At 63.5% G+C, this 57,671-nt stretch carries 46 protein-coding genes, 1 other RNA gene and 7 pseudogenes (2 of these 54 cut by a window edge); 37 read left to right on the forward strand and 17 right to left on the reverse strand.

Annotation, left to right across the window (positions count from 1 at the left end; genetic code table 11):
• The 6 genes from NX05_RS12035 to NX05_RS12060 form a co-directional block, all read left to right on the forward strand.
• On the forward strand, positions 1-357 hold the 3' portion of the coding sequence (locus tag NX05_RS12035; protein WP_039432161.1) for a glycosyltransferase family 25 protein. 453 nt of this gene lie to the left of the window's left edge; the window shows 357 of its 810 coding nt (coding positions 454-810); its start codon lies beyond the left edge, outside the window; the stop codon is at positions 355-357.
• 269 nt (positions 358-626) lie between these two features.
• Entirely contained in the window at positions 627-1,097 is a 471-nt protein-coding gene (locus NX05_RS12040; RefSeq protein WP_017117255.1) for a YiiD C-terminal domain-containing protein, read from the forward strand.
• A 28-nt stretch (positions 1,098-1,125) separates the two neighbouring features.
• Positions 1,126-1,548 carry a hypothetical protein gene (locus NX05_RS12045; RefSeq protein WP_039432162.1) on the forward strand — a complete coding sequence of 141 codons (423 nt, stop codon included), beginning with the start codon at positions 1,126-1,128 and terminating at the stop codon, positions 1,546-1,548.
• A gap of 75 nt (positions 1,549-1,623) precedes the next feature.
• On the forward strand, positions 1,624-2,058 hold the full coding sequence (locus NX05_RS12050; RefSeq protein ID WP_039432164.1) for a rhodanese-like domain-containing protein: 435 nt from the start codon (positions 1,624-1,626) through the stop codon (positions 2,056-2,058).
• 109 nt (positions 2,059-2,167) lie between these two features.
• A complete protein-coding gene (secB, locus tag NX05_RS12055; protein ID WP_010370592.1) occupies positions 2,168-2,680 on the forward strand; it encodes a protein-export chaperone SecB in 513 nt (170 codons plus the stop codon).
• A gap of 14 nt (positions 2,681-2,694) precedes the next feature.
• Positions 2,695-3,720 carry an NAD(P)H-dependent glycerol-3-phosphate dehydrogenase gene (locus NX05_RS12060; RefSeq protein WP_039432165.1) on the forward strand — a complete coding sequence of 342 codons (1,026 nt, stop codon included), beginning with the start codon at positions 2,695-2,697 and terminating at the stop codon, positions 3,718-3,720.
• A gap of 326 nt (positions 3,721-4,046) precedes the next feature.
• Here NX05_RS12060 and NX05_RS12065 read toward each other — a convergent pair whose 3' ends face one another.
• Positions 4,047-4,643: an OmpO family porin gene (locus NX05_RS12065; RefSeq protein WP_010370585.1), complete on the reverse strand. Its 597-nt coding sequence runs from the start codon at positions 4,641-4,643 to the stop codon at positions 4,047-4,049.
• A 376-nt stretch (positions 4,644-5,019) separates the two neighbouring features.
• Between NX05_RS12065 and poxB the strand changes: the two genes are divergently transcribed.
• From poxB to NX05_RS12095, 6 genes are all read left to right on the forward strand, one after another.
• Positions 5,020-6,729, forward strand: a complete 1,710-nt coding sequence (gene poxB / locus NX05_RS12070; RefSeq protein WP_172645703.1) for a ubiquinone-dependent pyruvate dehydrogenase — start codon at positions 5,020-5,022, stop codon at positions 6,727-6,729.
• Positions 6,730-6,778: 49 nt separating this feature from the next.
• Positions 6,779-8,221, forward strand: coding sequence for a sensor histidine kinase (locus NX05_RS12075; RefSeq protein WP_010370581.1), 1,443 nt, complete (start codon positions 6,779-6,781; stop codon positions 8,219-8,221).
• A complete protein-coding gene (locus NX05_RS12080; RefSeq protein ID WP_039432168.1) occupies positions 8,206-9,552 on the forward strand; it encodes a sigma-54-dependent transcriptional regulator in 1,347 nt (448 codons plus the stop codon). The genes NX05_RS12075 and NX05_RS12080 overlap by 16 nt, the downstream gene beginning before the upstream one ends.
• 190 nt (positions 9,553-9,742) lie before the next feature.
• Positions 9,743-10,492, forward strand: coding sequence for a hypothetical protein (locus tag NX05_RS12085; protein WP_039432169.1), 750 nt, complete (start codon positions 9,743-9,745; stop codon positions 10,490-10,492).
• A 101-nt stretch (positions 10,493-10,593) separates the two neighbouring features.
• On the forward strand, positions 10,594-11,217 hold the full coding sequence (locus tag NX05_RS12090; protein ID WP_039432170.1) for a hypothetical protein: 624 nt from the start codon (positions 10,594-10,596) through the stop codon (positions 11,215-11,217).
• Between the two features lie 104 nt (positions 11,218-11,321).
• Complete coding sequence (locus NX05_RS12095; RefSeq protein ID WP_010379849.1) at positions 11,322-12,545, forward strand: MFS transporter; 1,224 nt, start codon at positions 11,322-11,324, stop codon at positions 12,543-12,545.
• 344 nt (positions 12,546-12,889) lie between these two features.
• Here NX05_RS12095 and NX05_RS12100 read toward each other — a convergent pair whose 3' ends face one another.
• The gene (locus NX05_RS12100) at positions 12,890-13,366 is read right to left on the reverse strand and encodes a tRNA (cytidine(34)-2'-O)-methyltransferase (protein ID WP_010370568.1); all 477 of its coding nucleotides are present in this window, start codon (positions 13,364-13,366) and stop codon (positions 12,890-12,892) included.
• Positions 13,367-13,392: 26 nt separating this feature from the next.
• Positions 13,393-13,854 carry an XAC0231 family protein gene (locus NX05_RS12105; protein WP_039432172.1) on the reverse strand — a complete coding sequence of 154 codons (462 nt, stop codon included), beginning with the start codon at positions 13,852-13,854 and terminating at the stop codon, positions 13,393-13,395.
• Positions 13,855-14,240: 386 nt separating this feature from the next.
• Here NX05_RS12105 and NX05_RS12110 point away from each other — a divergent pair, with 386 nt between their 5' ends.
• The 6 genes from NX05_RS12110 to NX05_RS12135 all read left to right on the forward strand — a co-directional run bounded on the left by NX05_RS12110 (position 14,241) and on the right by NX05_RS12135 (position 21,943).
• Complete coding sequence (locus tag NX05_RS12110) at positions 14,241-14,561, forward strand: DUF4156 domain-containing protein (RefSeq protein WP_010370565.1); 321 nt, start codon at positions 14,241-14,243, stop codon at positions 14,559-14,561.
• Between the two features lie 101 nt (positions 14,562-14,662).
• Positions 14,663-15,679 (forward strand): 3-oxoacyl-ACP synthase III, encoded by a 1,017-nt coding sequence (locus NX05_RS12115; RefSeq protein WP_019301075.1) that lies wholly within the window; start codon positions 14,663-14,665, stop codon positions 15,677-15,679.
• Between the two features lie 70 nt (positions 15,680-15,749).
• The gene (gene fic, locus NX05_RS12120; RefSeq protein ID WP_039432173.1) at positions 15,750-16,913 is read left to right on the forward strand and encodes a protein adenylyltransferase Fic; all 1,164 of its coding nucleotides are present in this window, start codon (positions 15,750-15,752) and stop codon (positions 16,911-16,913) included.
• Positions 16,910-18,541, forward strand: coding sequence for a site-specific DNA-methyltransferase (locus tag NX05_RS12125; RefSeq protein WP_039432174.1), 1,632 nt, complete (start codon positions 16,910-16,912; stop codon positions 18,539-18,541). Before fic ends, NX05_RS12125 begins: the two co-directional genes overlap by 4 nt.
• Before the next feature lie 7 nt (positions 18,542-18,548).
• Positions 18,549-21,044: a DEAD/DEAH box helicase gene (locus tag NX05_RS12130; RefSeq protein WP_080764511.1), complete on the forward strand. Its 2,496-nt coding sequence runs from the start codon at positions 18,549-18,551 to the stop codon at positions 21,042-21,044.
• Positions 21,041-21,943, forward strand: coding sequence for an alpha/beta fold hydrolase (locus NX05_RS12135; RefSeq protein ID WP_039432178.1), 903 nt, complete (start codon positions 21,041-21,043; stop codon positions 21,941-21,943). The genes NX05_RS12130 and NX05_RS12135 overlap by 4 nt, the downstream gene beginning before the upstream one ends.
• Before the next feature lie 222 nt (positions 21,944-22,165).
• Here NX05_RS12135 and NX05_RS12140 read toward each other — a convergent pair whose 3' ends face one another.
• Complete coding sequence (locus NX05_RS12140) at positions 22,166-22,549, reverse strand: YkgJ family cysteine cluster protein (protein ID WP_010370556.1); 384 nt, start codon at positions 22,547-22,549, stop codon at positions 22,166-22,168.
• 326 nt (positions 22,550-22,875) lie between these two features.
• Here NX05_RS12140 and oleC point away from each other — a divergent pair, with 326 nt between their 5' ends.
• From oleC to NX05_RS22470, 3 genes are all read left to right on the forward strand, one after another.
• Entirely contained in the window at positions 22,876-24,528 is a 1,653-nt protein-coding gene (gene oleC / locus NX05_RS12145; protein WP_039432179.1) for an olefin beta-lactone synthetase, read from the forward strand.
• Between the two features lie 148 nt (positions 24,529-24,676).
• The gene (gene oleD / locus NX05_RS12150) at positions 24,677-25,687 is read left to right on the forward strand and encodes a 2-alkyl-3-oxoalkanoate reductase (RefSeq protein WP_039432180.1); all 1,011 of its coding nucleotides are present in this window, start codon (positions 24,677-24,679) and stop codon (positions 25,685-25,687) included.
• Positions 25,688-25,751: 64 nt separating this feature from the next.
• Complete coding sequence (locus NX05_RS22470) at positions 25,752-25,910, forward strand: DUF1328 domain-containing protein (protein WP_003468167.1); 159 nt, start codon at positions 25,752-25,754, stop codon at positions 25,908-25,910.
• A gap of 121 nt (positions 25,911-26,031) precedes the next feature.
• Here NX05_RS22470 and NX05_RS12155 read toward each other — a convergent pair whose 3' ends face one another.
• Positions 26,032-26,268, reverse strand: coding sequence for an acetyltransferase (locus NX05_RS12155; RefSeq protein ID WP_039432181.1), 237 nt, complete (start codon positions 26,266-26,268; stop codon positions 26,032-26,034).
• A gap of 237 nt (positions 26,269-26,505) precedes the next feature.
• Positions 26,506-27,609 carry a D-alanine--D-alanine ligase gene (ddlA, locus tag NX05_RS12160; protein WP_039432182.1) on the reverse strand — a complete coding sequence of 368 codons (1,104 nt, stop codon included), beginning with the start codon at positions 27,607-27,609 and terminating at the stop codon, positions 26,506-26,508.
• A 226-nt stretch (positions 27,610-27,835) separates the two neighbouring features.
• Between ddlA and NX05_RS12165 the strand changes: the two genes are divergently transcribed.
• The 4 genes from NX05_RS12165 (at position 27,836) to NX05_RS12180 (ending at position 31,698) form a co-directional block, all read left to right on the forward strand.
• Entirely contained in the window at positions 27,836-28,480 is a 645-nt protein-coding gene (locus tag NX05_RS12165; protein ID WP_010370537.1) for a ubiquinone biosynthesis accessory factor UbiJ, read from the forward strand.
• The gene (gene ubiB / locus NX05_RS12170) at positions 28,477-30,150 is read left to right on the forward strand and encodes a ubiquinone biosynthesis regulatory protein kinase UbiB (RefSeq protein ID WP_010370534.1); all 1,674 of its coding nucleotides are present in this window, start codon (positions 28,477-28,479) and stop codon (positions 30,148-30,150) included. Before NX05_RS12165 ends, ubiB begins: the two co-directional genes overlap by 4 nt.
• Positions 30,151-30,240: 90 nt before the next feature.
• Complete coding sequence (locus NX05_RS12175; protein WP_010370531.1) at positions 30,241-30,828, forward strand: O-methyltransferase; 588 nt, start codon at positions 30,241-30,243, stop codon at positions 30,826-30,828.
• Between the two features lie 42 nt (positions 30,829-30,870).
• Positions 30,871-31,698 (forward strand): pseudouridine synthase, encoded by an 828-nt coding sequence (locus NX05_RS12180; protein WP_039432183.1) that lies wholly within the window; start codon positions 30,871-30,873, stop codon positions 31,696-31,698.
• Positions 31,699-31,791: 93 nt separating this feature from the next.
• On the opposite strand, the gene NX05_RS12185 is transcribed toward NX05_RS12180, so the two are convergent.
• Positions 31,792-32,370, reverse strand: coding sequence for a DUF2059 domain-containing protein (locus NX05_RS12185; protein ID WP_017113924.1), 579 nt, complete (start codon positions 32,368-32,370; stop codon positions 31,792-31,794).
• A 56-nt stretch (positions 32,371-32,426) separates the two neighbouring features.
• Between NX05_RS12185 and arfB the strand changes: the two genes are divergently transcribed.
• The 4 genes and pseudogenes from arfB (at position 32,427) to dcp (ending at position 36,879) form a co-directional block, all read left to right on the forward strand.
• Positions 32,427-32,858 (forward strand): alternative ribosome rescue aminoacyl-tRNA hydrolase ArfB, encoded by a 432-nt coding sequence (gene arfB / locus NX05_RS12190; protein WP_010370520.1) that lies wholly within the window; start codon positions 32,427-32,429, stop codon positions 32,856-32,858.
• A 2-nt stretch (positions 32,859-32,860) separates the two neighbouring features.
• Positions 32,861-33,490: a lysophosphatidylcholine acyltransferase gene (locus NX05_RS12195; protein WP_010370518.1), complete on the forward strand. Its 630-nt coding sequence runs from the start codon at positions 32,861-32,863 to the stop codon at positions 33,488-33,490.
• 89 nt (positions 33,491-33,579) lie between these two features.
• Positions 33,580-34,601 (forward strand): annotated as a pseudogene (locus NX05_RS12200) (isoaspartyl peptidase/L-asparaginase family protein).
• A 109-nt stretch (positions 34,602-34,710) separates the two neighbouring features.
• Positions 34,711-36,879 carry a peptidyl-dipeptidase Dcp gene (dcp, locus tag NX05_RS12205; RefSeq protein ID WP_039432184.1) on the forward strand — a complete coding sequence of 723 codons (2,169 nt, stop codon included), beginning with the start codon at positions 34,711-34,713 and terminating at the stop codon, positions 36,877-36,879.
• 152 nt (positions 36,880-37,031) lie between these two features.
• Here the strand turns inward: dcp and xopN are convergent, their stop codons facing one another.
• Both xopN and NX05_RS12215 read right to left on the reverse strand, forming a co-directional pair.
• Positions 37,032-39,191, reverse strand: a complete 2,160-nt coding sequence (xopN, locus tag NX05_RS12210) for a type III secretion system effector XopN (RefSeq protein WP_039432185.1) — start codon at positions 39,189-39,191, stop codon at positions 37,032-37,034.
• Between the two features lie 398 nt (positions 39,192-39,589).
• Positions 39,590-40,642 (reverse strand): MBL fold metallo-hydrolase, encoded by a 1,053-nt coding sequence (locus NX05_RS12215; protein ID WP_039432186.1) that lies wholly within the window; start codon positions 40,640-40,642, stop codon positions 39,590-39,592.
• On the opposite strand from NX05_RS12215, the pseudogene NX05_RS25365 reads away from it, so the two are divergent.
• From NX05_RS25365 to NX05_RS12335, 3 genes and pseudogenes are all read left to right on the forward strand, one after another.
• A pseudogene (locus NX05_RS25365) lies at positions 40,616-40,867 on the forward strand (hypothetical protein). The gene NX05_RS12215 and the pseudogene NX05_RS25365 sit on opposite strands and share 27 nt — an antisense overlap.
• Positions 40,868-40,876: 9 nt before the next feature.
• Positions 40,877-41,509 (forward strand): TetR/AcrR family transcriptional regulator, encoded by a 633-nt coding sequence (locus NX05_RS12220; RefSeq protein WP_010370504.1) that lies wholly within the window; start codon positions 40,877-40,879, stop codon positions 41,507-41,509.
• A gap of 168 nt (positions 41,510-41,677) precedes the next feature.
• A non-coding RNA gene (locus NX05_RS12335) (sX9 sRNA) lies at positions 41,678-41,753 on the forward strand.
• Between the two features lie 4 nt (positions 41,754-41,757).
• Here NX05_RS12335 and NX05_RS12225 read toward each other — a convergent pair.
• The 4 genes and pseudogenes from NX05_RS12225 to NX05_RS12240 all read right to left on the reverse strand — a co-directional run bounded on the left by NX05_RS12225 (position 41,758) and on the right by NX05_RS12240 (position 45,605).
• Positions 41,758-42,105 carry a VOC family protein gene (locus NX05_RS12225; RefSeq protein ID WP_039432188.1) on the reverse strand — a complete coding sequence of 116 codons (348 nt, stop codon included), beginning with the start codon at positions 42,103-42,105 and terminating at the stop codon, positions 41,758-41,760.
• 68 nt (positions 42,106-42,173) lie between these two features.
• Positions 42,174-42,901, reverse strand: a pseudogene (locus tag NX05_RS24430) (helix-turn-helix transcriptional regulator).
• A gap of 145 nt (positions 42,902-43,046) precedes the next feature.
• Positions 43,047-44,305, reverse strand: a pseudogene (locus tag NX05_RS12235) (cation:proton antiporter).
• Positions 44,306-44,648: 343 nt separating this feature from the next.
• A complete protein-coding gene (locus NX05_RS12240; RefSeq protein WP_039432190.1) occupies positions 44,649-45,605 on the reverse strand; it encodes a LysR family transcriptional regulator in 957 nt (318 codons plus the stop codon).
• A gap of 118 nt (positions 45,606-45,723) precedes the next feature.
• On the opposite strand from NX05_RS12240, the pseudogene aceB reads away from it, so the two are divergent.
• The 4 genes and pseudogenes from aceB to NX05_RS12260 all read left to right on the forward strand — a co-directional run bounded on the left by aceB (position 45,724) and on the right by NX05_RS12260 (position 52,831).
• Positions 45,724-47,339 (forward strand): annotated as a pseudogene (gene aceB / locus NX05_RS12245) (malate synthase A).
• A gap of 171 nt (positions 47,340-47,510) precedes the next feature.
• Positions 47,511-48,806 (forward strand): isocitrate lyase, encoded by a 1,296-nt coding sequence (gene aceA, locus NX05_RS12250; protein ID WP_039432192.1) that lies wholly within the window; start codon positions 47,511-47,513, stop codon positions 48,804-48,806.
• A gap of 297 nt (positions 48,807-49,103) precedes the next feature.
• Positions 49,104-50,174 (forward strand): GGDEF domain-containing protein, encoded by a 1,071-nt coding sequence (locus NX05_RS12255; RefSeq protein WP_039432194.1) that lies wholly within the window; start codon positions 49,104-49,106, stop codon positions 50,172-50,174.
• Positions 50,171-52,831: a putative peptide modification system cyclase gene (locus tag NX05_RS12260; protein ID WP_039432195.1), complete on the forward strand. Its 2,661-nt coding sequence runs from the start codon at positions 50,171-50,173 to the stop codon at positions 52,829-52,831. The genes NX05_RS12255 and NX05_RS12260 overlap by 4 nt, the downstream gene beginning before the upstream one ends.
• Here the strand turns inward: NX05_RS12260 and NX05_RS12265 are convergent.
• Positions 52,771-53,109 (reverse strand): NHLP-related RiPP peptide, encoded by a 339-nt coding sequence (locus NX05_RS12265; RefSeq protein WP_039432197.1) that lies wholly within the window; start codon positions 53,107-53,109, stop codon positions 52,771-52,773. The genes NX05_RS12260 and NX05_RS12265 overlap by 61 nt on opposite strands.
• Positions 53,110-53,197: 88 nt before the next feature.
• Here NX05_RS12265 and NX05_RS24925 point away from each other — a divergent pair.
• Positions 53,198-53,365, forward strand: a pseudogene (locus NX05_RS24925) (putative peptide maturation dehydrogenase); the annotation flags it as partial.
• Here NX05_RS24925 and NX05_RS12270 read toward each other — a convergent pair.
• The 3 genes and pseudogenes from NX05_RS12270 to NX05_RS12285 all read right to left on the reverse strand — a co-directional run.
• A pseudogene (locus NX05_RS12270) lies at positions 53,366-54,410 on the reverse strand (alpha/beta hydrolase family protein); the annotation flags it as partial.
• Between the two features lie 98 nt (positions 54,411-54,508).
• Complete coding sequence (locus NX05_RS12280) at positions 54,509-56,536, reverse strand: acetyl/propionyl/methylcrotonyl-CoA carboxylase subunit alpha (RefSeq protein ID WP_039432199.1); 2,028 nt, start codon at positions 56,534-56,536, stop codon at positions 54,509-54,511.
• A 243-nt stretch (positions 56,537-56,779) separates the two neighbouring features.
• Positions 56,780-57,671 carry the 3' portion of a carboxyl transferase domain-containing protein gene (locus NX05_RS12285; RefSeq protein WP_039432201.1) on the reverse strand. The gene runs 719 nt beyond the window's last position, so 892 of the gene's 1,611 nt are visible here — the last part of the coding sequence; its start codon lies off the right edge, out of view; it ends in the stop codon at positions 56,780-56,782.

The following is a 57,671-nucleotide window of genomic DNA, read 5'->3' on the forward strand; positions in this document are numbered from 1 at the left end:
CGCCCATCGACGTATCAACATTGCTGGCCGGTATGCGCAGGTGCGTTGATCATCAGCAGGGATGCCGCACGATTGTTGCTGGCTGCGCAGGCCCGCTGGCACACCATGGCCGATATATTTTTGTTCGGATGGAACGAGTCGCCAGTCGCGCACCAGCTGTCCACGTATCAACTCTCGCCGGCGGCTTGTATCCAGGACAAGTTCTTCCATACGGCGGCCGAAGACATCGTGTTCACCAGCACGATCGATGCGCCGCTGACACACGCGCAGAAGCAGCGCAGCACGCATTGGAAAGCAAAGGCCACCGCGTTGCTGCGGGTGGTGCAGGGCTATCGCAAGGTTGTGTTTGCGCCTTAGCGCGGGGGCCGATGGTTGCGATGTCGACCGGCGGGCATGTGGTCGGCATGGCTTGTTGATTGAGCTTGCAGTACAACGTTGCGCGCCATTCGGCCGGGCATGAAGTTTCGGTCGATCTGTTGCATGCAACTTCCAAGCGAAGCTAGCCCGTGCGTCGCGTGCGGCGATGACTTGATTCACCATGCGGTACCGCATGTCACGCAGTGCACAACACGCCCGCAGAACATTGCGGCATGATGCCGCCCTTCGCCGTCTTTCAGTCTTTGCCGATGACTCCTTCGTGCACGCTCGCATCCGCCCTGCAGTCACTGCAGTCGCAGTTCATCGCCATGCCACCGGTGCTGTCGATGGGCATCGCCGTCGATGGGTTGCACGAGGGTGCGCTGCGCTTGCGCGCGCCGCTGCAGGCCAACGTCAACGACAAGGCCAATGCGTTCGGCGGCAGCCTGGCCTCGCTGATGACGCTGGCCAGCTGGGGCTGGCTGACCCTGCAACTGCAATTGGCCGGGCACAGTGCCGATGTCTACGTCGCCGACAGCCAACTGCGCTATGTCGCGCCGGTCTACGAAGACCTGGTGGCCAATGCCGAGCCATCCGAGTTGGGCAGTTGGGAGACGTTTCTGGCGACCTTCCGGCAGCGCGGCAAGGCGCGCATCGGCATGCGCGCGCAGATCGCGCTGGGCTCGGGCGCCGCTGCGGCCACGTTGAGCGGGCGTTTCGTGGCGTTTCCAAAGCGGTAGGATGCGCGCTGGATCAGGGGGAATACGCATGCGTGCAGTCTTCACAATGGTCGTCCTGCTCGGGCTGGCAATGCTGAGCGGGGTGGTCAATGCCGGCAGCCGCGCGCAGGCGCGCGCGCTGGAAACCACCCAGGCCGCCTACACGGCCGCCGTGCGCTGGAACGACTTCGACGCCGCGCAGGGCTTCGTTGAGCCGGCGTATGCCCAGGCGCATCCGCTCAGCGACCTGGAACGGTCGCGCTACGAGCAGATCCAGATCTCCGGCTACCGCGAGGTGCGCGTGGGCCAAGACTCCAACGGCGACCTGCGCCGCGAGGTCGAAGTGCGGGTGATCAACCGCAATACCCAGGCCGAACGGCTGGTGCGCAGCATCGAGATCTGGCGCTGGAATCCCGAGCAGAAGCGCTGGTGGCTAGCCAGCGGCCTGCCCGATTTGTGGAAAGGCCAGTAGTCCGGCCCCTGCGCGCTGGGCCTCGCGTGCGCCAGCTGTGCGACAATTCCCGCCCGCTCGACTGACCCTGACCCCGTGAATTTCGAAGAGCTGCAGGCCTTTGTCGGCCGCAACCCCATGTTGTCGCTGGCCCTGGTGGGCCTGACCATCGCGCTGATCGTCACCGAGGTCGCGCGTCTGTTCCGCGGCTATCGCGCGCTCACGCCGGCCCAGCTGACCCGTCTGATCAACAGCGACAACGCGCTGGTGATCGATCTGTCGCCGACCGCCGATTTCGAAAAAGGCCACATCGCCGGCAGCCGGAATGTGGCATTGGCCAAGTTCGACCCGGCCAGCAAGCTGCTGGCCAACGCCAAGGCCTTGCCTGTGGTGGTGGTCTGCCGTAGTGGCACCACCTCCGCTGGTGCAGCCAAGACGCTGAAGAAAGCCGGCTTCGAGCAGGTGTACTGGCTCGAAGGCGGCGTCGCCGCCTGGCAGATGGCCGAGCTGCCACTGATCAAGGGCCGCTGATCCGCCTTGTGCGGCGCCCGCCAAGCCCCCATTGCTGGCGTGAGAGACTCGCACTTTCACGTCTGCATCACTCAACGCTGCATCCACCGAACCGTTTCTGGAGTTAGGAATGTCCGACGAAATCCTCAACGGCGCCGCTGCGCCGGCCGACGCCGCTGCTGGCCCCGCCTTCACCATCGAAAAGATTTACGTCAAGGACGTGTCCTTCGAATCGCCGAACGCACCGGCCGTCTTCAATGACGCCAACCAGCCCGAGCTGCAGCTGAACCTCAATCAGAAGGTCCAGCGCCTCAACGACAACGCCTTTGAAGTGGTGCTGGCCGTGACCCTGACCTGCACCGCCGGTGGCAAGACCGCCTACGTGGCCGAAGTGCAGCAGGCCGGCGTGTTTGGCCTGGTTGGCCTGGAGCCGCAGGCGATCGACGTGCTGCTCGGCACCCAGTGCCCGAACATCCTGTTCCCGTACGTGCGTACGCTGGTCAGCGACCTGATTCAGGCCGGCGGCTTCCCGCCGTTCTACCTGCAGCCGATCAACTTTGAAGCCCTGTATGCAGAAACCCTGCGCCAGCGCCAGAACGAAGGCACCTCGCTGGCCGATTCCGAGCCGGCTGGCAACGCCTAAGCCTTATTGCGCCGATGAGCGATTCGACCCACAAGATCGCCGTTCTCGGCGCCGGTTCCTGGGGCACGGCCCTGGCCGCGCTGCTCGCCAGACACGGTCACCCGACCGTGCTCTGGGGCCGCGATGCGGCGATGGTGGACACCATCGACCGCACCCATGAGAACGCGCGTTATCTGCCGGGCATTCCACTGCCCGACAGCCTGCGTGCCACCACCGACCTGCAGGCAGCCGTCGCTGACGCCACCTGGATTCTGGTAGTGGTGCCCTCGCATGCGTTTACCGAGACCATTCGGCTGATCGCAACGCTGCGCCCAGCGGGTGCCGGCGTTGCCTGGGCAACCAAAGGTTTCGAACCCGGTTCCGGGCGGTTTCTGCATGAAGTGGCGCGCGCCATCCTCGGCCCCAGCGTTCCGCTGGCCGTGGTGACCGGGCCCTCTTTCGCCAAGGAAGTCACGCTCGGCCTGCCGACCGCCATCACCGTGCACGGCGACGATGCGAGATTTGCACAAGTGGTCGCCGACGCGATGCATGGCCCCACCTTCCGCGCCTACACCGGCGACGACATGGTGGGCGCCGAGCTGGGCGGTGCGATGAAAAACGTACTGGCTGTGGCCACCGGCGTGGCCGATGGCATGCAGCTTGGTCTCAATGCACGCGCCGGTTTGATCACGCGTGGCTTGAACGAGATGCTGCGTCTGGCAGCAGCGATCGGCGCACGTCCGGAAACCCTGATGGGTCTGGCCGGTTTGGGCGATCTGGTGCTTACCTGCACCGGCGATTTGTCGCGCAACCGTCGCCTGGGCCTGGCGTTGGGGCGTGGGCAGAGCTTGAACGATGCGATCCGCGAGATTGGCCAGGTGGTCGAATCAGTGCAGACGGCCGATGAGGTCATGCGCCAGGCCGAACACCACGGCATCGAGCTACCGATCTCCAACGCCGTGCGTGCGGTATTGCATGGCGAAATCACCCCGGAAGCAGGCTTGAAGGAATTGCTGGCACGCGAGCGCAAGCCCGAGTATCCGCAGACCTTGTTTACCTGACGACGGGGCGGCACTTGGGTGCCCATCGCGAAGATGCATAACAAAACGCCCGGCAATGCCGGGCGTTTTGTTGATGGGCTGCTGTGCGGCGCATGGGGGAGCCTGGGCGGATCAAGTGTCAGGCACTGGTACGCACCCAACGCGAACGCGGCCACGTCCTCGTGGTGGTGCATCGTTGGCGAGGATTCCCCGTGCAAAAACGCCGCGGTGCGTGGCGTGTGCTTACAAACCGCCAACCGATCGCCCAAAAGAAAAAAGCCCGGTCGGGGGACCGGGCTTCCAATGCAACGCGGGAGAGAGAGTCGCGCTGCAGTTAGACGTGCGGCTTACCAGCTGAAGCGCGGGCCGACCGACCATTCCTTGTTGCCGTCGCCATCCATACGGATGTCGCCGTTGATGCCCCAGTTCTGGTTCAACTTCACCTGGGCGCCAAGGCGGCCGTAGAAGTTGTCACCGATGTCGATGCCACGCTTCTTGGAGAAGTCTTCGTAACCAGCCAGTGCATAGACTTCGAAGTGCTCGCCGAAGGCATTGCGCAGACCGGCTTCAACGCTGTAGCCGTCGAAGCTGACGTTCGGGGTGTCCAGGTCCAGCTTGCGGTATGCAACGCGGGCAACGAAGTCCGTGCTGGTGGCGATTTCGTGGTTATAGCCCACGCCAACGCCCCACTGCTGGAAGTCGGAGTTGGTGTTTTCGAACAGGTTGTCGTTGTCGTCAGCGTTCTGCTTGCTGTAATCGCCGAACACGTGGAAGTTCGGAGCAACGGCATAGGATGCCTTCACGCCCCAGCCGTCCGCATCGCGGCCGTCGGTCGGAGTGCGCACGTAGTCGCCTTCGACGAAGTTGTAGGAGAGGTTTTCAGCAGCCGAAGCCGCAAACGGCAGAGCTGCGAGAAGGCCGAGGGCCAGCAAAGAAGTCTTCATGATCGGGATACCTCTACTTTTTTGATTGGACCGGCGCTGAGGCGAATGCCGTTCGCTGCCGAGATGTAAATTCTCCGTTATTCGTTGGAACGCGACATGAATTTTAAACTGACCAGGTGATGAATCATCGCACCAGATTCAGCTGCGCTTTCTTGTGTTGCCTGATCGTGTGCATACAGCACGTGCAAAAGGTGACGCTCTAGCGCTTACACAGCGCCGATGTGAGACGTGTGTGCACAACTGCATGGACCGCCTGATTTTCCAGCGTTTTTACGCGAACTCGTTACACGAGCACATTGCACTGACATCACCGTTGGGAGCATTGCACGCTTGTTGAACACACGCGTGGAGCTGCATCGTGGCGAAGAACAGAACGTTGGCGCGCTTTTTGGCCGAGACGCTGCAGAGCGCTGGGGTTGAGCGGATCTGGGGCGTGACCGGCGACAGCCTCAATGGCTTGACCGACGCCTTGCGCGAGATGCAGACCATCGAGTGGATGCATGTGCGGCACGAAGAAGTCGCCGCGTTTGCGGCGGGTGCCGAGGCGGCGGTGACCGGTCAGCTGGCGGTGTGCGCCGGCAGCTGCGGGCCGGGCAATCTGCATCTGATCAACGGGCTGTTCGATTGCCATCGCAGCCGCCAACCGGTGTTGGCGATTGCCGCGCATATTCCTTCGTCCGAAATCGGGTTGAGCTATTTTCAGGAGACCCACCCGCAAGAGCTGTTCCGCGAATGCAGTCATTTCGTGGAGCTGGTGACCAACCCGGCGCAGCTGCCGGAAGTGCTGCATCGCGCGATGCGCTCGGCGATCCTGCAGCAAGGCGTGGCTGTGGTGGTGATTCCTGGCGATATCGCGCTGCTGGAGGTCGACAAGCATGTCTCCAGCGCGTGGCCGGCACTGCGTCAGCCGCGTGTGTTGCCTGCCGCCGAGGATGTTCAGCAACTGGCCGCGCTGTTGCAGCAAAGCAAAGCGGTGACCTTGTTGTGCGGCAGTGGCTGCGCTGGCGCGCATGATGCGGTGGTGGCCTTGGCCGATACCTTGGGTGCACCGGTGGTGCATGCGCTGCGCGGCAAGGAATACGTGGAGTGGGAAAATCCGTTCGATGTCGGCATGACCGGCCTGATCGGTTTCAGTTCCGGCTACCACGCGATGCTCAACTGCGACACCTTGATCATGCTGGGCACCGATTTTCCGTATCGGCAGTTCTATCCGAAGGACGCGACCATCGTGCAGGTGGATCGCGACCCGAGCGCGCTCGGTCGGCGCACCCCATTGCAGCTGGGCATCGCCGCCGATGTCGGCGAAACCATCGCGGCATTGCTGCCGCAGCTGCAGCGCCGTGAAGAGCGCGGCTTCCTGGAAAAATCGCTTGCGCACTATCGCGAGGCGCGCGAAGGGCTGGACGATCTTGCGGTGCCGGCAGATCCGGGCGAGCCATTGCATCCGCAATTCGTGACCCGGCTGATCAGCCAGATTGCCGATCAGGATGCGGTGTTTACCTGCGATGTCGGCACGCCCACGGTGTGGGCAGCACGCTACTTGCGCATGAACGGCAAGCGCCGCTTGCTGGGGTCGTTCAATCACGGCTCGATGGCCAATGCGATGCCGCAGGCGCTGGGCGCGCAAGCAGCATTTCCTGGCCGGCAAGTCATTTCGCTGTCGGGCGATGGCGGCTTTGCGATGCTGATGGGCGACTTCATTTCGCTGGCACAGTTGAATCTGCCGGTGAAGGTGGTGGTGTTCAACAACGCATCGCTGGGTTTCGTGGCGATGGAAATGAAGGCCGCCGGTTACCTGGATACCGGCACCGAGTTGCGCAATCCGGACTTTGCCGCGATGAGCAATGCGATGGGCATTCTCGGCATTCGCGTGGATGAGTCGTCGCAGTTGGAACGTGCATTGCGGCAGGCCTTCACGCATTCGGGTCCGGCGTTGGTGGATGTGCGCATTGCCACGCAAGAGCTGGCGGTGCCGCCGGCGATCAAACTCGAACAGGCCAAGGGCATGGGCCTGTATCTGCTCAAGGCGGTGATGAGCGGGCGGGGCGATGAGGTGATCGAGCTGGTCAAGACCAATCTGCGTTAATTCAGTTGCATTCACGCACACTGGCTGACCTCTTCAGGCCGCTTCGCCCATGCCCCGTTCGCTGCTCCGGCAACTGTTGCTGATCTGGATGGTGATCGTGGCCGCCTGCTTGGGCGTGGCCACGATGTTGTACGGCTTGTACCGGCAGACCGAGGGCGTGCGGCTGGAGGAGGCACGCCAGCAATTGAGCGGCCAATGCACGCGCATCGTGCAGCGCTATGCCGGGGCCAGCGAGGCGGCGCGGAGTGGTGACGATGGCGTGGGCCTGGCAGCGGTGGTGGTGCACCTGGTGCTGGCCGATGCCCCAGGTGTCGAAGGTGGTGTCTGGGACCTGCATAAAGGCTTTGTTGCCTACGCGTACCCAACCTACGACGGCAGCGATCACAAGACCGATATTCCCGCCGCGGAATGGGCCAATATCGTCAGTACGGCGCAGCAGAGCGTGCGCCAGAATAAAGCGACGCAGTACCGCCGCGACGGCCGCCGCGAGGTGCTGCTGATCAGCGCCTGCCCGCTGGCATCGAACAGCGCGGCATGGACGATGACGCGGGTGCCGGCCAGCAAGGCCGATGCCTGGCGGCCGTTGGTCGTCGGCATGCTGTTGATCTTCGCGATGGTGGCAATGTCGGCGATTGCGCTGGGCGTGTTGGTGCGGCGTTGGAGCCAGCGTCTGCAGCGCATCCAGCAGGCGCTGGCCGCCGACACCGAGACGCCACACATTCCGCCGACCGGCACGCCGGAGCTGGACCGGCTGGGTGCAGCGGTCAATGACTATGCGCAACGCAACGCGCAGGCATTAGCGCAGACACGCCGCCTGGCCGACGAGCTGTCGCGACACGAGCGACTTGCCGCACTCGGGCGCATGACGGCCACGGTGGCGCATGAGATCCGCAACCCGATCGCCACGATGCGGTTGGCGCTTGAAAACGAGATCGCGCGCCGCGATGCGACGCCGGACGATGCCGCGCATGGCGAGTTGATGCTGGGGCAGATCCGTCGCCTGGATGGCGTGGTCGAGAGCCTGCTCGGCATGGTGCAGCCGATTCGCCTACACCTGGAGACGGTGGTGGTGCAGGACTGGCTGGCGACGCTGCTGGAGCAGAGTCCGTTGCCGCCGGGCACGCCAGCGCCCCGCTTGCTGCTGCCGGCTGCGCCGCTACGCTGGACCCTGGATCCGCAGCAACTCGGCCGCGCGGTGCATAACCTGTTGCGCAATGCCGTGCAGCACGCCGACCCAGGCAGCGAGGTCATGCTGCAAGCGGCAGACGTGGAAGGCATGCTGCAACTGCAGGTGTCCAACCGTGGCGCGGCCATCGCCGAACCGATCGCTGCGCACTTGTTCGAACCTTTTGTCAGTGGCCGTACTGACGGCAATGGCTTGGGCTTGGCGCTGGTGCGCGAGATCGCGCGCGCGCATGGCGGGCAGGCGCGCTACGCACATGCCGACGGGCTGACGCATTTCATCCTGGAGTTGCCATGGCGCGCATCTTGATCATCGACGACGATGCGGCGTTTCGCACGACCTTGCAGGCCACCTTGCGCTCGCTCGGGCACACGGTGGTCGCGGCCGACAACGGGCCGGACGGGCTGGCGCGGCTGAGCGAAGGCGGGATCGATATGGCGTTCGTGGATTTCCGCATGCCGGGCATGGATGGCATCGCGGTGCTGCGTGCACGTCTGGACGATGCGCAGGCGCGGCAGGTGCCGCTGGTGATGCTCACCGCCTATGTGTCCAGCGGCAACACCATCGAAGCAATGACGCTGGGCGCCTTCGATCATCTGGTCAAGCCGGTGGGCCGGGCCGACGTCGTCGAGGTGGTGGAGCGCGCGCTGCTCAGCCGTGCCGATGCACAGGCAGCAGCGACGGAAACGCCACAAGCACCGCACGAAGACGACGATGCCTTGGTCGGCCACAGCCCGGCGATGCGCACGGTGCACAAGCGCATCGGGCTGGCGGCGGCGTCTGATCTGCCGGTGCTGATCACCGGTGAAACCGGCACCGGCAAGGAGCTGGCCGCACGCGCCTTGCATCGGGCCAGTCCGCGTGCCAGCGCCCCGTTCATTGCGGTCAACTGCGCGGCTATTCCGCTGGAGTTGATGGAGAGCGAGCTGTTCGGCCATCGCAAAGGCGCGTTTTCCGGCGCCAGCAGCGACCGTCCTGGTCTGATTCGCGAAGCCGATGGCGGCACCTTGTTTCTCGACGAGATCGGCGACATGCCGCTGCCGATGCAGGCCAAGCTGCTGCGCTTCCTGCAGGAAGGCGAGGTGACGCCGTTGGGCGGCAGCGGCCCGCAGAAGGTCGATGTGCGCGTGCTGGCCGCTACCCATCGCGACCTGGCAGCCTGCGTGGCCGACGGGCGCTTTCGCAGCGATTTGCGTTACCGCCTCAATGTGGTGCCGATCGAATTGCCGCCATTACGTGAGCGCGGCCAGGACATTCTGCTATTGGCTCAGCACTTTCTGAGTGCCAATGCAGCGCGCGCGCAGAGCCTGTCGCCGGCTGCGCAGGAGCGCCTGCTTGCGCACCGCTGGCCGGGCAATGTGCGCGAGCTGCGCAACGTCATGCAGCGCAGCCAGGTCATGGTGCGTGGCGCCAGCATCGATGCGGCGGATCTGGACGAAGCGCTGGCCGAGGCCGGCGAGGCGCCGTCAACTGTCGCGTCGGCGCTGACCGGAACGCTGCCCGAAGCGGTGGCGCGGCTGGAAAAACAGATGATCCAGTCGGCCCTGGAACAGAGTCAGGGCAACCGCGCCGAGGCCGCGCGCCGGCTGGGCATCCACCGGCAACTGCTCTATCGCAAGCTGGAAGAATACGGCTTGTGACCGTCGCACGCGCATCGACCTTAGTCCAGGCTACGGGTGTCTCCGAAGCGGACAGTGTGGATGAAATGCAGACGCCTTCATCCCGATACTGGACGATGAAATCCTTATTAAAACAATCACTTAGTGGTTGGCACGATTACTGCTTTGTCTCTGGTACGCGGCCCCTTCCCGCCGCGCTGGAGACATCCCCATGATGCGTCAGACCGTTCTTGCAATTGCCTTGGCCTGCACCATCGGCGCCGCCGCCGCACAAGTTGCCGCCCCGTCGCCGCCGCCGGCTCCCAATGGCCCGATCGGCGGCCCGCCGGCCCCGCCGACCCCCGTCGCCGCCACACCGGTGAGCGTGAGCGGTACTGTCGAGCGCTTCATGCTCACCCCCAATGGCGACGTCGACGGCCTGTGGCTGCGCGACGGCACCCAGGTCGGGTTCCCGCCGCATCTGTCCACCGAAGTGAAGGCGGCCGTGCGTGCCGGCGACAACGTGGTCGTGCAGGGCTTCCGCCTGGGCAATCTGCCGGTGCTGCAGGTCAGTTCGATCCGCTCCGGCCGTAGTGGCCGCGAGGTAGTCGATCGCCCGCCCACCTTCGGTGCGCCGCCACCGCCGCCGCCGACCCCGGGTCAGCTGACCCCGCTGCAGGCCGATGGCAAGATCCAGCGCCTGGTGTATGGGCCCGCCGGCGAGGTCAATGGTGCGCTGGTCAGCGATGGCACGGTGGTGCGTATGCCGCCGCATCTGGCGCTGCAGTTCGCCGATCTGTTGCGCGTCGGCGCACCACTGAGCGCTAGCGGCTTTGGCGTGGCCACCCCGGACGGCCGTGCGATCGAAGCCACCCAGCTGGGCCGTGACCGCTCCTCGCTGCGTACGTTGTTTACCGCGCCGCGTCCTGACGGCCCGCTGCCGCCCCCGCCGGGTGCTCCCGTCCCGCCGGCTGGTCGTTAAGTCGCGCCAGACGTTTCGTGTCCGTTGGTTTCCTCCGCTGGCCACGCCCCACGTGGCCAGGGGCTTGATCGGCACTGCCGGTCTTTTTTCGGAGTAACACCATGCATTGGGTCGACCCTGATTTCCTCCCCGCCACCCGCGGCACCCTGGCGCGTTTCCTGCTCAATCCCAAGGCCGATATCGATGGCCTGCTGCTCACCGACGGCACCGAAGTGCACACGCCGCCGCATCTGTCGGCTGCACTGCTGAAGGCGCTCAAGCCTGGCAGCGCGCTCACGGTGCGTGGGCTCAAGCCGCGTGACGTGGACATGCTGGTGGCGTTGGCGATCGATCCGGAAGGCGGCAAGCGCATCCTGGATGAAGGCCCGCATGGGCCGCACGCCAAGCCCAAACCCAAGCCACCCGGCAAACCGCCCAAGCCGGAAGTCGCCCAGCACAGCGGCACCATCACCAGGCTGCTGCACGGTCCGCACGGGCAGGTGCATGGCGTTCTGCTCGACGACGCGGTTACGGTGCGGTTTCCGCCGCATGCCAGTGGCGACTTCGCCAAACAACTGGTGGTCGGCAAGCCGCTGGTGGCAGAAGGCGATACCAAGGCCACGCCGCACGGTGTGCTGATCCATGCCCACGCCTTGGGCGCCAAGGCGGCGACGCTGAAGCAGATCGAGCACCCGCCGCACGGCCCCGGGCACAAGCCCAAACCCAAACCCAAACCCAAACACTAGGAGCCGGATATGCGGCCAACGCGCGCGGTTGAGATGCTTCCCCTCTGGTCTGCCACGCGCGCCGGCGTGTGCGCTGGCGTTGCAACCGGCACTGGAGCATTGCCATGCCGATGACCAAGGCCAGACCACGCGGGACGCGCGCGCTGGAAGCATTGCACTTCAGCGTGGCCGATGTGCAGGACGGGCTGGGTCCATTCCTTAGCGTGTTCCTGCAATCCAAGGGCTGGTCGGTGGCAGCGATCGGCACGGTGATGAGCGTGGGCGGCATTGCCGGCATGCTTGCCACCACGCCGGCCGGCGCGCTGGTCGATGCCACCCGGCGCAAACGCGCCGTGGTGGTGGTCGGCTGCCTGGCGATCTTGCTTGCCACTGCGTTGATCTGGCTGCAACCCACCTCGTCCGGCGTGGTTGCCGCGCAGATCGCCTCGGCATTGGCGGCGGCCGGCATCGGCCCCGCATTGACCGGAATCACCTTGGGTTTGGTGCACGCGCACGGCTTCGACCATCAACTGGCGCGCAACCAGGTGGCCAACCATGCCGGCAACGTGCTGGCCGCGGTGCTGGCCGGCTGGTTGGGATGGCGCTATGGGTTCGCTGCGGTGTTTCTGCTCACCGCGTTCTTCGGTGCCTTGGCGCTGGTGGCCGTGCTGGCGATTCCGGCCGCGGCCATAGACCACCGCGCAGCGCGCGGTCTGGCAAGCAACAGCGACGGCGATGCGCTCAGTGGCTGGCGCGTGTTGCTGACATGCCGCCCGTTGGCTCTGTTGGCGGTCACGTTGGGGCTGTTCCATCTGGGTAATGCGGCGATGCTGCCGCTGTACGGCATGGCGATCGTGGCTGCGCATGCCGGCGACCCCAGTGCGTTGACCGCCACCACCATCGTGGTGGCACAGGCCACGATGGTGGTCGTCGCATTGCTGGCGATGCGCTGGATTCGTGTGCACGGGCATTGGTGGGTGTTGCTGGTGGCGTTCATGGCCTTGCCATTGCGCGCGCTGGTGGCGGCATCGGTGATCCATGGTTGGGGCGTGTTTCCGGTGCAGATCCTTGATGGGCTCGGCGCCGGCTTGCAGAGCGTGGTGGTGCCGGCGCTGGTCGCGCGGTTGTTGCAAGGCACCGGGCGTGTAAATGTCGGCCAGGGTGCAGTGATGACGGTGCAGGGCATCGGCGCGGCGCTGAGCCCGGCGTTCGGTGGCTGGCTGGCGCATGCCTTCGGTTACCGCACTGCATTTCTGGCGTTGGGCACGATTGCGTTGCTGGCGGTGGCCTTGTGGGCCAGCTGTCGCGGCATGTTGCAGACGGCGACCGCTGCGCAGACGGCGGCGTAAGCACAGCGCGGTGGGCGCAAGTGCGTGCGACTCGATTGAGGTCTGTTGCGGCTTGCGCGCGATCTACTCAATGCACTGGCAGGATGCCCAAGTGCGATGTGGGCAAGGTCGAGCGATGGCAGGCAAGGCGCGTAGCGATCGTGCAAAGAAGGCGGCACGCGGGATCGCTTCAACGTCGGCTGGCCGTACGGTGTCTCTCGCCGATCAGGAGTGGACACAAAAGATCGCGTGTGATCGACGAAGGTCTACGTGCCTCACTCACGATCTCAACGGAAGCGTGGCAGTGCGGGCTCGAGTAGCGAGTGGGCGAGTGCGCCGCCATGTCTCGTTGCGTGCAGGCGTGGCTATTGGCCGCCAGCAAAATTCCATTGCCGCCAGGCTTCGAACACCATCACTGCAACGGTGTTGGACAGATTGAGGCTGCGGTTGTCCGGGCGCATCGGCAGACGGAGCCGGTGCTGCGGTGGAATCGACTCCAGCACCTCAGTCGGCAGGCCGCGGGTTTCCGGGCCGAACAAAAACGCATCGCCATCGGAGAACTGCGGTGTGTCGTAGCGCACCGTGCTGCGGGTGCTCAATGCAAACACGCGCTTGGGCGCGATGGCGGCCAGGGCACTGGGTAAATCGGCATGCACCTTGAGCGGTGCGTATTCGTGATAGTCCAGACCGGCGCGCTTGAGCTGCTTGTCGCTGAGGTCGAAGCCGAGCGGCTCGATCAGGTGCAGGCGCGCGCCGGTATTGGCGCACAAACGAATCACATTGCCCGTGTTGGGCGGAATTTCGGGCTGAAACAGAATGACATCGAGGACAGGTGCTGACATGCGCGCAAGTGTAGCTGCGCGCGTGCTTAAAGGCTGATGGCGGCGTTGACCAGCGCTTGCAGCTCGGCCGGCGAGGGCTGCAGCTTGGGCGCCGGCAGGTTGACGATGACCTGGCCCATCAGCGCACCGATGGCGCCAGCTGCCTGGCCGGTGGCGGTCTGCGCGCTGGCGGCGGCGCTATGCACCACCAGCGCGGCGCGCTGTTCGGCCGAAGGACGCACCTGCACCGCAGCCAGGGTGACGATGCGCGGGCCGGCCTGTTCGGTAGCCAGCGCCGCCAGCTGTTCAGCCGACGGACGCACCTGCACGGCGGCCAGGGTGCGGATGTCGCTGTTGCGTTCCAGCGTCTGCTGGGCGATCTGGTCGGCGGCCGGGCGAACCTGCACGGTCTCCAGCGTGGTCAGGCTGGCGGCCTGGGCAAAACCGGCAAGGGTGGCGCCGGCGAACAGGGCGGCGGAGAGGGCGATGCGCAGGGTCTGGGTCTTCATGGCGAGGTCTCTTGGTGTTGTTAGTCAGTGGTGTGGTAGTAATGTAGTACACCGTTTAGGTATGCACAAGAACTTTTGCCTTGCTCTTTATTCTGTTCAGCTGAAAGTCAGTTTAAGGTGGAGCCGGTGCTTGCCAGATACATCAGAGCAAACGGGGTGCCAACTGGAGGCCATTGTTTTTAAAAGTTTTTTTGATGCGTAGAACTGTCCGCGTCCGGACGCCCGGACGCGCTGCAGGACGGCGGACAGCACGGCCAAACGGGTTTTCTCGTGCAAGACAAGGCAGTTTGGTGCGCTGAATGGGTGGATTGCGGGTACCACCGCGCGGCAGATCGTCGGCAGGCAACTGCGGCACAATCCGGTTTTCCCCACAGGTGTGATGACTTATGCGCGTGCTGATGCTGTCTGTTCTGGTTGCCACCACCACCGCGGCCTGCACCTGGGTGCCGATCGAACAGAGCGGTAAAAGCGTGCAGGTACTGCCCGCAGGCCCTGTGCCAGCGGGATGTCAGCAGCAGGGCGAAGTGGTGGTGACGGTCAAGAGCAAGGTCGGTTTCTACAACCGCAATCCGCTGCGCGTGCAGGAAGAGCTGGAAACCCTGGCGCGCAATGAGGCGCCCGGCGCCAATGCCAATGCGGTGCAGGCGCAAGGCCAGCCGGCCGATGGCAGCCAGCGTTTCAACGCCTTCCGCTGCCCGCCGCGCTGAACCGTTGGGCTGGGGCGCAGGCTATTCAAATGTAAAGATGCGGTAAAACCAGCCAGCGGCTAGACTAGCGCCCCCTCGCCTGACGCCATGGCGCTACTTCGATGCTCTTCCAGAATGTCTCCATCGCGGGACTGGCGCATGTTGATGCGCCGCACACGCTGACTTCCAAGGAAATCAACGAACGCCTGCAACCGACCTACGACCGTCTCGGGATCAAGACCGATGTGTTGGGCGACGTTGCGGGTATCCATGCACGGCGTTTGTGGGACCAGGATGTCCAGGCATCGGACGCCGCCACCCAGGCCGCGCGCAAGGCGCTGATCGATGCCGGGATCGGCATCGAGAAGATCGGCCTGCTGGTCAACACCTCGGTGAGCCGTGATTACCTGGAGCCGTCTACGGCGTCCATCGTGTCCGGCAACCTGGGCGTGGGCGACCACTGCGTCACCTTCGACGTGGCCAACGCCTGCCTTGCCTTCATCAACGGCATGGACATCGCCGCGCGCATGCTCGAGCGCGGCGAGATCGACTATGCGTTGGTCGTGGACGGCGAGACCGCCAACCTGGTCTATGAAAAGACCCTTGAGCGCATGACCTCGCCAGACGTCACTGAGGAGGAGTTCCGCAACGAACTTGCCGCGCTGACGCTGGGTTGCGGTGCAGCAGCCATGGTGATGGCGCGTACCGAACTGGTGCCCGACGCGCCGCGCTACAAGGGCGGCGTGACCCGCTCGGCCACCGAGTGGAACAAGCTGTGCCGGGGCAACCTGGACCGCATGGTCACTGACACCCGGCTGCTGCTGATCGAAGGCATCAAGCTGGCGCAGAAGACCTTCCTGGCTGCGCGCCAGGTGCTGGGCTGGGCGGTGGACGAACTGGACCAGTTCGTCATCCACCAGGTCAGCCGCCCGCACACCGCCGCCTTCGTGAAGTCGTTCGGCATCGACCCGGCCAAGGTCATGACCATCTTCGGCGAGCACGGCAACATCGGCCCGGCCTCGGTGCCGATCGTGCTGAGCAAGCTCAAAGAACTGGGCCGCCTGAAGAAGGGCGACCGGATCGCGCTGCTGGGCATCGGCTCGGGTCTGAATTGCTCGATGGCGGAAGTGGTCTGGTGATGAAGTGCGGGACGTGTTAAAAAAAATGGATTTTTAGTACACGTTCCAGCATCATGTTCGCTTGAAGAACATGAGTGAGGCAGGCATGGAAAGCGTGTCGACGTTTAACCCTGAGCTCCCTTACAACGATCTCCCGCTGCTTCCACCAGCGGGAGATATCGAAACACGGAGCCTTCTCAAGGCTTGCATCGGTGCACGAACTGCATTGGCCGAGCTGAAGCAGGCAACGGCGTTGCTGCCGAATCCTACGGTGCTGATCAATACCATTCCGATCCTAGAGGCGCAGGCCAGTTCTGAGATCGAGAACATCGTGACGACGACGGACGAACTGTTCCGATACGCCGAAGATCAGGACAAGGCACAAAAGCCTGCTACCAAGGAAGCGTTGCGTTACCGCAGTGCGCTCTATGAGGGATTTCAGTCGCTAAAGCAGCGGCCCTTGTGTACCGACACCTCCGTCGTCGTCTGCAGCCGTATCAAGGCGGTGCAAATGCAGATCCGTCGTGTGCCCGGGACTGCACTAGCGAACGACCAAACCCAGCAGATCATCTACACGCCGCCAGTTGGCGAAACGCTATTGCGCGACAAACTAGCCAATTGGGAACGCTTCATCCATGAAAACACCGACGTCGATCCATTAATTCGGATGGCTGTCGCGCACTATCAATTTGAAGCGATCCACCCGTTCACCGATGGCAATGGCCGCACCGGGCGTGTACTGAACTTGCTGATGCTCATTGAGCAAGGCCTGCTTGATATGCCAGTGCTCTATCTCTCTCGCTACATCATCCGCCACCGCAGCGACTACTATCGCCTGCTGCTGGATGTGACGCGGTATGGACACTGGGCGGAGTGGATTCATTACATGCTGGCCGCGGTTGCCGAAACCGCTGCATGGACGACGGCAAAGATCCAGGCGATTCGTGGGCTAGAGGCGCAAGCCCGCGACTACATTCGTGACCAAGCTCCCAAGGCATATAGCCGAGAGTTGGTAGATGTGATTTTCAACCAGCCATACTGCCGTATCCAAAATGTCGTTGACATGGTGGGGGTCACGCGTCAGACGGCCGCACGTCATCTTAAGGAGCTTACAGACATAGGCGTGCTGCACGACCAGCGCCAGGGCAAAGAGAAATTATTCCTACACCCGGCGTTCCTTCGTTTGCTATCCAATGATGACAACCAGTTGCCCGCCTACCGCATGCCCACACAGATTGTGGAACCGAACACATGATCAACAAATATGACCATCTCGACCGCCAGACTTTGATCGGTCTACTGCAGCGGCGCGATGCCGAGCGTCAGCTGGGGTTGGTATGGGAGCGCGACGAGATCGAGGCCGACAAAGCGCTCAATGACGATTTTGTCGCGTTGTCATTGGACGCCGGTTTGAGCCATGGCGAGGCGCCGTGGGACAACCTGATCATCGAAGGCGACAACTACGATGCATTGCGTGCGCTGCGCATGACGCATAAAGGCGCGATCCGCTGCATTTATATCGACCCGCCCTACAACACAGGTAATAAGGACTTCGTCTACAACGACCGTTTCGTCGACAAGACTCACCGCTTCCGCCACTCGCTGTGGCTGGAGTTCATGTATCGGCGCCTTCAGCTGGCGAAGGAGTTGCTGGCCGATGATGGGGTTATTTTTGTCAGTATTGATGATAACGAGGTTTTTCGCCTTGGGATGTTGATGGATCGTGTTTTTGGCGAGAATAACTTTATTGCAAACGTCATTTGGCAAAAAGTTTTTTCTCCCAAAGGGACGGCACAACACTTTTCTGACGATCACGAATACGTGATTATTTACGGGCGCGAAAAAAATAAATGGAGGCCTAACTTACTTGCAAGAACGGCTGCTCAGGATCGCGCATATAAAAACCTTGACGATGATCCGCGAGGCCTTTGGACTTCAGGAGATCTTTCGGCTAGGAACTACTATTCTAAGGGGGTTTATTCAATTGTCGGCCCAACCGGCCGGGTAATCGCAGGCCCGCCTGCAGGGATGTATTGGCGCTTCTCGGAAGAAAGATTCAAGGAATTGGATGCGGATAATCGTATCTGGTGGGGCAAGAGTGGCGATAATATGCCTCGACTCAAGCGATTTCTATCAGATGTCCAGAAAGGTACGGTTCCACAAACACTTTGGACTTACGGCGAAGTCGGCCATACGCAAGATGCGAAGAAGCAGCTACTTGACGTCCTAAATTTTGACTCTTCGAACGATGTTTTCTCGACCCCCAAGCCCATTCAATTGATAGAGCGGATACTACGCATCGCCAGCAAGCCGGGTGACACCGTCCTCGATTTTTTTGCAGGCTCGGGCACATTTGCTCAGGCAGTTGCCAAGCTAAATTTTGAAGACGGCGGAAAACGCAAGTTCATCTTGGTCAGTAGCACCGAAGCCACCGAGGATGCGCCTGACAAAAACCTCTGCCGCGATGTTTGCGCCGAGCGCGTGCGCCGTGTGCTGGGTGGCTACACCAATACCAAAGGTCAACCAGTTGAGGGTCTGGGGGGCGGCTTCGCCTACTTGCGTACCCGCCGTATCCCGAAGCATCGATTGGCACTGAAGCTGGACCACGCGGAGGTATGGCACGCGCTCCAACTATTGCATAGCCGACCGTTGTCCCACTGGCCTGGCGGCGGGTTTGCCAGCGATGGCGAACTGGCCTATTTGGCGGATTTCCAGGACGCACATGTAGAGCAGTTATATAAGTGGTTGCGGACCCGCACAGCTGCACTCGCTGTTGTCTACACCTGGTCGACGGAACGGTTGAGCGGATTGCTGGGAGAGCAGGCGGCCGACCTGTCTTTGCTGCCTTTGCCACACCACTTGCGCGCACGTTTCGGACGTTGATATGCCCATGCCATTGAAAGAGTTCCAAAACATCATTTGTGACGGCATCGTTGCCCAGTTTGGTGAGGTGCGTGAGCTGTATCGAAAGATTGCCGCTGCCGCACCGGAACGCATTGACGAGGCGCGTCGCAAGGACGCTGCAATCGTATTGCAGGCACCGACTGGTGCGGGCAAGACGCGGATGGCGATCGAGGTGATGCGCCGTGTGTCAGTCGAGGAGCGCGTGTTGTGGTTCTGGTTCGCGCCTTTCACTGGGTTAGTCGAGCAATCGCGCCGAGTCTTGAGCAATGAGGCGCCAGAGCTGGCGCTACTGGACCTGGATGCGGATCGGCAATTGGATGCCGTGGATGGCGGCGGCGCGTTCGTGGTGACTTGGGCGTCGCTGGCGGCACGCAAGGCCGAGAGTCGGCGCGCGCGCCAGCGCGGCGATGCCGGCATGTCGATCGATGACGTGATCGCAATGGCGCGGGAGCAAGGCTTGCGCATTGGGTGCGTGGTGGACGAGGCGCATCACGGATTTCAGCGTGAGACGCTGGCACGGGCATTCTTCTGCGACGTGCTAAAGCCGGATTACGCATTGTTGATGACTGCCACACCACGCGATGCTGATATGAAGGCCTTTGAACGCGCGACCGGCTATTTCGTCGGAGAGCCGGCGGACTGGGCCTCCGTCAGCCGTGCCGACGCAGTCGATGCTGGCCTGCTCAAGCGTGGCGTACGGATGGTACGTTTTATCGCCCGCGATGGAGATACCGCACAACTGGTGGACTTTGAACATCTTGCGTTGCGTGAGTGCACGCAGATGCATCGGACCATTCGCAAGAACTTGGCAGATGCCGATATTGCACTGACGCCATTGATGCTGGTGCAGGTGCCTGATGGCAAGGTTGCGCAGGAGGCTGCACGGACGTATCTGGTGGAGCAGCTGGGATTCGATGCGACCTCAGTACGTGTACATACCGCCGCCGAACCTGACCCGGATCTACTGTCATTGGCGCAAGATCCCACAGTGGAAGTGCTGATCTTCAAGATGGCCGTGGCGCTGGGGTTCGATGCGCCACGTGCGTTCACTTTGGCAGCCTTGCGCGGTGCGCGCGACGCGGGCTTCGGGGTACAAGTGATCGGCCGCATCATGCGCCGCCACAACCTGCTACAGGCGCAAACGGATGTGCTGTCCGTTCTGGATCACGGATACGTATTTCTTGCCAATTCCGAATCGCAAGAAGGTTTGCTGTTGGCCGGCACTCAGATCAACACGCTCACCACGCAGGCGCCTGAACTCGGGACGCAGACGGTTGTCACCATGATTGGTGATGGTGCCTCGCTGCAGGTGGTGCGGAGTGGAGAGCCTCTGAGCTTACTAGTATCGCGCGCAGGGGCGCACGTGTTGGACGCCGAAGCCGGTGAAGATGCTTTGTCCCCGGCGGGCACTACGAATCAGCTAGCTGATGCGCTGGCTGGGACTCCGTTCGCTGGAATGGCGAATGCAACCCAAGCCGCGCTAGAAATGTTTGGAGGCGAGGGTGCTTGGCCTGCTCGATCTACAAGTGTCGCCGGTGCCTTTGTGTTGTCTCAGGAGAGCATGTATCGGTATCCGCGTCGGCCCGATGCCCCAGAGCTTTTACGTGGAGAAAAACTGCCCCCTGTGTCAGCTGATTTCGAGGCAGGTCTGGCGGCGCACGTCGATTTCTCACCGGAAGTGCTTGCCGATCGCCTGCGTGGCAAAGTGCAGGTCCAGCGCTTGGACACAGACCTGTTTGCTGGTCATCGGGTTGCAGAAGATGGAAGCGATCTTTGGGCCAATCTCTCGCCGCAAGCTGTCGCCGAAAAAGCCGAACAGATCCGCTTGCGGCTTGTAGAAGCCAACGACCGCGAGCTATACCACAGACTATTGGAGCGTTTCGTTCGTGCGATCGAAGCGTCAGGCGCGGAAGTGCCCGGCGACGAAGAGGTGCAAATGCGCCAATTGGACCTCTTGCTGGTTAGACGCCCTCGCCTGCTGCGAGATGCATTCAAAAGTCTGCGACAGGGCCAAGTACTCGATGTCGATGTAATACTGCCTGCCGAGTTACTCAGCGATCAATCACTGCGCTCCGCCAATCGCGGGCTTTATGGCGTTTTTCCGCCTGGTTTGAACCAGGATGAGCTAGCCATTGCAGAACGCCTGGATGCCAGTACCCAAGTGCTATGGTGGCATCGCAATCAACCCAAATCAGGCCTCGGTCTCTATCGCTGGGATGAGGGCGACGGCTTCTATCCCGATTTCGTTGTGTCTGTCGCAGAGCGTTCCGCCCCAGGTATTGCGCTGCTGGAGGTGAAAGGCGAGCACTTGTGGGGAAAATCGAGTGAGGTGGACAAGAGTGCAGCGGTCCATCGCGAGTATGGTTCCGTCTTCATGGTCGGTCGTAAGCGCGGCGAGCATGATTTCTTTTATGTGCGCGAGTTGGGGGGACGACTGCAACGCGCGGGTTCCTTTGATCTGGATCGGATGCGATTTGCATGAACTACCCCGGCTATCCCTTTACCCCCAAGCGCCTTGAGGTGCGACCCGGTGTTGCGATGTCGTATCTGGACGAAGGTCCGCGCGATGGCGAGGTGGTTGTGATGCTGCACGGCAATCCGTCGTGGAGTTATTTGTGGCGGCATCTGGTGAGCGGCCTGGCCGATCGCTACCGCTGCATCGTGCCCGACCATATCGGCATGGGCCTGTCCGACAAGCCGGACGATGCGCCCGACGCACAGCCGCGTTACGACTACACGCTGCAATCGCGGGTGGACGATCTGGATACCTTGCTGCGGCATCTGGGCATCACTGGCCCGGTCACGCTGGCAGTGCACGATTGGGGCGGCATGATCGGGTTCGGTTGGGCGCTGTCGCATCACGCGCAGGTCAAGCGGCTGGTGATCACCAACACCGCTGCGTTCCCGCTGCCGGCGGAGAAGCCGATGCCGTGGCAGATTGCGATGGGCCGGCACTGGCGGCCGGGCGAGTGGTTTATCCGCATGTTCAATGCGTTTTCGTCCGGTGCTTCGTGGTTTGGCGTGTCGCGGCGCATGCCGGCTGAGGTGCGTCGCGCGTATGTGGCGCCCTACAACAACTGGCGCAACCGCATTTCCACCATCCGCTTCATGCAGGACATTCCGTTGTCGCCCGCCGACAAAGGGTGGCCGTTACTGGAGCGCTCGGCGCAGGCGTTGCCGACGTTCGCCGATCGCCCGGCCTTCATCGCCTGGGGTCTGCGCGATATCTGTTTCGATAAACACTTTCTGGCCGGCTTTCGCAAAGCACTGCCGCAGGCCGAAGTGACTGCATTCAACGATGCCAATCACTACGTGCTGGAAGACAAGCACGAGGTGCTGGTGCCGGCGATTCGCGCATTTTTGGAGCGTAATCCACTCTAGCGCGGCGTTTCTGCTTACGGCTACGTTGGTCTAACAGGCGAGGCTCCATCCGGATTGCATTGCGCAAATGCTCGCGGCGCCGACATGGCGCGTATGTTTGTTAGCGAAAGCATATGCGCAGGCAATGCAATGCCTGCATTGTGAGGTGGCCGCAGCGCGGTCATGCCGATATCGCTTTGTTGGACCTTGTTGCAAGGCGCGCGTACGAACTACGCCAAACCGTCACACCGCCGGCAGCGGATTGCGTTGTGCATCGTCCACGCCCACCCAATCGGCATCGGTCAGTGCATGAAGGCCATGCGCCAAACGCGATTTATCGCATTGCGCACTGCGCTGCCCGAATTCCAGCGAGGCCGGCACGGCTGCGCAGGACGAGGGGCGGCGGTCGTGGATGCTGCAGCGGCTGTAGCGGCCAATGTCGGCGTCCAGCGCGATGCAGCGTGGCTGCGACTGCGAGGTGCCACGCATCACGCGCTCGTGCGTGCGCAGTGCGTCGGTCAGCTCGATCGGCACCCTGCCACCCAATGCGGGGTCGGCTTCGCTCCAGTGAAAACTGACGCGGAAATAGGCGCAGCAGGCGCCGCAGGTAAGGCAGGGGTGTGCCATGGAGTGCCGGGCCTGGCGCGGCGAAATCGCGGGGAGAGCGCGGCATTCTGACCGAACCACGCCGCGATACAAGTGGCGCGCGGCGGCGAGCAGTTAGCGATTCAGATGCGCTCTGCAACGCATGGATGCGCCACGGTCAGCGAGTGAGGTTTCGGCCGTGGAATGCAGGACGGCCGCGCTGCAGTAGGGGGTGCGGCGACTGCCGCGCATTGCTGCGCCATGGCGCTGGGCGCCGATGGTCAGCGCTCTCGCTGTAGCGTTCTCGGGTTTCCTCTAAACCGCCTGCAGGCGGCCGGTGCCATTGGCGCTTAGGTGATAATGCGCAGATGACGACCCTCTGCAATATCGCCGCCATCCTCCCGCAACTGGCGCGCGAACGCCCCGACCAGATCGCCATCCGTTGCCCGGGTGGTCGCGGCGCCAACGGGTTCACTGCCTACGATGTGACCCTGAGCTATGCCGAGCTGGACGCGCGCAGCGATGCGATCGCCGCAGGTCTGGCGCTGCACGGCATCGGACGCGGCGCGCGCGCGGTGGTGATGGTGCGGCCATCGCCGGAATTCTTCCTGCTGATGTTCGCCTTGTTCAAGGCTGGCGCAGTGCCGGTGCTGGTAGATCCTGGCATCGACAAGCGTGCGCTCAAGCAATGCCTGGATGAAGCGCAGCCGCAGGCATTTATCGGCATTCCGCTGGCGCAGCTTGCCCGGCGCCTGTTGCGCTGGGCGCGCTCTGCCAGACAGATTGTCACCGTCGGCGGAAGTTACGGTTGGGGTGGGGTGACGCTGGCACGCGTGGAGCGCGATGGTGCCGGCGCCAGCAGCCAGCTGGCCAACACCGCGCCGGACGATGTGGCGGCGATCCTGTTCACCAGCGGCTCGACCGGCGTGCCCAAGGGCGTGGTGTACCGCCACCGACATTTCGTCGGCCAGATCGAGTTGCTGCGCAACGCGTTCGACATGCAGCCCGGCGGTGTGGATCTGCCAACGTTCCCACCGTTCGCCCTGTTCGATCCCGCGCTGGGGCTGACCTCGGTGATTCCGGACATGGATCCGACGCGCCCGGGCAGCGCCGACCCGCGCAAGTTGCACGATGCGATCGCGCGCTTCGGTGTCACTCAGTTGTTCGGCTCGCCTGCCTTGATGCGTGTGCTGGCCGACTATGGGCAGCCGTTGCCCAATGTTCGCCTGGCTACCTCGGCCGGTGCGCCGGTGCCACCAGATGTGGTGGCGAAGATCCGCGCGCTGCTGCCGGCCGATGCGCAATTTTGGACGCCGTACGGCGCCACCGAGTGCTTGCCGGTGGCCGCGATCGAAGGCCGCACCCTGGACGCCACACGCGGCGCCACTGAGGCCGGTGCCGGCACCTGTGTGGGCCAGGTAGTTGCGCCGAACGAGGTGCGCATTATTGCGATTGACGATGCCGCCATTGCAGATTGGAGCGGCGTGCGCGTATTGCCGGCGGGGCAGGTCGGTGAGATCACCGTCGTCGGCCCCACCACCACCGATACCTATTTCAACCGCGATGCGGCCACGCGCATCGCCAAGATTCGCGAGCGTTGCAGCGATGGCAGCGAGCGCATCGTGCACCGCATGGGCGATGTCGGTTACTTCGACGCCGAAGGGCGCTTGTGGTTCTGCGGGCGCAAGACGCACCGCGTGGAAACCGCGAGCGGCCCGCTCTACACCGAGCAGGTAGAGCCGGTGTTCAACGTGCATCCGCACGTACGACGCACCGCGCTGGTCGGCGTCGGTGCGTCCGGACAACAGCAGCCGGTACTGTGCGTGGAGTTGCAGCCGGGCGTGTCTGCGTCGGCATTTGCACAGGTGGAAAGCGACCTGCGCGCGCTGGGCGCTGCCCATCCGCATACCGCAGGCATCGCGCGTTTCCTGCGCCATTCCGGCTTTCCGGTCGATATCCGCCACAACGCCAAGATCGGCCGCGAAACGCTGGCGGTCTGGGCGGCGCAACAGCGTGGATGAGAGCGGCCAACAAAACGACTGCTCGCTACAGATTGTTAGCGACTCTACGTTGTAGACGACAGGTTGCATGGCCGCGCGTCGACGGGCAGATCGCCAAGTCGGGTGCGGCCGGCTATGGTGTCGTCCCTCAGATGCGAGGTGCGGTGCGATGAAGGTATTGGTAACCGGTGGTGGCGGCTTTCTTGGCCAGGCGTTGTGCCGCGGCTTGCGCGCACGCGGACACGAAGTGGTGAGCTTTCAGCGCGGCGATTACCCGGTGCTGCAGAGCCTGGGTGTGGGCCAGATCCGTGGCGATCTGGCCGACCCGCAAACGGTGCGGCATGCCTTCTCCGGGATCGATGCGGTGTTTCACAACGCCGCCAAGGCCGGTGCGTGGGGCAGTTACGACAGCTATCACCAGGCCAACGTGGTAGGCACGCAGCACGTGATCGACGCGTGTCGCGCCAATGGCGTGCCACGGTTGATCTACACCTCCACGCCCAGCGTCACCCATCGCGCCACCAACCCGGTGGAAGGGCTTGGCGCCGACGAAGTGCCGTATGGCGAAAACCTCCGCGCAGCCTATGCAGCGACCAAGGCGATTGCCGAGCGTGCGGTGTTGGCGGCCGACGATGCCCAGTTGGCGACCGTGGCATTGCGCCCGCGTCTGATCTGGGGGCCGGGCGACAATCACCTGCTGCCACGTCTGGCAGCGCGTGCACGCGCCGGGCGGCTGCGCATGGTCGGCGATGGCAGCAATCTGGTTGACAGCACGTACATCGACAACGCCGCGCAGGCGCATTTCGATGCGTTCGAGCACCTTGCCGTGGGCGCTGCCTGTGCAGGCAAGGCGTACTTCATTTCCAATGGCGAACCGTTGCCGATGCGCGAGCTGCTCAATCGGTTGCTGGCCGCCGTGGATGCGCCGGCAGTGACGCGATCGCTCTCGTTCAAGACCGCGTATCGCATCGGTGCGTTGTGCGAAACGCTGTGGCCACTGTTGCGTCTGCCAGGCGAGGTACCGTTGACGCGATTTCTGGTGGAACAGCTGTGTACGCCGCACTGGTACAGCATGGAACCGGCACGTCGCGACTTCGGCTATGTGCCGCACATCAGCATCGAAGAAGGCCTGCAACGGCTGCAATCCTCATCTTCCAACGACATTGCCATCACCCGATAAAGACCGTCACATCCACAAGATATGCCTGCGCCGATTCGGCACGACAACTTTTGGACACCTTGCCATGCTGCATTACGCCATCATCTTTTTCGTTATCGCCATCATCGCTGCTGTGCTGGGCTTCAGTGGTATCGCTGGTGCGGCCACCAACATCGCCTGGATTCTGTTCGTGGTGTTCCTGATCCTGGCAGTGATCTCGATGTTCCGTCGCGGTAAGGTATAACGCTTAGTTGCGATACGTCACGGCAGCGGCGCTGCCGGTTGGCGCTCACAAGGCCCGCTTCTGCAAGGAAGCGGGCCTTGTGCGTTATGGCGGAAAACAAGCATTTTTTCGCTAACGACAGTCATTTTTCCAGATACTGCACCTGCTTGCCATTAGCCAGCACGGCACCGCCGATCGAAACAAAACCCAGCCGCCAATGCAGCGCCAGCGATGCGGGATTGGCAGGCACTACATCGACCTCGCATACCAGTTGCGGCTGTCCTGCCGCACGCGCCTTATGGATAAGTTCGTTATCCGAGTGCGTGGCACTACTGCGCCGACGTGCGTGCGCGGCAATGACGATGCGACCGACGTACACGAACCATGCAAAGCGATCGCCATCCAGGCGAAGTTCGTAGTGGTATACGGCGCGTCTTGTCCAGTGTCAGCAGGAGGTTGACCGACGATGCGCCAGTGCATACGAACCAAGCGATCTGCAGCAAGGCAGTCAAGTCATCGGCATTGAGCAACGACAATTCAGTGGCATGCGTCGTGTTGAGTGCAAGCACTCCGGCGTGATCGTGCGGTTGTACGGCGCGCAGCTGCAGCAGCATGATCAGTGCGGGTCGACCGCGCTGCGCAGCAATTGGTCGTCGGCATGCCGTTCTAATGCGAGCTCGATCAACCGCGTGATCAGACTGCGATAGTCCAGTCCGCTTGCCTGCCACAATTTTGGATACATGCTGATGCGGGTAAAGCCTGGCAGCGTGTTGACCTCGTTGATCACGATGCGTCCATCGGCACACAGAAACACGTCCACGCGCGCCATGCCCGCGCACTCCAGTGCCTGATACGCCTGCACCGCGATGTGCTGGATGCGCTGCTCGGCCTGCGCATCGATGTCAGCCGGAATCACGATCTCGGCGCCGTGTTCGCTGATGTATTTGGTCTCGTACGAATAGAACGCATCGTGCACCACCACTTCGCCGCAGACGCTCGCCTGCGGCGTGGCATTGCCCAGCACGGCGCATTCGATTTCGCGCCCGGCAATGGCCGCTTCCACCAGCACCTTGTGGTCGTAGTCCAACGCCAATGCGAGCGCGGCGGCGAACTGGTCTGCCGTGCGCACCTGGCTGACGCCGACCGACGAGCCCTGGTTGGCCGGTTTGACGAACAGCGGCAAGCCCAGCTGCGCGATCAACCCATACACATCGGCGTGTGCGGCAGTGTGGCGGTTGAAGCAGACGAACGGTGCCACCGCCAGCCCGGCATCGCGCAACACGCGCTTGGCCATGTCCTTGTCCATCGCCACCGCCGAGCCGAGCACGCCGGAGCCTACGAACGGCAGGTTGGCTATGCGCAGCAGCCCCTGCAACGAGCCGTCTTCGCCCAGGGTGCCGTGCACGATGGGAAACACCACATCGATCTGCGTCAGCGCCTGCTCCGGCTCGATGGGCTGCAACTGCTGCTGTTGCGCGCCCGGCAGCAACGCCACGCCGCGACCACTGCGATGCAGCGCAATGCGCGCCGGGTCGTCGGCATGGAGCAGGAAGCTGTCGGGGTCGTTGACGTGCCACTGGCCTTGCTTGTCGATACCGATCAGCACCGCCTCGAAGCGCTGCGGGTCCAGCGCATCCAGGATGTTGCGCGCCGATTGCAGCGAGACCTCGTGCTCGGCCGATTTGCCGCCGAAGATGAGGCCGACCCGAATCTTGCGCATTGCCCGCTCCTGCCATCGTCAATGGAAGTGGCCAGGATGCCTGCGGCGTACGCATTGAAGGAAGTCCTGCGCCGTCCTCAGATGACGATGCGCGAGCGATGCGCCTGATGCCGCGCCGCGTTGTCGGCTACGCAATCCTTGCCCATGACCGCCACATCCGCAGCGGCCTGGAATCGCCACACCGCCGTAAAGCAGCTGCGACATGCAGGGACGGTAGAATGCGGGCATGCCCGGATCATTCTTCAATTCACTCAAGCCGCTCGCCGGCCAGGCCCTGCAGGCAGCGCTCAACCGTGCGCTGGCGCTGGACCCGGATACCCGCGACGCCCTGCTGCCACTGGAAGGCCAGCGCATCGCGCTGACCCTGGACGCGCCCGCGCTGGCCCTGCAGATCCACGTGCACGAGCGCCGCTTGCTGGTTGGCCCGGTCGATCAGGCGCAGGAACCTGACCTGGCGGTGCGCAGCAGCCTGGCCGGCTTGCTCGGGCAACTGCCGTTTCTGGCCAACGCACGCCGCACCGGCGCGCCGGCCGGCCGGCTCAAGGTCTCCGGCGATGCCGAGCTGGCACGCCAGCTGCAGCAGCTGGCCGGCCGCTTCGACCCGGATTGGCAGCTGCCGTTCGTGGCGGTGTTCGGCGAAATTTTGGGTGTGCAGATCGCCAGTGCGGTGCGCGCCGCGCTGCAGCAGGCACGGCGCAGCGCAGTGGATCTGGCGCACAGTGCGGCCGAATTCGTTACCGAAGAATCGCGCGATGTGGTGCCACGTGCCGAGCTTGAAGCCTTCCACGATGATGTGGACGAACTGCGCGACGACGTGGAACGGCTAGCCGTACGCGTGAGCCGCCTGCGCGCGAGCGGGGGCGCGGCATGAAGGCGATCCTGCGGGCTAGCCGTATCGGCAGGGTGATTCTGCGGTACCGCCTGGATGCCTTGCTGGAAGGTACCCCCGCCGAGCGCTGGTTGCGCCTGGCCAAGCCCTTCGTGCCGCGCGCCAGCGCCGAAATCGCCGCGCAATCGCGCGGTGCGCGGCTGCGTCTGGCGCTGCAGGAACTGGGGCCGATCTTCGTCAAGTTCGGGCAGATTCTTTCCACCCGGCGCGATCTGATTCCGGCCGACGTGGCCGAAGAGCTCACCTTGTTGCAGGACCGGGTCAAGCCATTTGATGGCGAGGCCGCGCGCCTGATCGTGGAACGCGCACTCGGGCTGCCGGTGAGCGTGGCGTTTGCCAGTTTCGACACGGTGCCGCTGGCGTCGGCATCGATCGCGCAGGTGCATGCGGCCACGTTGCCGCCGGATGCCAACGGCGTGCGCCGCGAAGTGGTGGTCAAGGTGTTGCGCCCGGAGATCGAGCGTCAGATCGACGCCGATATCGCGTTACTGCACTCGCTGGCCACCTTGGTCGAACGCACCCACCCGCGCGCTGACAAGATCCGGCCGCGCGAAGTGGTGGCCGAGATCGAAGGCACCCTGGCCGCCGAACTCGACCTGCAGCGCGAAGGCGCCAACGCCAGCGTGTTGCGCCGGTTCTGGAAAGGCTCGGACGATCTGTACGTGCCGGAAGTGATCTGGTCGCATACCGCCGAGCGCGCGCTCACGCTAGAGCGCGTGTATGGCATTCCGTCCGACGATATCGCCAAGCTCGACGCGGCCGGCATTGATCGCAAGGCGCTGGCAGCCAAGGGCGTGCGCGTGTTCTACACGCAGGTGTTCCGCGACAACTTCTTCCACGCCGATGCGCATGCCGGCAATATCTGGGTCGATTCGGACCCGGAGCGCCGGCTCAATCCGCGCTTCATCGCGCTGGATTTCGGCATCATGGGCCAGCTCTCGCAGGAAGATCAGTACTACCTGGCCGAGAACTTCATGGCGATCTTCCACAAGGATTACCGCCGCATGGCCGAATTGCATGTGGAGGCAGGCTGGATGCCGTCGAACGTGCGCATCGACGAACTGGAAGCGGCCGCGCGCTCGGTCTGCGAGCCGTATTTCACCCGGCCGCTGTCGGAAATTTCGCTGGCGCAGGTGCTGATCAAATTGTTCCGCGTGGCGCAGCGTTATGAATTGACGTTGCAGCCGCAGCTGATCCTGTTGCAGAAAACGCTGCTCAATATCGAAGGCGTGGGCCGGCAGCTCGACCCCAAGCTGGATATCTGGGCCGTGGCACGGCCGGTGCTCGAGCGCATCCTGCGCGAGCGTTACAGCCCACGCCGTGTGTTGCGCGAACTCAGCAAGCGGCTGCCGGAAATCATGACCCATGCGCCGGACATGCCGCGGCTGGTGCACAGCTGGTTGAAGCAGCAGGTGGAAGGCCGCCACCAGGTCGACATCCGTTCCACCGAACTGCTCGCGCTGGACCTGAGCCTGCGCAAGCTGCAAACGCGTGTGGTCACCGCCATCACCGGCAGCGGGTTGTTGGTGGTTGCGGCGGTGCTCTACGGCCTGCATCCGGATGGCTGGTATCTGGGCACGGTGCCGGTGTGGAGCTGGATCAGCGGCGGCGCCGGTTCGGCAGCGCTGCTGGTCGCATGGCTGCGGCGTTGAAGCTCTGCAAGCGATGGCCTGTTGCATCCGGTGGCGTAGCGGCATTGTCGGCAGCGGCGCGATGACGGCGCCGTATCCGTTGAGGTGGTCATGATCGATCTGCAGGCGTTGAAAGACGAATTGGCACGGTTTGGCAGCGACAACGATGCGCATCAGCGCGTGCGCGACCGGCGCATGCTCAACATCACGCCCGACACCGGGCAATTGCTGGCCGTGCTGGTACATGCCACGGCTGCGCGGCGCATCCTGGAAATCGGCACCTCCAACGGGTATTCGACGCTATGGCTGGCCGAAGCCACTGCCGCGATCGGAGGCCATGTCACCACGGTGGAGCTTGCGGCCGACAAGGTGGCCCTGGCGCAGGCCACGCTTGCGCGCAGTGGCCTGGCGGCATCGGTGGAGGTGGTGCACGGTGATGGCGGCGCGTGGCTGACCCAGGCGACCAGTGCCAGTATCGATCTGGTCTTCCTGGATTCGGCGCGCGGCGAGTACGTGCGCTGGTGGCCGGCACTGCGCCGCGTGCTGCGCAGCGGTGGTCTGCTGGTGGTCGACAATGCGCTCTCGCATGCCGACGAGCTGGCGCCATTCACTGCGCTGTTGGATGCCGATCCGGCGATCACCTGCAGCGTTGTGCCAGTGGGCAAGGGCGAGTTGCTGGCGGTGTGCGGCCAGGCCTGAGCGTGCGCCGCTGACCTGCGACGACCTCACGCCCCAAGCCACGTGACCGGCATGCGCCCATGCGCTGCCAGCGCCGTGGTGCAGGCCGCCGCCTGCCGATGCGGTGCACTGGCAGGCACTGGCCACGGCGCGGATAATCCGCCGGTGAGCATATCCTCCAAGCATCTGCAGATTCTCTACCAGGACGATGTCCTGGCCGTCGTCGACAAACCCGCGGGTCTGATGGCCCACGACAGCAAACTGGCACGCGGCGAGGACGACTTTCTGGCCGACCGCCTACGCGAGCAGCTAGGCAAGCCGATCTTCCTGGTGCACCGGCTCGACCGCGCCACCAGCGGCTGCCTGCTACTGGCCTTCGACCGTGCCAGTGCCAGTGCGCTGGGCAAGGCGCTGATGGCGGGCGAGGTGGAAAAAAATTATCTGACCGTGTGCCGCGGCTGGCCGGCCGAGGAGCAGTTCATCGTCGACCATGATCTGGATGGCGGCCCGGGCAAGCCGGTCAAGAAGCCGGCGGTGACGCATTTCCAGCGTCTGGCCACCGGCGAGCTGGAGATTCCGTCCACTGGTTTCACGACGTCGCGTTACGCACTGCTGCGTTGCCAACCGCAGACCGGGCGCTTCCGGCAGATTCGCCGGCACATGAAGCACCTGTCGCACCACATGATCGGCGACACCAGCCACGGCGACGGCCGCCACAACCGCAGTTTCCGCATGCTCGGCATCCACCGCATGCTGCTGCATGCCGAACGTCTGGAATTTCCGCATCCGGCCGATGGCCGGCGCATCAGCCTCACCGCGCCACTGGATGCGGAATTCACCAAGGCATGTACGTTGTTTGGTTGGGATGTGGCGCAGTTGCAGGAGGCGTGATCAACGTTGTTGCCACTCACCGCGACGCATCTCAAAGCACCAGCAAAGCACGCTCTAACGATTCCCCAATCCCGATTCCCAATTCCCTGCCTCTCAGGGCTTCTTGGCCGGAGCAGGCTCGTTGACGATCTTCTCCAGATCCTTCCGCAGATCCGCAAACAGCGGCAGCATCTTCTGCTGGATCGCGCCCATCAGGTTCTGGGTCAGGGCCGGGGTCTTGTCGAGCAGGCTTTGGCCGGCAGAGCTCTCGTAGAACTCGGCCATGGCCAGCACGTCCTCGCGCGAGAACGAGCGCTTGTAGATGTCCACATACATCGGCCGCAGTTCCGACCACGACAGCGCCTTGCGCACGGTCTGGCGGGTGCGTTCCTGGATGCGCTGCAACTGCGCCTGTTGCTCGGCGTCGAGCTGGCGTTGCGCGGTGAGCTGGGCGAATTGCTGCTGCTGCATCGCTTCGATCTGCGGCAGCATCGTGTCCAGCATGGTCTGCGCGCGCGAGGCGGCCAGCAGACGGTTGATGTCGGCATCGCTGGGCGCCTGCGCCAATGCGACCGGGGCGGCCACGGCCAGCAGTGCCGCCAACAGCAATCGGCGAGCAAGGCCGCGCGGAGTAGCGAGCGAAGAAGTAGGTGTCATCGGAGCATCCTGCAAACGGGGGACCGGCCGCAGCATACGGGAAGCTGGCGTTCGCGCGCGCGTCCACGCCACTGCCGATACAATCGGCGCACATGGCCAGCGAACCGATCCAGATCACCCCCAGCCTGACGATTCCGCCCAGCGAACTCGTCGAACGCTTCGTGCGTGCCAGCGGCGCCGGTGGGCAGAACGTCAACAAGGTCTCCACCGCGGTGGAGCTGCGTTTCGACGTGGCCGGCTCGCCATCGTTGCCGGAGCCATTGCGGGCGCGGCTGCTGTCGCGACGCGACCGCCGCATGACCGCCGACGGCGTGCTGGTGATCGACGCGCAGCGCTTCCGCACCCAGGACCGCAACCGCGACGATGCGCGCGAACGGCTGGTCGAAATCATCAGTGCGTGCCTGTCGGTGCCCAAGCGCCGGGTCGCCACCAAACCAAGTCATGGAGCCAAGCTGCGGCGGCTGGATGCCAAGCGTGAGCGTAGCCATATCAAGCGTGGACGCTCTGCGTCCCACTGGGAGTAAGCGTGAGTCAACCCGACCCGTCGTTGCCACCGGTAACACAGGCCAACATCCTGCTGCAGCCATCCCCGCCCCGTATGCCGCGTGCACATGGGCGCTTCATCCGCTGGTTCGGCCGCACCGCCTTGCGTCTAACCGGTTGGCGCCTGCTCGGGCGGTTGCCCGACGAACCCAAGCTGGTGATGATCGTGGCCCCGCATTCGTCCAATTGGGACGGGTTTGTGGGATTCGCGGCCAAGTTCGCGCTGGGCTTCGACGTGCGCGTGCTCGGCAAATCGCAGTTGTTCTGGTGGCCGCTGGGCCCGCTGCTGCGCAAGCTCGGCGCCATCCCGCTGGACCGCAGCTCGCCGCAAGGCACCATCGGCCAGGCGGTGCGGCTGATCCGCAACTCCGAGCAGATGTGGTACGTGATCACGCCCGAAGGCACGCGCAAGCGCGTGGAGAACTGGAAAGCCGGTTTCTGGAAGATCGCCTCCGATTCCAAGGTGCCGATCCTGCCGGTGTATTTCGACTACCCCAGCAAGACCGTGGGCATCGGCGAGCCGTTCTGGACCGGTAGCGACATGGCCGCCGACATCGCCGCCATCCGCACCTGGTACCGGCCATGGCGTGGCAAGCATCGCGATACGTTGTGAGGGGCGTAGCGCGCGGGTGAAGGATCGCCAGCGTTGGTTGGTGAATCCGGTGCGCCTGTCGTCGAACATTCCCTCCATCGAGAAGCTCAATGATTGCCAAGTCCACCCGCGCGCTGTGTCTGGCGCTCTCGCTGCTGCTCACTGCCGGTCCAGCGCTCGCAGCCACGCCGATGCTAGTTATCCACGGCGGCGCGGGCGTGGAGAAATCAAGCCTTTCCAAGGACGAGCAGGGGCAGGCGCGCGAGGCAATGCAGCGCAGCGCGCGCTGCGTGCCGGGCATGCGGTGCTGCAACGTGGCGGCAGTGCGGTGGATGCAGTTGCCGCCACCATCACCGTGCTGGAGGATGCGCCGCAGTTCAACGCTGGCCGCGGTTCGGTGTTCACCCATGACGGCAAGAACGAACTGGACGCGGCCATCATGGACGGCGCCAGCGGCAAGGCCGGTGCGATTGCCGGCGTGCACACGGTCAAGAACCCGATCCTGCTGGCACGCAGCGTGATGGACCGCTCCAGGCACGTGATGCTGGTCGGCGACGGCGCTGAAGCGTTCGCGCGCGAGCAGGGCATCACCCTGGTGGACCCGGGCTATTTCCGCACCGACAAGCGCTGGCAGCAACTGCAGAAAGCGCTCAAGGCCGACGCCGGCGACCGCCAGGCGCAGGCCGAGCTGGATCTGGAAACCGCCAAGCATTTCGGCACTGTCGGCGCGCTGGCGCTGGACCGCGACGGCCATCTGGCTGCCGGCACCTCCACCGGCGGCATGACCAACAAGCGCTATGGCCGCGTCGGCGATGCGCCGATCATCGGCGCCGGCACCTATGCCAACCGCCAATGTGCGGTGTCTGGCACCGGCTGGGGCGAGTTCTACATCCGCGCCGTGGCGGCCTACGACATCTGTGCGCGCATGAAATATGCCGGGCAATCGCTGCAACAGGCGGCCGAGACCGTGATCGACCAGGAAATCCCCACCGCTGGCGGCGACGGTGGCGCCATTGCGCTGGATGCGCAGGGCAATGCGGCGTTTCCGTTCAATACCGAAGGCATGTACCGCGGCTGGATCGGCACCGACGGCACCCCGCATGTGGCGATTTTCAAGGACGAGACGCTGTAACGCCGCCATCCTCAACCGCGTCCCTCCGCCCCAATCCAACGGCACATGCCAGCGGTCGCAAAACCCGCTAGCGTGGCCGGCTGCACTGCCCACTCAGGAATCACACGCCATGTCGCGTACCGTCGTTCTGGCCGCTGCCATCACCCTGGCACTGGCTGCTTGTTCTGGAAAAGAGTCGTCCGGCCAGGAGTCCACCACCGTGCCCGAGAAAACCGCCCCGGCCCCGGCCGCAGATGCTGCATCCAACCCCTTGCTGACCGCCAGCACGCTGCCGTTCCAGGCGCCGCCGTTCGACAAGATCAAGGATGCCGATTACCTGCCGGCATTCGAAGAAGGCATGCGCCAGCATTTGGCTGACATCCGCAAGATTGCCGATAACCCCGAAGCGCCCACCTTCGACAACACCATCGAAGCGATGGAGCGCGGTGGCGAAACGCTCACGCGCGTGTCGCGCATCTTCTTCGGGCTGGTGCAGGCTGATACCAGCGACGCACGCCAGAAGATCCAGGAAGAGATCGCGCCCAAGCTGGCCGCGCATCAGGACGAGATCAATCTCGATCCCAAACTCTTCGCACGGGTCAAAACCATCTACGACCAGCGCGACACGCTGAATCTGGACCCGGAGCAGAAGCGTCTGGTCGAGCGCGACTACGAAGAGCTGGTACGCGCTGGCGCGCAGTTGTCCGATGCCGACAAGGACAGCCTGCGCAAGCTCAACGTGGAAGAAACCACGCTCTCCACGCAGTTCCATACCCGTCTGGTCGCCGCCTCGGCCGCTGGTGCGGTGGTGGTGGACGACAAGGCCAAGCTCGATGGCCTGAGCGAAGGCGACATCGCCGCCGCGGCCGATGCAGCCAAGGCGCGCAAGCTCGATGGCAAATATCTGCTCAGCTTGCAGAACACCACCCAGCAGCCGGTGCTGGCGTCGCTGAAGAATCGCGAACTGCGCGCCGAGGTGTTGAAGGCCTCTGAAACGCGCGCGGAAAAGGGCGATGCCAACGACACCCGCCAGACCATCCAGCGTCTGGCGCAGCTGCGCGCGCAAAAAGCCAAGCTGCTTGGCTTCGACAACTACGCCGCTTACAGCTTGGGCAACCAGATGGCCAAGACGCCGGACGCCGCGCTCAAGCTGCTGACCGACACCGTGCCCGCTGCCACTGCCAAGGCACGCCGCGAAGCGGCCGAGATTCAGAAGGTGATCGACGCGCAGAACGGCGGCTTCAAACTCGCCGCCTCCGATTGGGACATCTACGCCGAGCAGGTGCGCAAGGCCAAGTACGATCTGGACGAAGCGCAGATCAAGCCGTACTTCGAACTGGACAATGTGCTCAAGAACGGCGTGTTCTACGCCGCCACGCAGCTGTACGGCATCACGTTCAAGGAACGCACCGACATCCCGACCTATCACGCTGATATGAAGGTGTATGAGGTGTTCGATGCCGACGGCACCTCGATGGCGTTGTTCTACACCGACTACTTCAAGCGCGACAGCAAGTCCGGTGGCGCCTGGATGGACGTATTCGTCGAGCAGGACGGCCTCACCGGTGCCAAGCCGGTGGTCTACAACGTCTGCAACTTCACCAAGCCGGCAGCCGGCCAGCCGGCGTTGCTGAGCTTCGACGACGTCACCACCTTGTTCCATGAGTTCGGCCATGCGCTGCACGGCATGTTCTCCAAGGTGAAGTATCCGTCGATCTCCGGCACCAGCACCTCGCGCGACTTCGTCGAATTCCCCTCGCAGTTCAACGAGCACTGGGCGTCGGACCCCAAGGTTTTCGCCAACTACGCAAAGCACTACCAGACCGGCGCAGCGATGCCGGCCGAGTTGGTGGAAAAGATCAAGAAGGCCAAGACATTCAACAGCGGCTACGCCACCACCGAATACCTGTCGGCGGCGCTGCTGGATCTGGCCTGGCACACCCAGCCGGCCGATGCGCCGCTGCAGGACGTGAGCAAGTTCGAAGCCGACGCCTTGAAGCGCTTCAAGGTGGATCTGGCCGAAGTGCCGCCGCGTTACCGCAGCAGCTATTTCGACCACATCTGGGGCGGCGGTTATTCGGCCGGGTACTACGCGTACTTCTGGTCGGAAGTGCTCGACGATGACGCGTTTGAGTGGTTCAAGGAAAACGGTGGCCTGACCCGCAAGAACGGCGACACCTTCCGCGCCAAGATCCTCTCGCGCGGCAACACCGTCGACTTGGCCACGCTGTACCGCGACTTCCGCGGCAAGGATCCCAGCGTCAAGGCGCTGCTGGAAAACCGTGGGTTGACCGAGTAAGCGATGTGCGCGTGGAGGTGATGGTTGCATGCGAAGGCATGCATGCCTCGCCAGTGCGGTGAGCAATCGAGACGGGATGGCCACGTGCCATCCCGTTTGCTCGCGTCGTTTTGATGCATCGCAGTAGATGCATCGCAGCAGCGGGTACCGCATTACGCCGGCGGCGGTGCCCGATCCTTCCCGATCTGCACGATGACCTCGTGCGACTGCGATGCGGACGCCACGCCTGGACGCAGCTGTTGCACCGCTTCTGACAGGGTCAGCGAGGGTGAGGCATGCGTCGCAGATGACGTGGCACCGGATCGCTGGGTGAGCGCTTTGGCTTGACTCAACAGGTCTTCGACATCACTGCGTTGCACCAGCGCATTGATCGCTCGACTCGCCTTGGTTGCCCGCCATTGGGACAGCGCTTCGTTGGCGCCCCCCATGACGCCGCGTAATACTTGCTGCTTCAATCCGATGTCTGTCTCGCCCTCGCGGCGGTTGTTCTTGACGGTGATGGCGGTGTGCTGATTCAGCGCGCCGACCGCAGCCATGCCTCCTGACAGGGCGGAAATTGCCAATGCCTGCGTGATCGGCACCTTGCGCGTTCCGCCTTGCGCCGCGGAGCTGGCCTTGCCGATCACCGAAGACGCCGCGCTGCCCAGTACGCCTAGATGAAACATCTGGCCAACGCGTTGGGCGGTCTGTGCCGAGAACTCGCGCGAAGTGTACTTCTTGACGATATCGCCGATCAGTTGGGCCGAGACCACAGACTTCTCGGCGCCGAGCAGCAGCGTTGCTGCGACGCCGCCCGGATTGAGTTCGTCCAGCCTGCCCTCGCGCAAGGCTTGCAGATCCTGGCTCAGCAATTTCAACGCCTTCGCCGGGCCGGCGCCGTGGCCCGCTTCCAGATCCAGGTCATCGGCGCCTGTCGTCGCCTGCGGGGAGCGCGGCGCGGCGAGTTCCGCCTTGAGTGCCTTCTCCATCGCGACCAGTCCGCTGGTGACGCGTTTCACCAGCGCCTGCGTAGGCGATTGAATCAGTTTGCGCAATTTGCCCTGATCGATCTCCTCTGCCGCCACTGGCTCACCACGTGCAAGTTTCGCCTTGCCCGTGTCGGTCAACACATCGGCGTACAGCAGATTGAGCTTGTTGTTGTAATCCTGTTTTGCCTGTTCGTCGAAGCCGGCAGCCACGTGCTGCGCTGCAGTCATCAGCAGGGCGCCGACGGTCTGCGCGGTCGGCGACAACGCCCGCATTGCGCCGGTCTTGCGGAGCAGGCCCAGCGTGCCGGCCAATGGCGAACGCAGAATGCGCGGGACCGCTTGCCAGCGATTGCCCAACCATTGCCGTTCGTGCGCGCCCTGGGTCATGACAAAGTCGTGCTGGGCCTGATGCAGGCGCGTTTCGGCTTGCAGCAAGTGATGAGCCGCGGCAATGAGGTCGGCTGTTGGCTGCGCCGTGGGGTTCTGGTCTGCGGCGTCCTTGAGTGCGCGGAACCTGTCGCAGCACCCGCTGAATTCTGTGATATGGCTTTCCAGCGCCTTCGCAAGCTCCGGTAGCCAATGCTTGTCGTTGATCTGCTTCTTGTCCGGCACGATGACGTGCCCGCCGTGCTCGCGGATGGATTCGCACAAGCTGACCACCGCCGACTGCTGTGCCGCATTCATGGGCGCGGCGATCGCTGCTGTCGCAATGCCGAATCCCGCACCTGCCCAGGGCTGACGGGTTGCGTAGTTAATCCAGGGCGAGACGATGTACTGCATTGCATTGTTGAGGAAGCTGCCGGTGGGGTTGGGCATGCCCGACAGCAATGCGGTACGCCGCAAGTTGGAAACCTCGTTTTCGCTCAATCCCTGCGCCCTGTACCAAGCCATCGCATCCGTCTCGCGGATGCGGCCCAACAGATCCGCATGTGTTGCTGCGCGTTCCTGCGGGCCGGTGGCGTCCGGCAATTTCATCGGCCTGGTCTTGTTGATGAGTTCGGCGGCCAGCTGCGGCTCGACCGGGCGCACGTTGTCGGCAGCCAGTTGCTCTTTGAGTCGCACCAACGACGCTTTGCCGGGATCCGGCGAGACTGCAGGCTGCGAAACCTGCAGTTCAACCGATTGCAAGTGGCTGGCCGACTGCGAGGCGGACGCAGTGACGTTTGCGGTCTCTTTTCCGCGCTTGCTCGGGGGGCGCGAGAGCATGGTCAATGCGCCCTCGGGCTGTGTAGGCCAATGGCTGGGCGATGCCTGCGGGGGTGCTTCTTCTTCGATCTCATAGATGCCCGCCGGCGATGCCGGCGCGGTGCGATTGAGCGGAGTGGCGGATGCAGCAGGTCTCATCAGATTTCTCCTGGTGCTTGATGCAGTGGCGGCATCGGTCAATGGCCGCTGCCGGTAATGCGATCGCCAACCAGCCTGGAACTGGGCGTATTGTCCGTGGGGGGGCGTGGTAAGCCATGGTGCGACGGAAGCACCGAGTTCAACCACGCCACGCAACCGTTGCAGAGATGAAGCTCCAAAACGGCGGACCGCATTGCGCGAGGATTGAATCAAACTGCTGGGGGTCATCTTTGTCCGACAGCAGAACTGACGTCGCTGCATCCGAATCCCCCTATTGGTGCGAGCCCCAATCAGGTGCGCCGCAGGGTTGGCGAAGCGGTCATGCGTAACGGGCGCGCATCTGCGTGCGTGGTGCGCCATCAAAATGTGATGGCAATGCATTGGCACGCCTCAGCCAGTTACCGGGTCGTCAACCCATCCAGTGCCTGCGCCGCTGCATCCTGTCGCCACCAGCGCAGGCGATTGCCCGGCGCATTCAGGTCCACCCGCTCGCCCATGCGCGGGGTGATCAGTGCGACGCCGGCGGTGTCGGCCAGCGCCACGATGCGGTCCAACGGTTCCTGCCATGCATGCATGGCCAGGTCGAAGGTGCCGTTGTGGATGGGTAGTAGCGTCTGTCCGCCAATATCCATGTATGCCTGCAGGCTCTGCTCCGGCTGCATGTGCACGTGCGGCCACATCTGGTCGTAGGCGCCGTTTTCGATCAATGCCACATCGAATGGCCCGAGCTGCTCGCCAATGGTTGTGAAGTGCGGGCCGTAGCCGCCGTCGCCGCTGAAAAATAGGCGCAGGTCATCCGCCTGGATCGCCCAGGAACACCACAGCGCACGCCCGTTGTCGAACAGTCCGCGGCCGGAAAAATGTTGCGACGGGGTGGCGGTGAGTTGCAGGCCGGCAACGTTGATCGACTGCCACCAATCCAGCTGCCGCACCTTGGCCGGGTCCACGCCCCAGCGCACCAGCAGGTCGCCCACACCCAGCGGGGCGACAAACACGCCGACACGGTCGGCCAGCGCGCGGATGGTGGCGCGATCGAGATGGTCGTAGTGGTTATGCGACAGGATCACCCCGGCCAGCGGCGGCAGCGCGTCCAGTGCAATCGGCGGGGCATGGAAGCGCTTGGGCCCGGCGAACGGCACCGGCGATGCGCGTTTGGAAAACACCGGGTCGGTCAGCCACAGGCCCCCCGCCAGCTTCATCAGCAGCGTGGAATGGCCCAGCCGATACAGGCTGCGATCCGGCGCGGCCAGCAGTTGCGCGTGTGTCAGCGGCTGCACCGGCAACGGGGCGGAGGGCACGGTGGTGCGGGGCTTGCCGAACACCATGGCCCACATCAGGCCGAGTTGCTCGCGCAGGGTCATGATGGTGGTCGGCAGCGGCAGCGCATTACGGAAGCGGCCAGCACGAAACTGCGGCGAATCGGCATACGGGGAAGGGCGTGGGGAAGCCATGGGAAGTCCGAGCAAACGTGGGAGAGCGGAGGAAGTACGGGCGACCAGGCGACGGCGATGCAGCAAGCACTCTCACGACAGCTGGCGGCAGGATCGGCATGGATGGGCCGTACCGGGAGGTTCCTACGCGCTGGCTGCGCCGGGATGACAAGCGCTCGTCACCCGATCAGTGATTACACTAAACAGTGTAGTTTTATTTTAGTGAAAGTAAACTACCCGGTGTAAAATCGCCTGATGTCGACCACATCTCCTTCTCCGGCCGCGCCCCAGCGCATGACCGACCGCAAGCGCAAGGCCATTGTCGAGGCGGCCATTGCCGAGTTTCGGCAGCACGGCTTCGAGGCGACCAGCATGGACCGCGTGGCCGCCACCGCTGGCGTGTCCAAACGCACGGTCTACAACCATTTCCCGAGCAAGGACGCGCTGTTCGGCCACATCCTGCGTGGGCTGTGGCAGCGCAGCGCCGATGCGGTGAACCTTGTGTATCGGCCCGATCAACCGCTGCACACCCAGCTGATCGAACTGCTGCAACAGAAGTTGCGGCTGCTGGACGATGCGGCCTTTATCGATCTGTCGCGCGTGGCCATCGCCGAAGGCATCCATTCGCCGGCGCGCGCGCGCGAACTGTTGTCGCAGTTGGGCAGCAAAGAAGAGGGCACCACCACCTGGCTGCGCGCCGCACTGACCGACGGCCGCTTGGCAGGGGTGGAGCCGGAATTCGCCGCGCAGCAGTTGCAGGCGCTGGTGAAGGGCTTTGCGTTTTGGCCGCAGATCACCATGGGCCAGCCGCCGCTGTCGCCGCAGCAGCAGACGCAGGTGGCCGAATCGGCAGTGGCGATGTTTTTGGGGTTGTACGCGCGCGGCTGAGCGCGGGCGGCGCGCTCAGAGCCGCTGTGTCCGAGTGGTACATGCCGCACCGAGCACTCACCGCACCGGCCTGGTGGTGAGCGCAGTCGTTTTGGTCGCTGCGCTTAGAGCAGCTAACAAAACTACTGCGCAGCCGCCAGGCGGGCGCGGCCGGTGCTCGGAATCCTCATGTACCACTCGTACACTCCGGTTCCTGTGCGCCGCCCGCACCCACCTGACGACTGCTCGCTACGTTTTGTTAGCCGCTCTTAGTCCTTCGAACACACCGCCAAGATATAGCCGTGCGGATGGGTGAAATGAAGACGTCGCCCGCCCGGAAACGCGAACACTGCTTGGGTGACCCGCCCATCTGGCGCTTCGATCCGCGCCTGGCTGCGTGCCAGATCATCGGAGGCGAGCACCACCAGCGCACCGCCCGGTTGCGCTGTGCCGTGGAAGAAGCCGCCGCTCAGACGGCCGTCGCGGAACTCGCAGTCGTCCGGTCCGTCATCCTGAAATGTCCAGTCGAAGGCCTGCCCATAAAAGGCTTTGGCAACCGCAATCGAGGCGACGGCACATTCCAGGTAGTCGATGCAGTGTTGGGTGGCGTCGGTCATGGCGTGCTCCTGAGTAGGTACACAGCATGCAGATGGCGCACGCGGCTGGCTTGGCGAAAACGGCCAACTTAGCGTGCGTGCTGCTGCATCAATGCACGCGGGCTCAGGCCGGTGAGTTGGCGCGCATCGCGCACCAGATGCGGCGCATCGCTGTAGCCGGCGTGCAGCGCGGCGTCGGTCAGGTTGCGATGCCGGCGCACGATCCGCAGGAAGCGCTGCAGACCAAGAACGCGCTCGAGCGTCTTGCTGCCGTAGCCGAATGCATCCTGGCAGCGACGCCGTAACGAGCGCTCGCTGATGCCCAGCGCATCGGTCAACGCGCTCAGGCGTGTCGCCTTGCCGGTAGCCAGTTGCTCGAACAGCCAGGACATCTGTGTGTCGTGCGGTGTGGCGCGCTGTTGGCAGAGCGCCTGCAAGGTGTGCAGTGGGTCGGCGCCGTCGTCCAGACGATGCTGCCGCGTGCGGCCTTGTGCGCCCCACAGCGATTCCAGCGCCACGCGTTGGTTGGCAATGGCATGCAACGGCTGCTGCAACAGCCCGGCCGCCGCGCCCGTCGCCAAGCGCACGCCGGTAACGTCGTGCCTGCTGCAAGCGATGCGGGATTAGCAATGCGATCAGGTCCAGCGACAAATAATTCAATGCCATTCCAGATCAGATCGACACTGCCATCGCGCAATACCAGCAGCGGCTGCGTCGCCGCCGTGCCTTGGCGAAAGTGCCAACTGCACTGCAGCTGCGTGCGTAACGCAGGCGGCGCCGGGCTTTGGGCATAACACGACTCAGCTGGGTCAGGCATGCGTGCGCCATGTATTGAGGTGCGGCGGGGTGCAGCGCCGCAGCGTTGGGCGTGCCGCGATTCAATGCCGATGACTCCACGGCCGCTGTGCTGCGTGTGCGGCATCCGGCAGTAAGCGACGCGTCGCAACACCATTGCGCGCTCGTCATTGAAGTGAGTTACCTGCGCCCAGCGCATCGGCCGCCGCATGCCGTTTGCCCTGGAACCAAGCCACCATTGGCGAGGCCATCACCGTGGTCACCAGCGTCATGCCGAACAACAGCGTGAACAGGTCCGGCCCGATCACGCCGCTATCCAGGCCGATCTTGATCACCACCAACTCCATCAACCCGCGTGCATTCATCAGCGAGCCCACGCTGAGGCTGTTGCGCCAATCGTGGCCGCTCAGGCGCGCGCCCAGTGTGCAGCCAAGCAACTTGCCGCTTACCGCCACGCCGATCACCAACACGAATCCACTCACGCCGGCGCCGCCGAATACGCCAGCGCTGGTGGCCTGGCCGGCAACTGCAAATAGCACCGGCATCAGCAAGGTGATCGCTAACGGCTCGATGCGCCCGGCCAGATGCTCCAACAGGCGATCCTCGCGCGGCAGGCAGATGCCGAACAGGAATGCACCAAAGATCGCATGCAGCCCGATCCACTCCGCCAGCGCGGCACACGCCAGCAGACCGATCAGCACCCACACCAACGCGGTTGGCGCATACCGGCCGTCGTGCGCGCGCGGCCGCAGCAGGCGCGCATACGCAGGCTTGAGCAAACCGAACACGCCGGCGATCAAGAGCAACGCACCGATGGCAGTGAACGCCACACCGCCATGCGCGTTGTTGCCGGTCAAGGTGAGCACGATCGCCAGGAAGATCCATACCGTCGCATCGTCGATCATCGCAGCGCCGAGTGCCAGGCGTCCGGCCGGCGTCCGTGTCATGTTGCGGTCCTTGAGGATGCGCGCCAGCACCGGAAACGCGGTGACCGACATCGCCGCGGCGATGAACAAGGCGAACGGCCAGAAGCCAACTGCCTGCGGTGCGAAGCGCGCGAACAACCAGGGCGCTGCTGCCAACCGAGCAGCAGCGGCAACACGATGCCGGACAGACCCACCAGCAATGACGCGCGCACCTGCGCCTTGGTACCTTCCGCTGCACGCAATTCCACGCCCACCACGAACATGAAAAGCACCACGCCCATCGTGGCCAGGCCGGATAGTGGCGGCAGGCTTTTGGCGGCGAATAAGGCCGTGTGCAACTCCGGTAGCCATGCACCGAATGCAATCGGACCAAGCAACAGCCCGGCCGCCATTTCGCCGATGACCGGCGGCTGCCCACTCCGTTGCAACACTGCGCCGCACAAACGCGCCGCGCCCAGGATCACTGCCAACTGCACCAGCAACAACGTGGTTGGATTCATTGCTCAGCATTCCATTGGTTGAGTCGGCTCGGCCTCGCGTCATGCAGGTGACCGGCCAGTTCTCCTGGGCCGACGGCACGGTGGCGCAACACAGGCAGCGGCGTAGTTTAAGCGTGCCGATGTATTGCACGGATGTTGGCGCTCAACGCGCGACCTGAAGTCACGCTCATCTGGCCGATGCAGGCAATAGCACCTTGTCGCGTTCGCTCGCATTGCTGCATGGCACACACGCTTAGCGCAGTTTGCTGGCGTGTCACTTCGGCGCATGCGCATGACGAATGCCATCAGCTTTTGTCGCCTTACCGCGATTCCAGCGGATAGCAACCTCGCTGTATCGCACGAGTCAACGCTCCGAATCGCCGCTCTCGTCATAGCTGCGCGGGGTAAACAGATCCGGCTGTATCAGCTCGATAAACGCGCGCGCCTGCGGCGACAGATACTTGCCCTTGCGCACCACCACGCCATAACTGCGGGTGGGGAATAAATCCTTCAGCGAGCGAGTGGCGAGCTTGTCGCGATCGGCCTCGGTGACGCAGATCGCAGTGACGATGGAAATGCCCATGCCCATCGCCACGTATTGCTTGATCACCTCCCAGCCGCCCACTTCCAGCGCCACCGTGTACGGCACACGCGCCTGCTGAAAGATCAAATCGACCAGACGGTAAGTCACCTGCCGGCGCGGCGGCAGGATCAGCGGATACGGCGACAGATCCTGCAGCGATACTTCCGCCTTGCTGGCCAACGGATGGTCAGGTGGGGTGATCAGCAATTGCTCGAAACGGTAGACCGGCGCGTAGCTGAGGTCGGCCGGCACATCGAGCATCGAGCCGATCGCCAGATCCACGGCATCTTCGCGCAACAGGTCGGTGCCGTCGGCGCTGATGGCGTTGTGCAGGGTCAGCCGCACATCCGGATGCCGCGCGCGGAAGATGGCGACGATGCGCGGCAGCAAATACAAGATGGTGGAGCTGTTGGCGGCGATGTTGAGCTCGCCGGCATCCAGCCCACGCACCTTTTCGCGAAAGCTCGCCTCCAGGCCATCCAGGCTTTCCACCAGCGGCAGCGCCATCTCATACAGCAACTGGCCTTCGCGGCTGGGCGCCATGCGTCGCCCGGAGCGTTCGAACAGGGCAACGCCCAGGTCGCGTTCCAGCGCCTGCAGTTGCAGGGTCACCGCCGGCTGACTGACGTATAGCGCCTCAGCGGCTCGTGAGACAGAACCCAGACGCACCGTTTGGCAAAACGCGCGTAGGGGCTTAAGCCGGTCAGATTTGTATGAAAAGCGGGGGGTTGGCGCCATCAGTCTATGCCGGCAAGAATAAATATAAGTACAGATTATTTACAGCATTGGTAAAACTGCTTTGTCAAATAGTTGCGGAGAGCCCACGGTGCAAGTCCGGATGCACAAGGACCCCCACATGGCTGCCACCGCGTTTGCTCCCCGTCCCATCGACCACGCCACCCCCGGCATTTCACTGACTACCCAGGTTGCCGGCCAGGCAGAGCTTCTGCCTGCCGCCACGTTGGCCTTGCTGGTCTCGCTGCATCGGGCAATCGAGCCCGGCCGCCAGCAGAGGCTGGCCCAGCGGCGCGAGCGTCAGGCCGCGCTCGATGCCGGCCAGCTGCCCGACTTCCGCGCCGATACCCAGGCCATTCGCGCCGGCGATTGGCGCGTGGCCGCGCTACCGGCGGCGCTGCAGGACCGCCGCGTCGAAATCACCGGCCCCACCGACCCGAAGATGGTTATCAACGCGCTGAACTCCGGCGCCAAGGTGTTCATGGCCGACTTTGAAGATTCCACCGCGCCGACCTGGCGCAACCTGCTGGCCGGCCAGCGCACGCTGGCTGCCGCGGTGCGCGGCGATCTCAGCTTCGATGCGCCCAATGGCAAGCGCTACACCCTGCGCCCGGAAGCCGAACGTGCGGTGTTGATCGTGCGCCCGCGTGGCTGGCACCTGGACGAAAAGCACGTGCTGATCGACGGCCAGCCGCTGGCCGGCGGCCTGTTCGATGCGGCGTTATTCGCCTTCCACAATGGCCGCGCGCTGCTGGCCAAAGATCGCGGCCCGTATCTGTATCTACCCAAGCTGCAGAGCATGGAAGAAGCCGCCCTATGGGACACTGCGCTGGCGCATATCGAAGCGATGCTGGGCCTGCCGCATGGGCAGATCAAGGTCACCGTGCTGATCGAAACGCTGCCTGCAGTATTCGAAATGGACGAGATTCTGCATGCGCTGCGCGAGCGCATCGTCGGGCTGAATTGCGGGCGCTGGGATTATATTTTTTCTTACCTGAAAACCTTCCGCGCGCATCGCGACCGCGTGCTGCCCGAACGCGGCCAGGTCACCATGACCCAGCCATTCTTGAAGGCGTATTCGGAGCTGTTGATCAAGACCTGCCATCGCCGTGGCGCGCATGCGATGGGCGGCATGGCCGCGCAGATTCCGATCAATCATGACGAGCCGCCAATGAGCAGGCGATGGCCCGCGTGCGCGCCGACAAGCTGCGCGAAGTGACCGCTGGCCACGATGGCACCTGGGTGGCGCACCCGGCGCTGATCCCGGTGGCGATGAAGCTGTTCGACGAACACATGCCCACCGCGCATCAGCATCATGTGCTGCGCAACGACGTGCAGGTGACGCGCGACATGTTGATCGCCCCGTCGCCGGGCAACGTCACCCGCGCCGGATTCGAAGGCAACGTCGAAGTGTGCGTGCGCTATCTGGCGGCCTGGCTGGACGGCAATGGCTGCGTGCCGATCCACAACCTGATGGAAGACGCTGCCACTGCCGAAATCAGCCGCGCGCAGCTGTGGCAGTGGTTGCATCACGGCCAGCATCTGGACGATGGCACCGCCATCGATCAGCACCTGTTGCAGGCCACGTTGCACGCGCTGCCGGCGCGATTGGGAACCGCCACCGCACTGCCCGGCGCTGCGCGCATCAATGAAGCGATCGCCTTGTTGGAAGAATTGAGCCGCGCTGACGAACTGGCGGACTTTCTCACCGTACCGGCCTACCGCTTGATCGACTGATCGCACCGCTGCGGCGATGCCTCGCCGCCGGCGTCCCGCAGTTTCCAGTTCAACGCGTTACACCGCCCGCTGCGCACATACGCGCAACGGCGGCCTCGCCATGCCGCATGCCCTGGCATCACCGCCATTCCTTCCTCGTTCCATCCGTCGCACCTCTCAGGAGAACGCAAGATGAGCACTACACTGCAAAGCGCCGAACAACTGCAGCAGGACTGGGCCAACAACCCGCGCTGGAGCGGCATTACCCGCAATTACAGCGCCGCCGATGTGGTGCGCCTGCGCGGCACCGTGCATGTCGAGCATTCGCTGGCACGCTTGGGTGCAGAAAAGCTGTGGAACTCGCTGCATGCCACGCCGTTCGTCAATGCGTTGGGCGCGCTGACCGGCAACCAGGCGATGCAGCAGGTCAAGGCCGGTTTGAAGGCGATTTACCTGAGCGGTTGGCAGGTTGCCGCTGACGCCAATCTGGCCGGGCAGATGTATCCGGACCAATCGTTGTACCCGGCCGATTCGGTGCCGGCGGTGGTCAAGCGCATCAACAACACCTTGCTGCGCGCCGACCAGTTGCATCACGCCGAAGGCAACGATGACATCGACTTCCTGCAGCCCATCGTGGCCGATGCCGAAGCTGGTTTCGGCGGTGTACTCAATGCCTTCGAACTGATGAAGGCGATGATCGAAGCCGGTGCGGCCGGTGTGCACTTCGAAGATCAGCTGGCGTCGGTCAAAAAGTGCGGTCACATGGGCGGCAAGGTGCTGGTGCCCACGCGTGAGGCGATCGAGAAATTGAATGCCGCGCGCCTGGCCGCCGATGTGTTGGGCGTGCCAACGCTGCTGATCGCACGCACCGACGCCGAAGCCGCCGACCTGATCACCAGCGATGTGGATGCCAACGATCAACCCTTCACTACGGGCGAGCGCACCGTCGAAGGCTTCTTCAAGACCCGCAATGGCCTGGACCAGGCGATCAGCCGCGGCTTGGCGTACGCGCCGTATGCCGATCTGATCTGGTGCGAAACCGGCAAGCCGGATGTGGAATTTGCGCGGGCGTTTGCGCAGGCCATCCATGCCAAGTTCCCCGGCAAATTGCTGGCCTACAACTGCTCGCCCAGTTTCAACTGGAAGAAGAATCTGGACGACGTCACCATCGCCAAATTCCAGACCGAACTGGCGAGTTACGGCTACAAGTTCCAGTTCATCACTCTGGCCGGTTTCCATGCGTTGAATCACAGCATGTTCCAGCTGGCGCACGGCTATGCGCGTCGCCAGATGAGCGCATTCGTCGAATTGCAGCAGGCCGAATTCGAAGCGGCGCACATGGGATTCACCGCCGTCAAGCACCAGCGCGAAGTGGGCACAGGTTATTTCGATGCAGTGACGCAGGCGATCCAGCAAGGGCAATCGTCCACCACCGCCTTGCGTGGCTCCACCGAAGAAGAGCAATTCCATAGCGACAAGGCGGCCTGACCGCTGGTACACAGCAACGTCGGCAGAGTGCGCATTGGCCGCAGTGACCGCGGCATCTGAACGCCCGCGTGACACTGTTGTCTCTACAGAAGCCCACACCACGCGGCAGGCAACAGGCGCGACCTAGCGCCACCCTGGGAAGGGGAGGGCTCGGTAAACCGAGCCCTCATTTTTGGGCACGATACCCGTCAATTTGTCTCTTTCTCCGTGAGAAAGAGTGTGAACTGGTGCTGAACAAAAACGTCCTGTAGGATTTATCCATGGGCTAATGTTGCAAGACAGCCTCAGGAAAAACCGATGACTTGCCAGAACACCGCACGCGCAGTCGAGCCAACGGGGAACGTTGCCAAAACGCTTTCCGACGGGCTGCATGCGTCGATGACTGCCGAGGAGCTGGCGTTTTTCGCCCGGTTCGGCCGTTCGCGCGAGGTGGCCGCGGGCCAGTCGCTGTTCGAGCGCGGTGAAGTGGGCACGCAGATGTACATCGTTGTCAGCGGCCAGATCGATCTGGATTTCGGTGAGGATCTGATGCTCAAGCACCTGGGCCCCGGGGAATTCTTCGGCGAGCTAGGCCTGCTGATCGGCGACCACGCGCGCAGTGCCGGCGCCAGTGCCTCCACCGATAGCCGCCTGATCGAGCTGGCACACGACGATTTCCAGCGCCTGGTGGACCGCGACCCCTCGATGGTGGCGCACTTCCTGCGCCGCTCCATCGTGCGGGTGGTCAACAACGAACAGCTGTTGATCCGCCAGCTGCGTCGCCGTAATCACGATCTGGAAGCGGCGCTGGACAATCTCTACGTCACCTCGCACCAGCTCAACCACACCGAAGAACTGAGCCGTACCGACGAGCTCACCGGCTTGCACAATCGACGTGGGCTGGCGTTGCACCTGCAGGAATGTCGGCGCGCCGGCCAGGTGCCGGGCGTTGGCCTGATCCTGATCGATTGCGACCGCTTCAAGCGCATCAATGACGAGTTTGGACATCTGGCAGGTGACCGCGTGCTGCAGAACGTGGCGCATGCCTTGCGTTCGGTGATCGCCGAAGGCGATCTCGCCTGCCGTCTCGGCGGCGACGAGTTCTGCGTGATCGTCGCGCAGGGCACCAGCGAAATGGTGCACCACATCGGCGAATGCATCGTGCGTGCGGTGGAAGCGCGTTTGGGTAATGGCCAGAGTGAGCAGGGCTGCTCGGTCAGCGTAGGTCTGTGCATGATGGATGCCGGCGCGGCCTGGAATGACTGGTACACGCTCGCCGATCGCGCCTTGTACGAGGCCAAGCGGCAGGGCGGCAATGTGCTGTGCATGCAGGAGACGCTGGCTCTGGATCAGCGGCCTGCCTCGCCTCCGGTCATCGCTGAGCGATGAGCACCCGCACCCACGCACGCAAGGACGCGTCGTCGGAAGCGATCCAGGCGCCGCGTCTGCGCACCCTGCTGTTGACCGATCTCTGCGATTCGACCGCATTGGTCGAACGGATTGGCGACAATGCCGCTGCCGCACTGTTCCGTGAGCACGACCGTCTCGTGGTCAAGCTGCAGCAACACTGGCGCGGCCGTCTGATTGATCGTTCCGACGGGCTGTTGTTGTTGTTCGATCGCCCCATCGACGGCCTGGGCTTCGCGCTGGATTACGCGCGCGGGCTCAAGACGATGGGCGATGCCCACACGCTCACGTTATGCGCCCGCCAGGGCCTGCATGTCGGCGAAGTGCTGACCTGGCGCAACAGCGAGGAGGCGGTCAGCATCGGCGCCAAACCGCTGGAAGTCGAAGGGCTGGCCAAGCCCACCGCTGCACGCCTGATGTCGATGGCACGGCCCGGGCAGATCCTGGTCTCGGCGGTGGCCGAATCGTTGACTCACCGTGCCGCACGCGAACTCGCCGACCGCGCCGACCGCTTGTTATGGAAATCGCACGGGCGCTGGCGCCTCAAGGGCATTCCCACCGCGATGGAGATCTACGAAGTCGGCGAAGTCGGGCTGGCCCCACTGCGTATGCCAAAAAACTCGGCAAAAGCCTGGCGCGACGTGCCGCTGTGGCGCCGGCCGGCAGCGTTGGTGGCTGAGGTGGGGGTGATACTGGCGGTAGGAGGTGCCGTGTGGTTTTTCATTCGACCGCAGCCTGCGATTGCATTTGCCAATCGTGATTGGGTGGTCGTCGGCGATGTACGAAATCTCACTGGGAATACAGTGCTGGACGGCGCGCTGGAACAGGCGCTACGCATCAGCCTTGAGCAATCGCGGTACGTCAATGTCCTGAGCGACATGAAGGTGCGCGACACCGTCGCGCGAATGAAGCGTGATCCCAACACGATCGTTCTCGATCGCAGCGTGGCCTCGGAGGTGGCGCTGCGTGATGGCGCCCGCGCAGTTCTTCTGCCGACCGTGGCTGAAGTTGGCGGGAAGCTACGTTTCAGCGTGGAGCTAGTGGATCCGCGTACGCAAACAACCGTGTATTCGGAGTTTGTACAAGGCGACGGCCTGCCGTCTGCGCTGTCTTCGGTCGATCAAGTCACCCGTAAGCTCCGGCAGGGCTTGGGCGAGATGGTTGCGTCGGTCGACAAGAGTTCGGTGCCATTACCGGCGGTCACAACATCGAGCCTGGACGCGTTGCGTGCGTATGCTCTCGGCATGGAAGCCACTGCAAAAGGGCGTTGGCGCGAGGGTTTGGAGTTGTTCGATCGCGCGGTTGGGATCGACCCGACGTTTGCGTTGGCTTACCTGGGCGCTGCGCGCATCAAGGTTGCGGTATCCGACCGCAACGGCGCGCTTCCGTACCTGGACAACGCGGTGCGGTTCCGGCAGCGCTTGCCGGCGCGTGATCAGCTCTATCTAGATGCCTGGATCGCCGAATTGCGGGCGGTGAGCGCCGCATTGCCACTGTGGAGAAGCTTGGCGTCGCTGTACCCGGACAATTTCGCCGGCGCCGCCAACACATCGTGGCATTTGTTTGTCGCCAACCGCTTTGCGGACGCTCTGCCATATGCGCAGGCCGCCGACGTTGTACAGGATCCGCTGCGTTCCATTGCGTCCGATCGGGTCGGGCGCATCCTGCTGGCACAGGGGAAGGTTGATGCCGCGTTGCAGCGCTTCGAAAACTCGGGCGACGGCGATCGGGCAGGTCCGCTGCGCCGCAAAGCAGATGCCTTGGCAGTGTTGGGTCGCTATGTCGATGCACAGCGAGCCCTAGACCAGATCGTAGAGAACGGCTACGCCAATGATGATGTGGTGCCGCTGATCGACCGCACCAGTATCGCTCTGGATCAAGCCAATTGGGCGGATGCGAATGCTGCGATGGCACAGGCTCTGGAACGCAGCAAGCACACCGATAATTTCAGTTATCGACAGTTCCTGGTGATTGGGGCAACCACTGCCGCCATCAGCGGTGAAACGGCACCTGTAGGCCCGATGATGAGTTCGGCGTTTGATGAGCTGGTGGCCGCAATAAAAACCGATGGCACTGCCGAGCCAAACCTGCAGGATGACGCTGCGATGGTGCTGGCTCTGGTCAGCCAGGCTCAGCGCAATGGCGACGATCAGTTCACTGCACGTGCGCTTTCGGCGATCAAGCCTGCGCTCGCATACGAAACACCTGTGCTTGCAGAATTACGCGCGATCGTCGAAGCCCAGCATCTGGCGCTGTCAGGGGACCGCGCAGCAGCGATTGTCCGTCTGCCTACCAGTCCTGACGATCTGTTGCAGACGCGCGTGACCTTGTACACGTTGTTGCATGACAGCGGACGGCATGCGGAGGCACTGCAACAAGCACGCTGGCTTTCTCTTCAGCGCGGGCGTGCCTACATCGAGGCGAATGCCTCGCAGACGCTGCAGCCGCTCAATGTGGCGCATACGCGGTTAGCCCAGCTATGGACCGCCGAGTCGCTGTATGCGCTGGGCAATACCCGGGAGGCCCGCGAGCAGGCGCAGGCCTTCGTGCGCGCCTGGCCTGCATCGCGTCTGCCTGCTTACTTGCGCAGCAGGGTGGAGCGGATACTTTCGGATTCGAAAGCGAAGATCACGGTGTGATTGGTTTTTTCGGTCAGATAGCTCTGTAACTCGGCACGCCCCAGCGCAATGTCCTGCTTGGACGCGAGCTGATTGGTGGTCATGCAGTAATAGTGCTCTCCTGCACTTGGCACGCTTTTGTCGGCACTCGTACCGGCAACCCCGATCTGCGCAAGCGCCTGCGTTGGGCTGGATTGGAAGCAATCGCGAAAATCGTCGTTGTTGGACAACAGCTCCAACAGCCTGTCGGCGGTGGATGCATCGAACGGACGGTGTGCATTGTGGGCCGAGTCAGTCATCGTCTTGTGCGCAGAGTGAGGGCAGATGCATGGTGTGTTGGGATAACTGAGACAACATCGACCATGCGCATGTGTCCTTGAGATGTCTATGCAGATTCGTCGCTGTGCCACGCTGTTCTTCGAGCTTCGCGACGATGCGACGTTCGATCTTGCCCACTTGCTTGCCGGTGGTGATGGTCTGCGTCGCCGTACCCGTTGGCTTGCGCTCGCGCCCCACCTTGATGCGGAAGTGGAAGTCGCCGCGCACGAGCGTGATAAAGGGCATGCCGACCAGCGTGGCGTAACCGCCGTAGCTGCCACCCATGATGGCGACGTCGTCGGGTTTGGTAACACCTCGCTTGACCGCCCATTGCACTGCGTCGAGCAGGTCGTCGTGCATCTTGCCGGCCCACTCGCCGTTGCCGGCGTTGGTAAAGGCCGTGCCGAAGCCGGTGGAGCCACGAAAGTTCACCGACAACACCGCATAGCCGCGGTTGGCCAACCATTGCTCGTACGGGCCACAGCCGTAGCTGTCGCGTGCCCACGGGCCGCTATGCACGTACAACACCAGCGGCACCGGCTTTTCCGCCTTGCTGTCGTGGTTGGCGTCGGCTTCGGCGGGCAGGGTGAGGTAGCTGACCAGCTTGAGTCCATCGCGTGCGGTCAGTTCCTGCGGCCACATCGGCACCAGCGGTTTGCCTCCAGTGCGGGCCGTGCGGAGAACAGCTTGGTCAGCTTGCCGCCATCGGCGCGATCGTAGCGGTAGTAGGTGAGCGGCGTTTCGGCCGCGGAATAACCAACGCGTGCCGGAAGCCAGGTCCACGCGATACAAATCATGCCACTTGGCATCACGGTCGTTCATGCCGACCATGATCGATTCGGGGTGCTGTGCGCTGACCCGATATACCTCGGCATTGGTCTTGTTGAACGGAGTGAGATCCTTGCTGCTGCCATCAGCCAGATTGATTGAAAACAGGCGGATCTTCATCGCCACCGTTGTCGCGCAGAGACAGCAAGGTATTGGCTTGATAGGTCCACAAGTAATTGCCAATGCCGCGCGCAGTGTCCTTGTTGATCGCACGCGCCTGATCGGGCGCATCCACCGGCGCGACCCAGCTGAGGTACTTGCCGTCCGGGCTGATGCTGACATTGGCACGCTCGGGGTTGCCGAACAGTGCATCACGGGTGATCAGTTCGGGAAGCGCCGCAGGTGCTGCCGTCGCTGGGGTAGGCGTTGCAACTTTTTCGGATGCGGGCGCGGTTTTGTCGCTGCAGGCAGACAGCGCGAGCACCATGCCGGAAACAAGAAGCAGGCGTTGCATGAGGCCTCCGGTGGCACTGCGGCCAAGCCGGCCGATGTGCCACGCTAGCGGCAGCACGCGTACAGGCGAACGTGCCGTTGTCACGCAGCCATGCGTCGTTACGCAGATGCAGACACGAATTCCACCAGCGCTGCACCGTCGGCCACCAGATCGCCTTCGGCCACCAGGTATGCTTTGACGGTGCCGTCGCTGGGCGCGTGCAGGGTGTGCTCCATCTTCATGGCTTCCAGCACCACCAGCGCCTGCCCGCGGGTGACCGGCTGGCCCACCGCTGCGGCCAGCGAGACGATGCGGCCGGGCATCGGTGCGGTCAGCCCGCCAGCGTCCTGCGCCGGTTGATCGGCTTCCATCAGCGCATCGTGGTACTGGAAGGTTGCCCGCTGCGCGGCGCCGATCAGGGTCAGCAGGCTGCCATCGCGCAATGCCTGCGCACGCCATTGCCGGCCGTCCATCTCCACCCGCAAGCCAGTGTCGTGCGAGTAGCAGCGCAAGATGTGCGTTTCCCCCGCGCAGGTGACTTGCCAGCCGTCGGCATCTCGGCGCACATCGAGTTGGCGGCGTTCGCCATTTGTTTCAAGAATCACGCGCTGCGCTGCATGCGCACCGATGCGCCAACCATCGCTGCGCTGCCACGGCGAGTGCGGGTCGGCCGGATCAACAGCAGCAGCCGGCAACGCATCGGCGATCAACACCGCCGCCAGGCACCACCATGCGCTGTCTGGGCTGCGCGCCTCTGGAAATAGCACGGCGTGCTCGCGCTCGATCAGCGCGGTGTCCAGATTCGCCGATGCGAAAGATTCGGTCGCAATCAGGCGCGACAGAAATGCACTGTTGGTAGTGACGCCCACCGCATGGAACTGCGCCAACGCCGCGCGCATGCGTGCCAGCGCAGCGGGGCGATCGGCATCCCAGACGATCAGCTTTGCGATCATCGGGTCGTAGTAGGGGCTGATGGTGTCGCTTTGCTCCACGCCGGCATCGATGCGCACATGCGCGCTGGCGGCGGGCAACTGCAGCTGGCGCAGCGTTCCGGTGGACGGCAGAAAACCGCGCTCGGCATCTTCGGCGTATAGGCGTGCCTCCAGCGCATGCCCGTTGATGCGTAACTCGTGCTGCCGACGCGGCAGCCGCGCGCCAGCGGCAACGCGCAGTTGCCACTCGACCAGATCGGTACCGGTGATCAACTCGGTCACCGGGTGCTCCACCTGCAGCCGGGTGTTCATTTCCATGAAATAAAAGTCGCCGTCCGGGCCGGCGATGAATTCTACCGTGCCCGCACCGACATAACCCACCGCTTGCGCAGCGTCTACGGCCGCTTTGCCCATCGCCGCGCGTCGCGCCTCGCTCATGCCGGGCGCAGGTGCTTCTTCCAGTACTTTCTGGTGGCGGCGCTGCACCGAGCAGTCGCGCTCGAACAGGTACACCACCTCGCCATGCGTATCGCCGAACACCTGGATTTCGATATGCCGCGGCCGCTCGACATATTTTTCCACCAGCACGTGCGCATTGCCGAATGCCGACTGCGCTTCGCGCTGACAGCTGGCCAACGCCTCTTCGAACGCTGCGCTGGCATCCACCCGGCGCATGCCCTTGCCGCCGCCACCGGCGCTGGCCTTGATCAATACCGGGTAGCCGATTGCGTCGGCTTGCACACGCAAGAATGCCGGCGCCTGCTCATCGCCATGGTAACCCGGCGTCAGCGGCACACCAGCGCGCTGCATCAGCGCCTTGGCGGCGCTCTTGTCGCCCATCGCGCGAATCGCCGCTGCCGGCGGGCCGATGAAGACGATGCCAGCATGCGCACAGGCTTCGGCAAATGCTGCGTTTTCCGACAAGAACCCATAACCGGGATGGATCGCCTGCGCACCGGTTGCGCGCGCCGCTTCCAGAATCGCTTCGCCACGCAGATAACTTTGCTGCGCCGGCGAGGCACCGATATGGACCGCTTCATCGGCCAGACGCACATGCCGTGCATTGCGGTCCGCATCCGAATACACGGCCACCGTCGCAATGCCGAGGCTGCGGCAGGTGGCAATCACCCGGCAGGCGATCTCACCGCGATTGGCAATCAGGATCTTGTCGAAGGGCGCTTGCGTTGCTGCGGCGATAGGGTCGCGCTGGGTCATCGGATCAGTCTCTGCACGTCGCCGTAGCGGCGGGTCGTCTTACGAAGAAAAACGGCTTGTCTGTTTCACACGTCCATCGAGCGCAAGCAGGGTTTGTTGCCACGCGGCGCTGTGTTGCTTGCACGCCAGCTGCGCAGACGTCCACGATTACCGGTGCGTATACGACAGAACCTCACTAGCAGCCCGCATACCAGGACCTGTCACCGTAGCGCGCAGTACTGAAGCTGCAACGCATGAACCAACTCACATGCGAAACACGCCGAACCGCGTCGCCTCGATCGGCGCATTCAACGCCGCCGACAAGCCCAGGCCCAGCACGCGGCGCGTATCGGCTGGATCGATGATGCCGTCGTCCCATAGCCGTGCGCTGGCGTAATACGGATGGCCTTGCTGCTCGAACTGGGCGCGGATCGGCGCCTTGAACGCATCTTCGTCTTCGCCCGACCACGCACCGCCCTTGGCTTCGATGCCATCGCGACGCACCGTGGCCAACACGCTGGCCGCCTGTTCGCCACCCATTACGCCGATGCGCGCATTCGGCCACATCCACAGGAAATTCGGCGAATAGGCGCGGCCGCACATGCCGTAATTGCCCGCACCAAACGAGCCGCCGATCACCACGGTGAACTTGGGCACCTTGGCGCAGGCCACCGCCATCACCAGCTTGGCGCCGTCCTTGGCGATGCCGCCATGTTCGTATTTGCGCCCGACCATGAAACCGGTGATGTTCTGCAGGAAGACCAGCGGAATACCGCGCTGCGTGCAGAGCTCGATGAAGTGCGCGCCCTTGAGCGCGGACTCGGAAAACAGAATGCCATTGTTGGCAATGATGCCGACCGGGTAGCCGTGCAGATGCGCAAACCCGGTGACCAACGTGCTGCCGTAGCGCGGCTTGAACTCGTCCAAGCGCGAGTCATCGACGATGCGCGCGATCACTTCGCGCACATCGAAGGGCTTGCGGGTATCGGCCGGAATGACGCCATACAGTTCGTCGGCGGCATAGCGCGGCGGCCGCGGTTCTTGCAGCGCCAACGATGCGGCAGGCTTGCGCCAGTTGAGCTGGGCGATGATGGCGCGCACGCGCGCCAGCGCCTGCAGATCGTTGTCTGCAACGTGATCGGCCACGCCGGAAATG

The organism is Xanthomonas vasicola (assembly GCF_000772705.2).
Lineage (GTDB): Bacteria > Pseudomonadota > Gammaproteobacteria > Xanthomonadales > Xanthomonadaceae > Xanthomonas > Xanthomonas vasicola.

Excerpts from the sequence above, each read along its gene's own strand:
- NX05_RS12040 (WP_017117255.1), top strand. The coding sequence starts at position 627 with ATGACTCCTTCGTGCACGCTCGCATCCGCCCTGCAGTCACTGCAGTCG.
- NX05_RS12045 (WP_039432162.1), top strand. The coding sequence starts at position 1,126 with ATGCGTGCAGTCTTCACAATGGTCGTCCTGCTCGGGCTGGCAATGCTG.
- secB (WP_010370592.1), top strand. The coding sequence starts at position 2,168 with ATGTCCGACGAAATCCTCAACGGCGCCGCTGCGCCGGCCGACGCCGCT.
- NX05_RS12060 (WP_039432165.1), top strand. The coding sequence starts at position 2,695 with ATGAGCGATTCGACCCACAAGATCGCCGTTCTCGGCGCCGGTTCCTGG.
- NX05_RS12065 (WP_010370585.1), bottom strand. The coding sequence starts at position 4,643 with ATGAAGACTTCTTTGCTGGCCCTCGGCCTTCTCGCAGCTCTGCCGTTT.
- NX05_RS12075 (WP_010370581.1), top strand. The coding sequence starts at position 6,779 with ATGCCCCGTTCGCTGCTCCGGCAACTGTTGCTGATCTGGATGGTGATC.
- NX05_RS12080 (WP_039432168.1), top strand. The coding sequence starts at position 8,206 with ATGGCGCGCATCTTGATCATCGACGACGATGCGGCGTTTCGCACGACC.
- NX05_RS12085 (WP_039432169.1), top strand. The coding sequence starts at position 9,743 with ATGATGCGTCAGACCGTTCTTGCAATTGCCTTGGCCTGCACCATCGGC.
- NX05_RS12090 (WP_039432170.1), top strand. The coding sequence starts at position 10,594 with ATGCATTGGGTCGACCCTGATTTCCTCCCCGCCACCCGCGGCACCCTG.
- NX05_RS12095 (WP_010379849.1), top strand. The coding sequence starts at position 11,322 with ATGCCGATGACCAAGGCCAGACCACGCGGGACGCGCGCGCTGGAAGCA.
- NX05_RS12100 (WP_010370568.1), bottom strand. The coding sequence starts at position 13,366 with ATGTCAGCACCTGTCCTCGATGTCATTCTGTTTCAGCCCGAAATTCCG.
- NX05_RS12105 (WP_039432172.1), bottom strand. The coding sequence starts at position 13,854 with ATGAAGACCCAGACCCTGCGCATCGCCCTCTCCGCCGCCCTGTTCGCC.
- NX05_RS12110 (WP_010370565.1), top strand. The coding sequence starts at position 14,241 with ATGCGCGTGCTGATGCTGTCTGTTCTGGTTGCCACCACCACCGCGGCC.
- NX05_RS12115 (WP_019301075.1), top strand. The coding sequence starts at position 14,663 with ATGCTCTTCCAGAATGTCTCCATCGCGGGACTGGCGCATGTTGATGCG.
- fic (WP_039432173.1), top strand. The coding sequence starts at position 15,750 with ATGAGTGAGGCAGGCATGGAAAGCGTGTCGACGTTTAACCCTGAGCTC.
- NX05_RS12125 (WP_039432174.1), top strand. The coding sequence starts at position 16,910 with ATGATCAACAAATATGACCATCTCGACCGCCAGACTTTGATCGGTCTA.
- NX05_RS12130 (WP_080764511.1), top strand. The coding sequence starts at position 18,549 with ATGCCATTGAAAGAGTTCCAAAACATCATTTGTGACGGCATCGTTGCC.
- NX05_RS12135 (WP_039432178.1), top strand. The coding sequence starts at position 21,041 with ATGAACTACCCCGGCTATCCCTTTACCCCCAAGCGCCTTGAGGTGCGA.
- NX05_RS12140 (WP_010370556.1), bottom strand. The coding sequence starts at position 22,549 with ATGGCACACCCCTGCCTTACCTGCGGCGCCTGCTGCGCCTATTTCCGC.
- oleC (WP_039432179.1), top strand. The coding sequence starts at position 22,876 with ATGACGACCCTCTGCAATATCGCCGCCATCCTCCCGCAACTGGCGCGC.
- oleD (WP_039432180.1), top strand. The coding sequence starts at position 24,677 with ATGAAGGTATTGGTAACCGGTGGTGGCGGCTTTCTTGGCCAGGCGTTG.
- NX05_RS22470 (WP_003468167.1), top strand. The coding sequence starts at position 25,752 with ATGCTGCATTACGCCATCATCTTTTTCGTTATCGCCATCATCGCTGCT.
- ddlA (WP_039432182.1), bottom strand. The coding sequence starts at position 27,609 with ATGCGCAAGATTCGGGTCGGCCTCATCTTCGGCGGCAAATCGGCCGAG.
- NX05_RS12165 (WP_010370537.1), top strand. The coding sequence starts at position 27,836 with ATGCCCGGATCATTCTTCAATTCACTCAAGCCGCTCGCCGGCCAGGCC.
- ubiB (WP_010370534.1), top strand. The coding sequence starts at position 28,477 with ATGAAGGCGATCCTGCGGGCTAGCCGTATCGGCAGGGTGATTCTGCGG.
- NX05_RS12175 (WP_010370531.1), top strand. The coding sequence starts at position 30,241 with ATGATCGATCTGCAGGCGTTGAAAGACGAATTGGCACGGTTTGGCAGC.
- NX05_RS12185 (WP_017113924.1), bottom strand. The coding sequence starts at position 32,370 with ATGCTGCGGCCGGTCCCCCGTTTGCAGGATGCTCCGATGACACCTACT.
- arfB (WP_010370520.1), top strand. The coding sequence starts at position 32,427 with ATGGCCAGCGAACCGATCCAGATCACCCCCAGCCTGACGATTCCGCCC.
- dcp (WP_039432184.1), top strand. The coding sequence starts at position 34,711 with ATGTCGCGTACCGTCGTTCTGGCCGCTGCCATCACCCTGGCACTGGCT.
- xopN (WP_039432185.1), bottom strand. The coding sequence starts at position 39,191 with ATGAGACCTGCTGCATCCGCCACTCCGCTCAATCGCACCGCGCCGGCA.
- NX05_RS12215 (WP_039432186.1), bottom strand. The coding sequence starts at position 40,642 with ATGGCTTCCCCACGCCCTTCCCCGTATGCCGATTCGCCGCAGTTTCGT.
- NX05_RS12220 (WP_010370504.1), top strand. The coding sequence starts at position 40,877 with ATGTCGACCACATCTCCTTCTCCGGCCGCGCCCCAGCGCATGACCGAC.
- NX05_RS12225 (WP_039432188.1), bottom strand. The coding sequence starts at position 42,105 with ATGACCGACGCCACCCAACACTGCATCGACTACCTGGAATGTGCCGTC.
- NX05_RS12240 (WP_039432190.1), bottom strand. The coding sequence starts at position 45,605 with ATGGCGCCAACCCCCCGCTTTTCATACAAATCTGACCGGCTTAAGCCC.
- aceA (WP_039432192.1), top strand. The coding sequence starts at position 47,511 with ATGAGCACTACACTGCAAAGCGCCGAACAACTGCAGCAGGACTGGGCC.
- NX05_RS12255 (WP_039432194.1), top strand. The coding sequence starts at position 49,104 with ATGACTTGCCAGAACACCGCACGCGCAGTCGAGCCAACGGGGAACGTT.
- NX05_RS12260 (WP_039432195.1), top strand. The coding sequence starts at position 50,171 with ATGAGCACCCGCACCCACGCACGCAAGGACGCGTCGTCGGAAGCGATC.
- NX05_RS12265 (WP_039432197.1), bottom strand. The coding sequence starts at position 53,109 with ATGACTGACTCGGCCCACAATGCACACCGTCCGTTCGATGCATCCACC.
- NX05_RS12280 (WP_039432199.1), bottom strand. The coding sequence starts at position 56,536 with ATGACCCAGCGCGACCCTATCGCCGCAGCAACGCAAGCGCCCTTCGAC.